The following is a 51,507-nucleotide window of genomic DNA, read 5'->3' on the forward strand; positions in this document are numbered from 1 at the left end:
CCGCTGCACGCGTCCCCTCCGTGGGTCGGGCTCCGCCGTTACTGCTGCTTCAGCGAGTCCGTGTAGGCCTTGCAGGCCTGGTAGTCCGGCAGCAGGCCGGTGGCGAGCGCCTCCGCGAGGGTGGGCGCGACCGCGTCACGGGCCGAGAGCTGCGGGGCGTCGGTCGGCCACTCGATGCCGAGGTCCGGGTCCAGCGGGTGCACGCCGTGCTCGCCGGTCGGGTTGTACGTCGCCGAGCAGAGGTAGGTCAGCGTGGCGTCGTCACTCAGGGCGCAGAAGCCGTGGCCGAGGCCCTCCGGGATGTAGACGGCCGTGCGCTCGGTGTCGTCCAGCCGGACGAACTCCCACTTGCCGAAGGACGGCGAGCCGACCCGCAGGTCGACGATGACGTCCAGCACCGCGCCGCGGGTGCAGGCCACGTACTTGGCCTGGCCGGGCGGGACGTCGGCGAAGTGGATGCCGCGGACGACGTCCTTGGCGGACAGCGACAGGTTGGCCTGGGCCAGGTCCAGCGGGTGGCCGACGACCTCGGCGAGGAGGTCGAAGCGGTACCACTCGGTGAAGTGGCCGCGGGCGTCGCCGTGCACCTGCGGGGTGATCTCGAAGGCGCCCTCGATGGAGAGCTCGCGGAACTTCACTTGGCGGCCGCCTCGTCGAGCAGGTCCACCAGGTACTGGCCGTAGCCGCTCTTCAGCAGCGGCTCGGCGAGCTCGCGCAGCTGGGCGTCGTCGATCAGCCCGGCCCGCCAGACGGCCTCCTCGATGCAGCCGATCTTGAAGCCCTGGCGCTCCTCGATGACCCGGACGAACTCCGAGGCCTGGACCATCGACACGAACGTGCCGGTGTCCAGCCAGGCGGTGCCGCGGTCGAGGGTCGTCACGTGCAGGTCGCCGGTGCGCAGGTAGGCGTCGTTGACGGCGGTGATCTCCAGCTCGCCGCGGGCGCTCGGCTCCAGGGTGCGGGCGATCTCGACGACCCGGTTGTCGTAGAAGTACAGGCCGGGGACGGCGTAGCGGGACTTGGGCTCGGTCGGCTTCTCCTCGATGGAGATGACCTGGCCGCTCTCGTCGAACTCGACCACGCCGTACGCGGTCGGGTCGGCCACGGGGTAGGCGAAGACCCGGCCGCCCTTGATGTCGGAGTGCTCGGTGAGCGAGGTGCCCAGGCCGGTGCCGTGGAAGATGTTGTCGCCGAGGATCAGGGCCACCGGCTCGTCGCCGATGAAGTCCGCGCCGAGCACGAAGGCCTGGGCGATGCCCTCGGGCTTCTCCTGGACGGCGTACTGCAGCTTCAGGCCGAACTGGGAACCGTCGCCCAGCAGCCGTTCGAACTGGTCCCGGTCGTTCGGGGTGGTGATGATCAGGATTTCGCTTATCCCGGCCATCACGAGGGTCGAGAGGGGGTAGTAGATCATCGGCTTGTCGAAGACCGGGAGGAGCTGCTTCGACACCGCACGGGTCAGGGGCCACAGCCGCGAGCCGGTGCCGCCGGCCAGGAGGATTCCACGCATGGGAGCACCCTATTCGAGATCGGTGAACGCGGGAGGGGCCGGGTCGGAGGGGCGTTCGGGCGGCGGTAGACTACGCGCATTATGCGCATCCTCGTGACCGGCGGCGCCGGGTTCATCGGTTCGGAGTTCGTCCGTCAGCTCCTCGGGGCTGACGAGAACGCCCGGATCACGGTCTTTGACAAGCTCACCTACTCGGGCGTCCTGGAGAACCTCGCCCCGGTGGCCGACCACAAGGGCTACACCTTCGTCCAGGGCGACATCTGCGACGCGGACGCCGTCGACCAGGTCATGCCGGGCCACGACGTGGTGGTGCACTTCGCCGCCGAGTCCCACGTGGACCGCTCGATCGCCGGTGCGGGCCCGTTCGTGCTGACCAACGTCGTCGGCACCCAGGTCCTGCTCGACGCCGCGCGCAAGCACGGCGTCGGCCGCTTCGTGCACATCTCCACCGACGAGGTGTACGGCTCGATCAGCGAGGGCTCCTGGACCGAGACCTGGCCGCTGGAGCCGAACTCCCCGTACTCGGCCTCCAAGGCCTCCTCCGACCTGCTGGCGCTGGCGTACCACCGCACCCACGGCATGGACGTCGTGGTGACCCGCTGCTCCAACAACTACGGGCACTACCAGTTCCCGGAGAAGGTCATCCCGCTGTTCACCACCAACCTGATCGACGGCAAGAAGGTGCCGCTGTACGGCGACGGTGGCAACGTCCGCGACTGGCTGCACGTCTCGGACCACTGCCGGGGCATCGAGCTGGTCATGCGCGGCGGCCGCGCGGGTGAGGTCTACAACATCGGCGGCGGCACCGAGGCCACCAACAAGGAGCTGACCGGCCTGCTGCTGGAGGCCGCCGGCGCGGGTTGGGACATGGTCGAGCACGTCGAGGACCGCAAGGGCCACGACCTCCGCTACTCGATCGACATCAGCAAGATCCGTGAGGAGCTCGGCTACGAGCCGCAGGTCCGCTTCGAGGACGGCCTCGCCGCGACCATCGCGTGGTACCGCGAGAACCGCGCCTGGTGGGAGCCGCTGAAGCAGAAGGCGGCCCTGGCCAAGTGACCGCGAACGCCGCCGCGCCCGTGCGCTGGCTGGTCACCGGCGCGGCCGGGATGCTCGGGCAGGACCTGCTCTCGGTGCTGGGCGCCGACGGGACCGCCGAGATCACCGCGCTGCGCCGGGCGGACCTCGACATCACCGACCCGGCGGCCGTCCAGGCCGCCGTCGAGGGCCACGACATCGTGGTCAACTGCGCCGCGTGGACGAACGTCGACGCCGCGGAGGCCGAGGAGGACGCCGCCACCGCCGTCAACGGCACCGGTGTGCGCCACCTGGCCGAGGCCTGCGCCAAGAGCGGCGCGCGGCTGCTGCACGTCTCCACCGACTACGTCCTGCCGGGCGACGCCACCGAGCCCTGCCCGGAGGACGCCCCGACCGCGCCGGTGAACGCGTACGGCCGCGGCAAGCTGGTGGGGGAGCGGGCGGTCGCCGAACTGCTCCCCGAGCACGGCTACGTCGTGCGCACCGCCTGGCTGTACGGCGAGCACGGCCCGAACTTCGTGGCCACCATGCTCAAGCTCGCCGCCCAGCGCGACACCCTGGACGTGGTGGACGACCAGCACGGCCAGCCGACCTGGTCGTACGCGCTGGCCGGCCGCCTGGTCGAGCTCGGCCGGGCCGCGCTCGCCGGGCAGGCCCCGGCCGGGGTCTACCACGGCACCGCGAGCGGCCGGACCACCTGGTGCGGACTGGCCCGCGAGACCTACGCGCTGAGCGGGCTGGACCCGGAGCGGATCCGCCCGACCACGTCGGAGGCCTTCGTCCGCCCGGCCGCCCGCCCCGCCTTCAGCGTGCTGGCCCACGACCGCTGGGCCGCCGCCGGGCTGGCGCCGCTGCCCGAGTGGCGGACCATGCTGGCCGAGGCCCTGGCCACGCCCGTCTTCGCCGAACTGGCCGCCACGGCCCGGACCACGGAGAGCGACAGACCTCAGTGAAGAACGCACTGACGAAGGTGGCTGCCGCGCTACCGCCGGGAACCCTGGCGGTGGCCGGCGGCACCGTCGTACTGGGTGCCGCCTCCTACATCCACCTCGGAGTGGCGGGCCACAGCCTGTCGGTCGACGACATGGCGAACGTCTCGCTGCTGTGGACGATCGTGATGTCGGTCGGCATCGGCGTCTTCTTCCCGATCGAGCAGGAGCTCACCCGGATCGTCTCGGCGCGCGCGGCGCTCGGCCACGGCGCCGCGCCGGTGCTGCGCCGGGCGACCCTGCTCACCGGCGGGATCCTCGCGGCGACCCTGGTCGCCCTCGGCGCCGCCTCCGGCCCGATCGCCCGGTCGATGTTCCACGGCGACCGCTCGCTGGTGCTGGCGCTCGGCGGGGCCTTCACCGGCATGGCCGTCTGCTACCTCACCCGCGGCGTGCTGGCCGGCCTCGGCCGCTTCGGCGCGTACGGCACCCAGCTCGGCCTGGACGGCGGCCTGCGGATCGGCCTGGCCTTCGCCTTCGCCGTGGCCGGTGTGCACTCGGCGCTCGCGTTCAGCCTGATCCTGGCCGTCGCGCCGATCATCGCCACGATCGTCACGCTGCCGCCGCTGCTGCGCGCGGTGAAGCCCGGCGAGCAGGTCGGCTGGTCCGAACTCTGCTCCGGGCTCGGCCTGCTGATCTGCTCGACGCTGCTCTCCCAGGTCGTGGTGAACGCGGCCGTGGTGAGCACCAAGCTGCTCGCGCCCTCCGACTCCGCGCTGATCGCCGCCCTGCTCAACGCGCTGGTGCTGGCCCGGGTGCCGCTGTTCGTCTTCGGCTCGCTCCAGGCCTCGCTGCTGAACGGCCTCTCCGCCGCGATCGCGGTCGGGGACCGGGCCGCCTTCACCGGGATGCTCAAGAAGATCGGCGCCGTGGTGGGCGGGCTCGGCGTGCTCGGCGGCATCCCGGCGGTCGCCCTCGGCCCCTGGCTGATCCAGGTGCTGTTCGGCGCCAAGCCGGTGCTCGGCTGCCTCGACTTCTTCTGGATGTCCGCCGGAACCGTGGCGTACATGTTCGCGATGGTGCTCGGCCAGGCGCTGATGGTATTCAAGCGGCACAACCTTCAGCTGCTCTGCTGGGCGGTCGGCACGGCGGTCCTCGCCGCGATCACCTTCATGCCGGGCGACGTGTCCACCCGCGTGGTCGTTGCGTACACGGCGGGTTCCGTGGCCACCGTCCTCGGTATGCTGGCGGTCCTGAGGCAGAGTTTCGCCCGTTCGGCGACGAACTCCGCCGGCCTCGTCCAGCAGTCGGGGGACCCGAACGCCGCGGTGTTGAGCAGCCGGACGGCCGGTGACTGACCGTGTCCGCCCCTCATCTTCAGATCGCCGCGCAGCAGCGCGGGCCAGACCCCATTCATGGAGCCTCCGTGTCCCAGTACGACGATGTTTGGCTGGTGATCCCGGCCTACAACGAGGGCCAGGTGATCGCCGACGTTGTGGAGGGGGCGCGAAAGACGTTCCCGAACATCGTGGTCGTCGATGACGGCAGCGGCGACGACTCGGCCAAGCACATCATGGAGACGGGCGCGCACCTGGTGCGCCACCCGGTCAACCTCGGCCAGGGTGCCGCCCTCCAGACCGGCCTCGCCTACGCCCTGGCCCAGCCGGGCGCCAAGTACTTCGCCACCTTCGACGCGGACGGCCAGCACCAGACCGCCGACGTCGAGAAGATGGTCGCCCTGCTGCGGGAGGGCGACACGGACGTCGTCCTCGGCTCGCGCTTCATCGAGCAGAACGGGCAGGTGCCGTGGATCAAGCGGGTCGTCCTGCGCACCGCGGCGACCGTCAGCCCGACCGCTCGCAAGCTCAAGCTGACCGACGCCCACAACGGTCTGCGCGTGCTGAACCGCGAGGCCGCCGGCCGGCTGCGGATCACCATGAACGGCATGGCGCACGCGTCGGAGATCGTCAGCTTCCTCGCCGGCTCGGACCTCCGGGTCGCCGAACTCCCGGTGGACATCCTGTACACCGACTACTCACGCGCCAAGGGTCAGTCCCTGATCAACGGCGTCAACATCATCTTCGACATCTCGCTGCGGGAGCGTAGCCGCCGATGAAATTCTTCTGGATCCAGCTGGTTCTCATTCTCGGCTCGGTCACTCTCGCCTTCATGTTCATCCGGCGTTGGGACCGTGCCAACACCCGCGCCTGGAAGCGCATCGCGTTCTCGGTCTTCGTGGTCGTGAACATCTACGCGGTGCTGCGTCCCACCGACGTGACCTGGCTGGCCCACCAGCTCGGCGTCGGCCGCGGCACCGACCTGGTGCTGTACGGGATGGTGCTGGGGATGGGCTTCCTGACCCTGAACACCTTCCTGCGCTTCCGCTCGCTGGAGAAGAAGCTCACCGACCTGGCGCGGACCGTGGCGATCAACGAGGGCGCCCGTCTGAACGAGGAGCGCTTCGACCTGGACCTGCCGGTCTCGGCGCCGGTCGACCGCAGCAAGGCCTGATCCCGTGGCGACCTTCGAGTTCATGCTGCCGTACTACGGCGACGTGGCACTGATGCAGGCCGCGGTGCGGAGCATCCTCGCGCAGACCGACCGGGACTTCCGGCTGACCGTCATAGACGACGGCAAGGAGCCGGACGTCCCGGGCTGGTTCGCCTCGCTCGGCGACGACCGGGTGAGCTACCTGCGCAACGAGCACAACCTCGGCATCACCAAGAACTTCCAGAAGTGCGTGGAGCTGTCCACGGCCGACCACGTGGTCATCATGGGCTGCGACGACCTGCTGCACCCGCACTACCTGGAGACCGTCCGGGCGATCGTCAAGGACAACCCGGACCTGGGCATGGTGCAGCCGGGCGTCGAGGTCATCGACGGCAACGGCGAGGTCAGCCGCTCCGGCCTGGCGGACAACGTCAAGGAGAAGATCTACGCGCCGACCGTCAAGGGCCGGCGGCTGATGGGCGGCGAGGAGCTGGCCGCGAGCGTGCTGCGCGGCAACTGGCTCTACTTCCCGTCGATCTGCTGGCGGGGCGAGGCGCTGCGCGCGGTCAACTTCCGCGACGAGTACTCGGTGATCCAGGACCTGGCCCTGGTCGTCGACCTGCTGGAGCGCGGCGAGCAGATGCTGGTGGACAACACCACCGTCGTCTTCCAGTACCGGCGGCACGCCGTCAGCGAGTCCTCGGTGCAGGCCTTCTCCGGCACCCGGTTCACCGAGGCGGAGCGGTACTTCAACGCGGTGGCGGAGCGGATGGACGCCCGCGGCTGGCCGAAGGCCGCCCGTGCGGCCCGGTTCCGCAGCGCCTCGCGCCTGCACGCGCTGACCATGCTGCCGGGCGCCCTGAAGCGCGGCGAGCGGGCCGGCGCCAAGGTGCTGGTCCGCCACGCGCTGACCGGCGGCGACCGGCACTGACCGCTCGCACCCACTGGTACGGCACTGGGCCGGTAGTCCGAGTTCGGACTACCGGCCCAGTGGCGTTCGCGGGCGGCCCGCCGGGGCTACTCGCCGAAGCCTGAGGGGCCCAGCGGGTCGGGCTGCCGGGGCGGGTACGGGTTGACCTTCGGGCACATCAGCTTCCCGGGGTCGGGCAGCGGCACGAGCAGGTCGCTGATGTCCCGCGGCTGCTTGCACTGGCCGTTGGGCGCGTAGCGCGAGCAGTGCCCCTTGGTGTCGGCGGTGCTCTGCGCGATCCAGGCCAGCGCGCCGGGGCCCCAGTGCGGGTCCGGCATGTACTTGCTGGCGGTGGCGGAGCCGGCCATGCCGAAGAGCAGGCCCAGCGCGCAGATGGCGCCGACGGCCACACTGCGCGGGTTGAGGCGCAGCGGCAGCCGGCGGCCGGTGTCCTCGGCCGACTCGGCGGCGGGGGCCGCGGCGGGGCCCTGGCGGCGGCGGACGACCAGGTAGCACGCCAGGCCGACGAGGACCAGCAGGCAGTAGAGCAGCTGGGCGCTGGTGCGCGGGTAGAGCATGACGGCCTGGTCGCGCTCCATGTGGGAGGCGTACCAGTAGCGCATCAGCAGGGCGCTCGCGGTGCAGGCGGCGGCGGTCAGGACGGTGGTCCGGCCGATCCCGAGGGCCAGCGCCACGCCCAGGCCGACCAGCAGCAGGATCGTGAAGAGGCCGACCCCGCCGATCTCCCCGGGGACCGGCCAGGTGCTCTGGCCGTCGGTGCCGGGGAGGTCGTCGCGCCACATCGCGAAGTAGGTCGGCTCGGTGTAGGTGTCGAAGTAGCAGTACCGGTCGATGGTGCTGCCCGCGGAGCCGAGCAGCCGGACCAGGTAGACGCCGGAGACGAGCAGGAAGACCCCGCCGGCGGCGCCGATCGCGCACAGGCCGTTGAGCAGGCCGCGGGTGCCGCCGGTCCGGCGGGCGCGCAGCAGCAGCACCACGGTGAGCACCACCACTCCGGCCGCGGACCACACGAACCAGCCGGAGTAGAGGAGGAACAGCAGCCCGATCCCGAGGCCGAGCACGGCGCCGCGGACGGCCGCGGTGCGGCGCGGGAGCTCCGGGGCGCGCTGGAGGAGCTGCATCAGCTTCGCCAGCACGGGGAGGAAGGCGACGAGCACGAAGGTGGTGTACGGCTTGTACGGCTGCGCCATCGGCAGGGCGGCGGTGACGCCGATCCCGAGCGCCCAGAGCGGGGGCAGCAGCAGGCGCCAGGACAGGTAGGCGAGCGGGCCGAGCATCGCGACGAACAGCAGGTCGACGAGCTTGAGCGCGTAGCCGACCTGCCCGTGGGTGACGTGCTCGGCGACGAAGGCGACGATGTGCGGGAACAGCGGCGGGTAGGCGCCGTCGAGGGACTTGCCGTCCATCAGGGCGCCGACCCAGGCCTGGAGGCTGCCGGAGTCGCCCTGCTGGGCGTACAGCGGCCAGTTGGTGTCGCGCAGCGCGAGCGAGATGCCGGCAGCCAGGACGCCGGAGGACAGGCCGGCAACCGCGGCGGCGGCGAACCGCACCGGGAGGTCCGCCCAGCGGCGCATCGCCGGCACCAGGACCAGGACGACGACGCCGATCAGCAGCAGGAGCCGGAGCTGGAGCGCGGCGAGGCCGCTGACCTGGCCGACCCTCGACATGGGGTTCAGCCGGACGGACCAGGCCAGCCCGGTCATCAGCAGCGCCGCCGTGGCCGCGGTCAGGATCTCCGCGGTCCAGAGGACGGCGGGGAGGCGAAGAGCGGCGGCCCGTCTCCTCTGACTGGGCGGTATGCCCTGATGCCTGCCCTCGGCGGGGGCGGGCTGGACGCTCGTCGTCACTGTTCGGTCCTTCTGCTCTCCCGCAGCGGTTCGGATGCGGGGGCGGTGTGTGGTTTCGGTGGCCGGACACCGCGATTCTGCCAGCACCTCGGTCGGGGGATCCGCACGGGCCGAACCACCGTTCCCGTACGGGCCGTTGTCGTCAACGGGGGAGGAGCGCGTTGGCTCCGGCCGATCACCGCGTGGCACACTGCCGATGCGCTTCGACGAGTGGTGGGAACCGTGGCGCGCCGTCCGGAGCCGGCCATGACGAGATCGTCAACTCATACAAGTAGGGAAGTGTCTCGGTGCAGCCGCTGATCGACTCTGCCCACACGTCCGACGGGCCGGGCCGGGGTGAGGAAGGCGGCGGGAGCGCGCCCGCCACCCGGGCCCTGGTCGTGCCGCCCCGGCTGCGGGCGCTCGCCGCCCACCGCTGGTTCTGGGCGGTGGTCCTGCTGCTCGGGTACGGCGGCCAGGTGGCGTTCCGCCTGGTGCTGTCGATCCACAACTACTTCCCGTCGGTGCACGCCGACGAGGACTCCTACCTGGTGATCGCGCGGGTGCTGGCCGGGCGGCCGACCACCGAGATGCCGGTCGGCGTGGTGATCCCCGGCGGGTACCCGCTGCTGATCTCGCCGGCGCTGCGGATCGCCGACACCCCGGCCGCCGCGTACCACCTGATCATGGGCATCAACGCGCTGCTCAACGCGCTGGTGTTCCCGCTCGCCGTGGCGGCGGCGCGCCGGGTGGGCCTGTCCCGGCCGCACGCGTACCTGGTGGGCGCCGCCGTGGCGCTGGTGCCGCCGGTGGTCTTCTACTCCCAGTTCGTGATGTCGGACACCGTGCTCCCGGTGATCCTGCTGGCCTGGCTGCTCGCGATGCACGGCTGGCTCTCGCCCGGCCCGACGCGCCGCCGCGCGCTGTACGCGGCCGGGACGGGCCTGGCGGCCGGCTTCTCGATGGCCACCCACGACCGCGGCGGCGTGGTCGTGGCGCTGACCGCGCTGGTCCTGGTGGTGGTGCTGGCCGTCGGCTGGGCGCCGCGGCTCGCCTCGCTGGCCGGCGTCGGCGGGCTCGGGCTGTCGTACCTGGGCGCGAAGCTGCTGGCGCGCTTCGTCGAGAACCAGTTCAAGGACGTGCCGCCGAGCACCGTCGGCAACAAGGTCTTCGAGAACCTCGGGGACAGCAAGTACATCGGCACGATCATCGCCCGCACCTTCGGGCAGCTCTGGTACTTCATGACCTCGACGTACGGCTTCGGGGCGGTCGCCCTGGTGCTGTGCGTGGTGGTCGTGTTCCGGCGCCGGTACACGGTGGCCGAGCGGGTGGTGGCCTTCACCATGGTGGCCCTGCTGTTCGGCACCGCGCTGGCCTCGGCGGCCGGGCTGGCGGACAACGACCGGACCGACAACTGGGTGTACGCCCGGTACTGCGCGGTGCTGGTGCCGATGTTCATGGTGGTCGGCCTGGCCGCGCTGTGGCGGGCCGGGGTCCGCGCGCTGCTGTGGACGGCGCTGGCCGGCGTGGCGGCGATCGGGATCATCCAGCTGTCGGTCGGCGCGTACGCGGGCGCCGCGCTCAAGCTCTGGGTCAGTCCGTGGACGGTGCCGGACGCGATGTTCCTGGCCTCGACCTGGGACGACCTGCACATGGTCCGGACGAGCTTCGGCGCGCTGGCGGTGCTGGGCGCCTGCCTGCTGCTGCGGGTGGCCGGCGGGCGCCGGGTGGTGGCCGCGGTGGTGGGGTGCGTGACGCTGTTCGCCGCCTACGCGACGGTCGCCGTCACCGACAACGTCTCCGAGCCGCACGCCAAGGCCCGCAAGTACCAGGCGGTGGGCGTGGCCAAGGAGGCGGGCCTGCGCAAGGGCGACAACGTCGTCCTGGACATGGACCTCGACTGGGACACCCGGATGTCGATGGCCTACGAGGTCTACTGGGGCCGGGTCTGGTCGGACGACCTGAAGGACGGCTCCGCCCCGCCGGAGGCGGCCACCGCGTACCTGGCCGGCTGGAGCAAGGGCGACCTGCCGCAGACCAGTTGGCCGGACGCGCGGCCCGGCTGGCACGTCGCGAAGTTCAACAAGGACCGGGGCTGGGTGCTCTGGCGCAAGGACTGAGCGGGGACGTCACCCCATCGGGGCCGGTGAGGAGCGCCTCACCGGCCCCGATTGGCATCCGGGCTGCTCCATGTGGCAGTATGTCCAAGTTGCTCGGTTGAGTGCCGATGCTGCGCGCCTCCCGCCGGGAGGACCGGAAGCGAGTCCCATGTACTCGTCGTTCCCGTGATGGCCGTCAAGCGTGAGTTCTACGCCACGGCAGCTGCGGGGCGAAAGTACGGGAATCTTCCGGGAAGCGTGTGCGGGGCCTCGACCCGGCACCCCTCACCCCGAAAGTTTTAAACCGACGAATTACTTCGCCGGTTTTTTGCAAGCGCGAGTGCGACACGCCCGAGCGCGGGGGTCGGAGGGGGAGTCGCGAAGTGACTAAGGACAAAGGACTACTGAGTAGCCATGGCGGGACAGAAGATCCGCATCCGGCTCAAGGCCTACGACCACGAGGTCATCGACTCCTCGGCGAAGAAGATCGTCGAGACGGTGATTCGTACTGGTGCGCAGGTCGCGGGCCCGGTGCCGCTGCCCACTGAGAAGAACGTGTACTGCGTCATCCGCTCGCCGCACAAGTACAAGGACTCGCGCGAGCACTTCGAGATGCGTACTCACAAGCGTCTGATCGACATCCTCGACCCCACGCCGAAGACGGTTGACTCGCTCATGCGTCTCGACCTGCCGGCTGGCGTCGACATCGAGATCAAGCTCTGAGAGGCGCACCGAAGATGGCTAAGCAGATTAAGGGCATCCTGGGCGAGAAGCTCGGCATGACCCAGGTCTGGGACGAGAACAACCGGGTCGTCCCGGTGACCGTCGTCAAGGCTGGGCCCAATGTCGTGACCCAGGTCCACACCGCCGACAGCCCGGCCGGCTACGACGCCGTCCAGATCGGCTTCGGCGAGATCGACCCCCGCAAGGTGAACAAGCCCCTCGCGGGCCACTTCGCCAAGGCCGGTGTCACCCCGCGCCGCCACCTGGTCGAGCTCCGTACCTCGGACGCCTCCGAGTACACCCTGGGCCAGGAGATCACCGCCGAGCTGTTCGAGGCGGGTGTCAAGGTCGACGTGACCGGCACCTCCAAGGGCAAGGGCTTCGCCGGTGTCATGAAGCGCCACAACTTCCGGGGCCTCGGCGCCGGTCACGGTGTGCAGCGCAAGCACCGCTCGCCCGGCTCGATCGGTGGCTGCGCCACCCCGGGTCGCGTGTTCAAGGGCGTACGGATGGCCGGCCGGATGGGCCACGAGCGTGTGACCACCCAGAACCTGACCATCCATGCCGTTGACGCGGAGAAGGGGCTGCTCCTGATCAAGGGCGCAATCCCGGGCCCGAACGGCGGCCTCGTCCTCGTCCGCACCGCGGCGAAGGGGCTGTGAGGATATGAGCACCATTGACATCCTGTCGCCCTCGGGCGACAAGACCGGCAGCCTCGAGCTTCCGGCCGAGATCTTCGACGCGAAGGTCAGCGTTCCGCTGATGCACCAGGTCGTCGTGGCGCAGCTCGCTGCGGCCCGTCAGGGCACCCACAAGACCAAGACTCGTGGCGAGGTCCGCGGTGGCGGCAAGAAGCCGTACCGCCAGAAGGGCACCGGCCGCGCCCGTCAGGGCTCGACCCGTGCGCCGCAGTTCGCCGGCGGTGGCGTCGTGCACGGTCCCGTGCCGCGCGACTACTCGCAGCGGACCCCGAAGAAGATGATCGCCGCCGCTCTGCGCGGTGCGCTCACCGACCGGGCCCGCCACAACCGCATCCACGTCGTCACCGACGTGGTCGCGGCCGAGGTGCCGTCGACCAAGGCCGCCAAGAGCCTGTTCGGCAAGATCACCGAGCGCAAGAACGTCCTCCTGGTCGTCGAGCGCGAGGACGAGCTGGGCCTGAAGTCCGCTCGCAACCTGCCGCACGTGCACATCCTGGACGCCGGTCAGCTGAACACCTACGACGTGCTCGTCTCCGACGATGTGGTCTTCACCCAGGCCGCCTTCGAGCGTTTCGTGGCCGGTCCGGCCGCGTCCGCCAAGGCCGTTGCCGCTGAGGGCGAGCTCGAAGGGAGCGCCGCCTGATGAGCGACGTTACGAGCAAGACGTTCACGGACCCCCGTGACGTCCTGGTGAAGCCGGTCATCTCCGAGAAGAGCTACAGCCTTCTCGACGAGAACAAGTACACGTTCATCGTGTCGCCGGGCGCCAACAAGACCCAGATCAAGCAGGCCGTCGAGGCGGTCTTCTCGGTCAAGGTCGAGGCTGTCAACACGATCAACCGTCAGGGCAAGCGCAAGCGCTCCAAGACGGGCTTTGGCAAGCGCAAGGACACCAAGCGCGCCATCGTGACGCTGGCCGAGGGCAACCGCATCGACATCTTCGGTGGTCCGGTCTCCTAACGGAGATCGTGATCGTCGATAAGGACGAGGACGAGAGAGCCAAATGGGCATCCGCAAGTACAAGCCGACTACGCCGGGCCGTCGTGGCTCCAGCGTGGCCGACTTCGTAGAGATCACGCGGTCCACCCCGGAGAAGTCGCTGGTTCGCCCCCTGCACAGCAAGGGCGGCCGTAACAACGCCGGTCGGATCACCGTTCGCCACCAGGGTGGCGGTCACAAGCGCGCCTACCGCGTGATCGACTTCCGTCGTCACGACAAGGACGGCGTGCCGGCGAAGGTCGCGCACATCGAGTACGACCCGAACCGCACCGCGCGCATCGCGCTGCTGCACTACGCGGACGGCGAGAAGCGCTACATCATCGCGCCGCGCGGCATCACGCAGGGCGACCGGATCGAGAACGGCGCTGGCGCCGACATCAAGCCGGGCAACAACCTGCCGCTGCGCAACATCCCGGTCGGTACCACCATCCACGCGGTGGAGCTGCGTCCCGGCGGCGGTGCCAAGCTGGCCCGCTCGGCCGGCTCCGGCATCCAGCTGCTGGCGCGTGAGGGCAAGATGGCGCACCTGCGCATGCCCTCCGGCGAGATCCGCCTGGTCGACGCGCGCTGCCGCGCCACCGTCGGCGAGGTCGGCAACGCCGAGCAGTCGAACATCAACTGGGGCAAGGCCGGCCGCATGCGCTGGAAGGGCGTTCGCCCGACCGTGCGTGGTGTCGCCATGAACCCGATCGACCACCCGCACGGTGGTGGTGAGGGTAAGACCTCTGGTGGTCGCCACCCGGTCTCGCCGTGGGGCCAGAAGGAGGGTCGTACCCGTCGCCCGAAGAAGGCGTCGGACGCTCTCATCGTGCGCCGCCGCAAGACCAACAAGAAGCGCTAGGAGCAGGTCAGATGCCGCGCAGTCTCAAGAAGGGCCCCTTCATCGACGGCCACCTTCTCAAGAAGGTGGACGCGCAGAACGAGGCGGGTACCCAGAACGTCATCAAGACCTGGTCCCGCCGCTCCGTGATCTTCCCGGCCATGCTCGGCCACACGATCGCGGTTCACGATGGTCGCAAGCACGTCCCGGTGTTCGTCACCGAGTCGATGGTCGGCCACAAGCTGGGCGAGTTCGCTCCGACCCGCACCTTCCGCGGCCACGTCAAGGACGACCGCAAGTCGAAGCGTCGCTAGTCGCCTGAGCTTCACCGCCAGAACGACTCAATGACTTACTCCATTAAGGGGACAACCATGGAAGCCAGGGCCCAGGCGCGGTACATCCGCGTCACGCCCATGAAGGCCCGCCGCGTGGTGGACCTCATCCGTGGCCTGCCGGCCACGGAGGCCCAGGCCGTCCTGCGTTTCGCTCCGCAGGCCGCCACCGTGCCGGTCGGCAAGGTGCTCGACAGCGCCATTGCCAACGCCGCGCACAACTACAACCACTCCAACGTGGACGACCTCGTCATCAGCGAGGCGTACGTTGACGAGGGTCCGACCCTGAAGCGGTTCCGCCCGCGTGCCCAGGGCCGCGCCTACCGGATCCGCAAGCGGACCAGCCACATCACCGTGGTCGTCAGCAGCAAGGAAGGGACCCGGTAATGGGCCAGAAGGTTAACCCGCACGGGTTCCGCCTCGGCATCAGCACGGACTTCAAGTCCCGCTGGTACGCCGACAAGCTGTACAAGGACTACGTCAAGGAAGACGTTGCCATTCGTCGCATGATGACGAAGGGCATGGAGCGCGCCGGTATCTCGAAGGTTGAGATCGAGCGCACCCGCGACCGCGTCCGCGTCGACATCCACACCGCCCGCCCCGGCATCGTCATCGGTCGCCGTGGCACCGAGGCCGACCGCATCCGCGGCGACCTCGAGAAGCTGACCGGCAAGCAGGTCCAGCTGAACATCCTCGAGGTCAAGAACCCCGAGCTGGACGCCCAGCTCGTGGCTCAGGGCGTCGCGGAGCAGCTGTCCTCCCGCGTCTCCTTCCGCCGTGCCATGCGCAAGTCGATGCAGGGCACCATGAAGTCCGGCGCCAAGGGCATCAAGGTCCAGTGCTCCGGTCGTCTCGGCGGCGCCGAGATGAGCCGGTCGGAGTTCTACCGCGAGGGTCGTGTGCCGCTGCACACCCTGCGTGCGAACGTCGACTACGGCTTCTTCGAGGCCAAGACCACCTTCGGCCGCATCGGCGTGAAGGTCTGGATCTACAAGGGCGACGTCAAGAACATCGCCGAGGTCCGCGCTGAGAACGCCGCTGCCCGCTCGGGCAACCGCCCGGCCCGTCCCGAGGGTGGTCGTCCCGCCCGCGGTGGCGACCGCCGTGGTGGCGAGCGCGGTGGCCGTGGCCGTCGTCCCGCCGCTGCCGAGGCCCCCGCGGCCCCGGCCGCTGAGGCGCCGGCTGCCGAGAACACCGGAACGGAGGCCTGACTCCCATGCTGATCCCCCGTCGGGTCAAGCACCGCAAGCAGCACCACCCGAAGCGTCGTGGCGCTGCCAAGGGTGGCACCGAGCTCGCCTTCGGCGAGTACGGCATCCAGGCCGTCACCCCGGCCTACGTGACGAACCGGCAGATCGAGTCCGCTCGTATCGCCGTCACCCGTCACATCAAGCGTGGCGGCAAGGTCTGGATCAACATCTACCCGGACCGTCCGCTCACCAAGAAGCCGGCCGAGACCCGCATGGGTTCCGGTAAGGGTTCGCCCGAGTGGTGGATCGCGAACGTGCACCCGGGTCGGGTCATGTTCGAGCTGTCGTACCCCAACGAGAAGGTGGCTCGTGAGGCGCTGACCCGCGCAGCTCACAAGCTCCCGATGAAGTGCCGGATCATCCGGCGCGAGGCAGGTGAGAGCTGATGTCGGCCGGCACCAAGGCTGCTGACCTCCGCGAGCTGGACAACGAGGGTCTCGTTGCCAAGCTCCGTGAGGCCAAGGAGGAGCTGTTCAACCTCCGCTTCCAGGCGGCGACCGGGCAGCTCGACAACCACGGACGGCTCAAGCTCGTCCGTAAGGACATCGCGCGGATCTACACCCTGATGCGCGAGCGCGAGCTGGGCATCGAGACGGTGGAGAGCGCCTGATGACTGAGAACACCAACGAGACGCGCGGTTTCCGCAAGACCCGTGAGGGTCTCGTCGTCAGCGACAAGATGGACAAGACCGTCGTCGTCGCCGTCGAGGACCGCGTCAAGCACGCTCTGTACGGCAAGGTCATCCGCCGTACGAACAAGCTGAAGGCGCACGACGAGGCGAACGCCTGCGGCATCGGCGACCGGGTCCTCCTCGCGGAGACCCGCCCGCTGTCCGCGACGAAGCGCTGGCGCGTCGTCGAGATCCTCGAGAAGGCCAAGTAACGAAGTTGATGCGGTACGGCCGTATGTGCACCAGGTCCCTCGCGGGCGCTGGTGTGAGCAGCGGCCGGCCCGTCAGCTCTCGTTGACGATCAGGAGAAAGCTGTGATCCAGCAGGAGTCGCGACTGCGTGTCGCCGACAACACGGGCGCGAAGGAAATCCTTTGCATCCGCGTTCTCGGTGGTTCCGGTCGCCGCTACGCCGGTATCGGGGACGTCATCGTCGCGACCGTCAAGGACGCGATCCCCGGCGGTTCGGTGAAGAAGGGTGACGTCGTCAAGTGCGTCGTCGTCCGTACCGTGAAGTCGCGCCGTCGTCCGGATGGCTCGTACATCCGCTTCGACGAGAACGCCGCGGTCGTTCTGAAGAACACCGATGGTGACCCCCGTGGTACCCGCATCTTCGGCCCGGTGGGCCGCGAGCTGCGTGACAAGAAGTTCATGAAGATCATCTCGCTTGCGCCGGAGGTGCTCTAACTCATGGCGAACAGCATGAAGATCAAGAAGGGTGACCTGGTTCAGGTCATCACCGGCAAGGACCGCGGCAAGCAGGGCAAGGTCATCCAGGCCATGCCCGCCGAGAACAAGGTCCTGGTCGAGGGTGTGAACCGGGTCAAGAAGCACACCAAGCCGGGCCCGGGCACTCAGGGTGGCATCGTCACCGTCGAGGCGCCGGTGCACGTCTCCAACGTCCAGCTGGTCGTGGAGAAGGACGGCAAGAAGGTCGTCACCCGCGTTGGCTACCGCTTCGATGACGAGGGCAACAAGATCCGCGTTGCCAAGCGAACCGGTGAGGACATCTGATGTCTGAGACGACTGTTGAGAAGGTGACCCCCCGTCTCAAGGAGCGTTACAACTCCGAGATCAAGGGTCAGCTGCAGGAGCAGTTCTCGTACGAGAACGTCATGCTGACGCCCGGCCTGGTCAAGGTCGTCGTCAACATGGGTGTCGGCGAGGCCGCCCGTGACAGCAAGCTGATCGAGGGCGCGATCCGCGACCTGACCGCGATCACCGGTCAGAAGCCGGCCGTGACCAAGGCTCGCAAGTCCATCGCGCAGTTCAAGCTGCGCGAGGGCCAGCCGATCGGCACCCACGTCACCCTCCGTGGTGACCGCATGTGGGAGTTCCTGGACCGTCTGGTGTCGCTGGCCCTGCCGCGTATCCGTGACTTCCGTGGCCTCTCCCCGAAGCAGTTCGACGGCCGTGGCAACTACACCTTCGGTCTGACCGAGCAGGTCATGTTCCACGAGATCGACCAGGACAAGGTCGACCGTCAGCGCGGTATGGACATCACCGTCGTGACCACCGCCCAGACCGACGACGAGGGCCGGGCGCTCCTGCGCGCTCTGGGCTTCCCGTTCAAGGAGGCGTAACACATGGCGAAGAAGTCCCTCATCGCGAAGTCCGAGCGCAAGCCGAAGTTCGGCGTCCGGGCCTACACCCGGTGCCAGCGCTGCGGCCGTCCGCACTCGGTGTACCGCAAGTTCGGCCTGTGCCGTGTCTGCCTTCGTGAGATGGCGCACCGCGGCGAGCTGCCGGGCGTGACCAAGAGCTCCTGGTAGTCCTCTCCCAACAGAGGGACCAGGCACTTTAGGCACACAGCGAAGCAGAGGTGCCCGATCCCACACCGGCCCGTTTTGGGCCTACCGTACGGATTCCCGTAAGGTAGTGGGGTCGGGCCCCCTGCCACGGCTTCCCCATGGACGCCCGTGGCCCTTCTGGAGGGCTCGCACCCAGTCTTACGACGTCGCAGGTCCCCTGCGCTTGTGCCCCTGACGAACTCGGAAGAGTGCGGCAGGGGGACCTGGCGCGGAGAAACCGCGGCGAGAGAGGCCTGAGGCCATCATGACCATGACCGACCCCATCGCAGACATGCTCACGCGTCTGCGTAACGCGAACTCGGCGTACCACGACTCCGTGGCGATGCCGGCCAGCAAGATCAAGGCGCACGTCGCCGAGATCCTGCAGCAGGAGGGGTACATCTCCTCCTACAAGGTTGAGGAGCCCGTCGAGGGCGAGGTCGGCAAGAAGCTGACCATCGAGCTCAAGTTCGGCCCCAACCGTGAGCGCTCCATCGCCGGCATCAAGCGCATCAGCAAGCCGGGTCTGCGCGTTTACGCAAAGTCCACCAACCTGCCGAAGGTGCTCGGCGGCCTGGGCGTGGCGATCATCTCCACGTCTTCGGGTCTCCTCACCGACAAGCAGGCCGCCAAGAAGGGCGTAGGCGGAGAAGTTCTCGCCTACGTCTGGTAATTCGGGAAACGGAGGTACAGCAATGTCGCGCATTGGACGGCTGCCCATCCAGGTCCCCGCTGGCGTGGACGTCACCATCGATGGCCAGGCGGTCTCGGTGAAGGGCCCGAAGGGCACCCTCACCCACGTTGTCGCCGCGCCGATCGAGATCGGTAAGGGCGAGGACGGCACGCTGCTCGTCACCCGCCCCAACGACGAGCGTCTGTCGAAGGCCCTGCACGGCCTTTCCCGCACGCTGGTGGCGAACATGATCACCGGCGTGACCGCGGGCTACCGCAAGTCGCTGGAGATCAGCGGTGTCGGCTACCGAGTTCTGGCGAAGGGCTCCAACATGGAGTTCCAGCTGGGCTACAGCCACCCGATCCTCGTCGAGGCCCCCGAGGGCATCTCCTTCGTCGTCGAGTCGGCCACCAAGTTCCACGTGGACGGCATCGACAAGCAGAAGGTCGGCGAGGTCGCCGCGAAGATCCGCAAGCTGCGCAAGCCGGACCCGTACAAGGCCAAGGGTGTCAAGTACGCGGGCGAGGTCATCCGCCGCAAGGTCGGAAAGAGTGGTAAGTAAGCGATGAGTGTCTCTGTCAAGATCGGCAAGGGCAACGCCTACAAGAGCGCCGCTCGCAAGCGCCGCGCGATCCGCGTTCGCAAGCGCGTCGTCGGCACCGAGGTGCGTCCGCGCCTCGTCGTGACGCGTTCGAACCGTCACATGGTCGCCCAGGTCATCGACGACGCCAAGGGTCACACCCTGGCGTCGGCGTCCACCCTCGACGTGTCCATCAAGGGCGCCGAGGGCGACAAGACCGAGCTGGCCAAGAAGGTCGGGAGCCTGGTCGCCGAGCGCGCCAAGGCCGCCGGCATCGAGTCGGTCGTCTTCGACCGCGCGGGCAACCGGTACGCCGGCCGCATCGCCGCCCTGGCGGACGCGGCTCGTGAGGCCGGGCTCGACTTCTAAGCCGCTCGTCGGCTCAGTCGACGGACGTAATCGAGAGAGGTAATTCCAATGGCTGGACCCCAGCGCCGCGGTAGCGGCGCCGGCGGCGGCACCGGCGGTGGCGAGCGGCGCGACCGTAAGCGTGACGACCGGGGCAACGCCCCCGCCGTCGAGAAGACCGCTTACGTCGAGCGCGTTGTCGCGATCAACCGTGTCGCCAAGGTTGTCAAGGGTGGTCGTCGTTTCAGCTTCACCGCGCTGGTCGTGGTGGGCGACGGTGACGGCACCGTGGGTGTCGGTTACGGGAAGGCGAAGGAGGTTCCGGCCGCCATCGCCAAGGGTGTTGAGGAGGCCAAGAAGAACTTCTTCAAGGTCCCCCGTATCCAGGGCACCATCCCGCACCCGATCCAGGGTGAGAAGGCCGCCGGCGTCGTGCTCCTGAAGCCCGCCGCCCCCGGTACCGGTGTTATCGCCGGTGGTCCGGTGCGCGCCGTCCTGGAGTGCGCCGGCATCCACGACATCCTGTCGAAGTCGCTCGGCTCGGACAACGCGATCAACATCGTGCACGCCACCGTGGCTGCTCTGAAGGGCCTCGTGCGCCCCGAGGAGATCGCCGCCCGTCGTGGCCTGCCGCTGGAGGACGTGGCCCCCGCCGCTCTGCTGCGGGCGCGTGCTGCTGGGGTGAGCGCCTGATGGCTCGCCTGAAGATCACGCAGACCAAGTCGTACATCGGCAGCAAGCAGAACCACCGTGACACCCTGCGTACGCTTGGTCTCAAGCGCATGCACGACGTCGTGGTGAAGGAGGACCGTCCCGAGATCCGCGGGATGGCCCACACGGTCCGTCACCTGGTGACGGTTGAGGAGGTGGACTGATCATGGGCGACAACCCGATCAAGATCCACAACCTGCGTCCCGCCCCGGGTGCCAAGACCGACAAGATCCGCGTGGGTCGTGGTGAGGGCTCCAAGGGTAAGACTGCCGGTCGTGGTACCAAGGGCACGAAGGCCCGCTACCAGGTTCCGCAGCGCTTCGAGGGTGGCCAGATGCCGCTCCACATGCGCCTGCCGAAGCTGAAGGGCTTCAAGAACCCGTTCAAGATCACGTTCCAGGTTGTCAACCTCGACAAGCTGGCCGAGCTCTACCCGCAGGGTGGCGAGGTCACTGTCGAGGACCTGGTCGCCAAGGGCGCGGTTCGCAAGAACTCCCTCGTCAAGGTGCTCGGCACCGGCGAGGTCTCGGTTGCGCTGCAGGTGACGGTCGACGCCGTCTCCGGCTCCGCCGCCGAGAAGATCAAGGCCGCCGGCGGTACGGTCACCGAGCTCGTCTGAGCCCGCTGAGATCCGCCTTCGAGCCCCGCACCTCCTCCGGGAGGTGCGGGGCTCGTGCCGTTCCCGGGGACATCGGGCCGGAAGGCGCTCGTTCTTTTGTGTGGCAAACCCGGGCATCCCGTACCCCGTGAGTGGGGGAGGGGCGGTACGCGCTTCTTCCGAGTGGCTGCGCACTGTTAGAGTCCGTGGAGTTCCCTTGTAGGCTGCGCGTAGGCTCGCCTGTGCCGTCTGTACGGGGGCCCGAACCGCAAACTCCCCATTCAGGACCGACCCTCCCGCCGACGACGCGCGGGAGGCGCAGGAGGCACCGTGCTCAGTGCGTTCGCGCGGGCGTTCCAGACGCCCGACCTGCGCAAGAAGCTGCTGTTCACGCTGGGCATCATGGTGCTGTTCCGCCTGGGCTCGCACATTCCGATGCCGGGCGTGAGCTTCACGGCCGTGAACGAGTGCGTGAAGGAGACCAAGAACAGCGGTCTCTTCGGGCTCGTCAACCTGTTCAGCGGCGGCGCGCTCCTCCAACTGACGATCTTCGCCCTCGGCATCATGCCGTACATCACGGCGAGCATCATCCTCCAGCTCCTCACCGTCGTGATCCCGCGACTGGAGATGCTGAAGAAGGAGGGCCAGGCCGGCCAGGCCAAGATCACCCAGTACACCCGTTACCTGACCATCGCGCTCGCCGTGCTCCAGGGCACCGGCATCGTGGCGACGGCCTCCAGCGGCGCGCTGTTCTCCGGCTGCCCGCTGGCCAACCAGATCGTCCCGGACACCAGCGTGTTCCGGATCGCCGTCATGGTGCTCACGATGACGGCCGGCACCACGGTCATCATGTGGCTCGGTGAGCTGATCACCGACCGCGGCATCGGCAACGGCATGTCGCTGCTGATCTTCACCTCGATCGCGGCGCAGTTCCCGTCCTCGATGTGGGCGATCAAGACCTCCGGCACCATCGGCGGCGGCTGGGTCGAGTTCCTCTCCGTGGTCGCGGTCGGCGTCATCGTCGTGATGCTGGTCATCTTCGTCGAGCAGGCCCAGCGCCGGATCCCGGTCCAGTACGCGAAGCGGATGATCGGCCGCCGCGCGTTCGGCGGGACCTCGACCTACATCCCGCTCAAGGTGAACCAGGCCGGTGTCATCCCGGTCATCTTCGCCTCGTCGCTGCTGTACATCCCCGCCCTGGTGGTCCAGCTGACCAACAGCCAGGCCGGCTGGGCCACGTGGATCCGGACGAACTTCGTCAAGGGTGACCACCCGATCTACATGGCCACGTACTTCCTGCTGATCGTCTTCTTCGCCTTCTTCTACGTCGCCATCTCCTTCAACCCCGAAGAAGTTGCCGACAACATGAAGAAGTATGGTGGGTTCATCCCGGGCATCCGGGCCGGCCGACCGACGGCCGAGTACCTGAACTACGTGCTGACCCGAATCACGTGGCCGGGTTCGCTCTACCTGGGCCTGATCGCGTTGATCCCGATGATCGCCCTGGTCGCCTTCGGACAGCAGACCAACTTCCCGTTCGGCGGCACCAGCGTGCTCATCGTCGTCGGCGTCGGACTCGAAACTGTGAAGCAGATCGAGAGCCAGCTCCAGCAGCGCAATTACGAAGGGTTCCTCCGCTGATGCGTATCGTCCTCGTTGGTCCTCCCGGGGCCGGGAAGGGTACTCAGGCGCACCTGCTCGCCAAGACCCTGTCCATCCCCCACATCTCCACCGGCGACCTGTTCCGTGCGAACATCAGCCAGGGCACCCCGCTGGGCCTCGAGGCCAAGTCCTACATGGACGCGGGGCGCCTGGTGCCGGACGAGGTCACCATCGGGATGGCCAAGGACCGCATGCTCCAGGCGGACGCCGTCAACGGCTTCCTGCTCGACGGCTTCCCCCGCAACCTGGGGCAGGCCAAGGCGCTGGACGAGTTCCTCGCCGAGCAGGGCATCAAGCTGGACGGCGTGCTGGACCTGGAGGTCCCCGAGGACGAGGTCGTCCGCCGGATCGCCGGCCGCCGCCTGTGCCGCAACGACGGTGGCCACGTCTTCCACGTGGACTACAACCCGCCGAAGGTCGACGGCGTCTGCGACGAGTGCGGCGGCGAGCTGTACCAGCGCTCGGACGACACCGAGGACAAGGTGCGCACGCGCCTGGAGGTCTACCACACGGAGACCGAGCCGATCATCGACTACTACGTCCAGCAGGGCCTGGTGGCGACCATCTCGGCCCTCGGCAAGGTGGACGAGGTCACCGCCCGCTCGATCGAGGCGCTGAAGCAGGACAGCTGAGTCTCTCGGCGAACGTACGACGGTACGGCCGGGTCGCCCGCCCCACGCGGGTGGCCCGGCCGTTTCGGCGTCGTACGGTGGTAGCAGTGGTAATCCGGACTTGGAAGGCGTGACCAGATGGTGGAGATCAAGACCCCCGAGCAGATCGCGAAGATGCGAGCGGCCGGGCTGGTCGTCGCCGAGGCCCTGAAGGCCTGCCGCGAGGCGGTCGCCCCCGGGGTGACCACCCAGGAGCTCAACGACGTCGCGGACAAGGTCATCACCGACCACGGCGCCACCTCGAACTTCCGGGCCAACCACGGCGGGCTCTGGTTCCCGGGCGTGATCTGCGCCTCGGTGAACAACGAGGTCGTGCACGGCATCCCCGGCGACCGGGCCCTCCAGGAGGGCGACATCATCTCGATCGACTGCGGCGCCATCCTGGACGGCTGGCACGGCGACTCGGCCATCACCGTGGCGGTCGGCGAGGTCCGCCCGGAGGTCGAGATGCTGAGCCGGGTGACCGAGGGCTCGATGTGGGCCGGCATCGCCCAGATGAAGAAGAACAACCGCCTGGTGGACGTCTCCAAGGCGATCGAGGGCTTCATCCGCCGCCAGCCGCTCCCGCCCAAGGGCAAGTGGGGCATCACCGAGGGCTACGGCGGCCACGGCATCGGCACCGCGATGCACATGGAGCCGCACGTGCTGAACTACGTCGAGCGCGGCCGCGGCAAGGGCCCGAAGCTCGTCCCCGGCACCGTGCTGGCGATCGAGCCGATGGTGTCGCTCGGCACCCCGCACACCACCGTGCTGGAGGACGACTGGACGGTCGTCACCAACGACGGCACCTGGGCCTCGCACTGGGAGCACTCGGTGGCCGTCACCGAGCAGGGCCCGCTGGTGCTGACCGCCTTCGACGGCGGCAAGGCGGAGCTGGCGAAGCTGGGCATCACCGCAGCTCCGGACCCCCTCGGGTAGTCCTGACGGCGCTCAACTGCCGCTGCTGACAAGGGATCAGGGCCCTGGAGGTTTGGACCTCCAGGGCTTTTGTCCTATTTTTATGCGCTGGCAGTGGTCGGCTCCGGCCGGTCCGGTTACGAGCGATGCAGGAGAGAGCACGTGCTCAAGGGATTCCGCGACTTCATGATGCGCGGCAACGTCGTCGACATGGCGGTCGGTGTGGTCATCGGTGCCGCGTTCACCGCGGTGGTGACCGGCTTCGTGTCCGCCTTCCTCACCCCGCTGGTGGGTGTGGTGGTCGGCGCCGCCGGCGACTTCAGCTCGTACAAGGCGCACATCGCGGGGGTGACCTTCCCGTACGGGCAGTTCCTCAACGTGCTGATCGCGTTCTTCATGACCGCCGCGGTGCTGTACTTCTGCGTGGTGCTGCCGATCACCAAGGCGACCGCGCGCTACATGCCGAAGAAGCCGAAGACGCCGAAGCGCCCGTGCCCCGAGTGCCTGACCGACATCCCCGAGGCTGCCCGCCGCTGCTCGGCCTGCACCGCCCACGTCGAGCCGCTGACGGTCCTCAGCAAGGCCTGACGTAGCAGATGTGACGGCGACCGCTTTCCGGGACCCCCGTTTTGGTGCACCGGACGCGCTGGCGTAGGATGGACCGTCGGCTCACTCGTAGCGTGCTTCAGCGCGCCCTCTTCCCCCCGGGGAAGGGGTGAACCCAGGTTCGCACGAGCGTTCCGCATACGGTAGCCGGTCCCGGAAGGTGGATCTCGCAGTTCATGGCTAAGAAGCAAGGCGCCATTGAGATCGAGGGCACCGTGATCGAGTCTCTGCCGAACGCGATGTTCAAGGTCGAGCTGCAGAACGGTCACAAGGTCCTCGCGCACATCAGTGGCAAGATGCGCATGCACTACATCCGCATCCTGCCGGACGACCGGGTCGTCGTGGAGCTCAGCCCCTACGACCTCACGCGCGGGCGGATCGTCTACCGCTACAAGTAAGAACGTCAGATCTAGACCCGGAGAACCTGAAACATGAAGGTCAAGCCGAGCGTCAAGAAGATCTGCGACAAGTGCAAGGTGATCCGCCGCCACGGCCGGGTCATGGTGATCTGCGACAACCTGCGCCACAAGCAGCGCCAGGGCTGATCACTCTTCAGCATTTCTCGTAGTACTTCGCGCGACGCGAAAACGTCATAAGCGGGCTACCCGATCCGTCCGTTCCCGGACGGACTGCCACCCCCGGTCAGAGGCCGGGGCTCCCTCACCGTGAGGTGTCGGAGTAGGTAGCACGCAAGACCTCTGAAGAACCACAGGAGCCTTGAATGGCACGCCTCGCCGGCGTTGATCTCCCCCGTGAGAAGCGGATCGAGATCGCCCTTACGTACGTGTACGGCATCGGCCGTACCCGCGCCCAGCAGACCCTGGCCGAGACCGGTGTCAACCCGGATGTCCGCGTTCGCGACATCTCCGAGGACGACCTCGTCAAGCTGGGCCAGTACATCGACGCCAACTACACGGTCGAGGGTGACCTCCGCCGTGAGGTGGCCGCCGACATCCGCCGCAAGGTCGAGATCGGCTGCTACGAGGGTCTGCGTCACCGCCGCGGCCTGCCGGTCCGCGGCCAGCGCACCCACACCAACGCGCGTACCCGCAAGGGCCCGCGTCGCGCGATCGCCGGTAAGAAGAAGCCGGGCAAGAAGTAGTCCGTCCCGTAACCGGACATCCCTCCGGCCCGCGGGTCAGCGGACCGACCACCTCAGTAGGAGAACAGACTTATGCCCCCCAAGGGTCGTCAGGCTGCCGGCGCGAAGAAGATCCGCCGCAAGGAAAAGAAGAACGTCGCTCACGGCCACGCGCACATCAAGAGCACGTTCAACAACACCATCGTTTCGATCACCGACCCCGCGGGCAACGTGATCTCCTGGGCCTCCGCCGGCCACGTCGGCTTCAAGGGCTCGCGCAAGTCGACCCCGTTCGCCGCGCAGATGGCCGCCGAGGCCGCTGCCCGTCGCGCGCAGGAGCACGGCATGCGCAAGGTCGACGTCTTCGTGAAGGGTCCGGGCTCCGGCCGCGAGACCGCGATCCGTTCGCTCCAGGCCACCGGCCTGGAGGTCGGCTCGATCCAGGACGTCACCCCCACCCCGCACAACGGCTGCCGTCCGCCGAAGCGCCGCCGCGTCTGACGCAGCGCCTTCGGGCACGCGGGTGATGTTTTAACCTCGTACGGGCTCCCACGCAGTGATTGGTCGCTGCCTACGGGAGCCCGTACGCTTGGTCCTGTCGGCATCAAATAGTGGGTGCCGAAGACAACTGGAGGATTCCCCCCATGCTTATCGCTCAGCGCCCCTCGCTGACCGAAGAGGTCGTCGACGAGTTCCGCTCGCGGTTCGTGATCGAGCCGCTGGAGCCGGGCTTCGGCTACACCCTCGGCAACTCCCTGCGCCGCACGCTCCTGTCGTCGATCCCGGGTGCCGCTGTCACCAGCATCCGCATCGACGGCGTCCTGCACGAGTTCACCACCGTGCCGGGCGTCAAGGAGGACGTGACCGACCTCATCCTCAACATCAAGCAGCTGGTCGTCTCCTCGGAGCACGACGAGCCGGTCGTGATGTACCTGCGCAAGCAGGGCCCGGGTGTCGTCACCGCCGCCGACATCGCCCCGCCGGCGGGTGTCGAGGTGCACAACCCGGAGCTGGTCCTCGCCACGCTGAACGGCAAGGGCAAGCTGGAGATGGAGCTGACCGTCGAGCGCGGTCGCGGCTACGTCTCCGCCGTCCAGAACAAGGCCTCCGGCCAGGAGATCGGCCGCATCCCGGTCGACTCGATCTACAGCCCCGTGCTGAAGGTCACCTACAAGGTCGAGGCCACCCGTGTCGAGCAGCGGACCGACTTCGACAAGCTGATCGTCGACGTCGAGACCAAGCCCGCCATGCGTCCGCGCGACGCCATGGCCTCGGCCGGCAAGACCCTGGTGGAGCTGTTCGGCCTCGCCCGCGAGCTGAACATCGACGCCGAGGGCATCGACATGGGCCCGTCCCCGACGGACGCCGCCCTGGCCGCCGACCTGGCGCTGCCGATCGAGGAGCTGGAGCTCACGGTCCGCTCCTACAACTGCCTCAAGCGCGAGGGCATCCACACCGTGGGTGAGCTCGTCGCCCGCTCCGAGGCCGACCTGCTCGACATCCGCAACTTTGGTGCGAAGTCGATCGACGAGGTCAAGGCGAAGCTGGCCGGCATGGGCCTGGCCCTCAAGGACAGCCCGCCCGGGTTCGACCCGACCGCCGCCGCCGACGCCTTCGGCGCCGACGACCTCGACGACTCGCACTTCGCCGAGACCGAGCAGTACTGAGAGAATTGGCCGCGGGGGCGGTTCCACGAACCGCCCCCGTCGTCGTGAAAGTCGTACGGGCAACAGTGCCCGTGCGCCCGCTGCGGTACCTGATACGGCCGTAGTCGGAGATCCAAGGAGTAATCCATGCCGCGTCCCACCAAGGGTGCCCGCCTCGGCGGCGGCCCGCACCACGAGCCGCTGCTGCTCGCCGGTCTGTGCCGGGAGCTGTTCCAGTACGGCCGCATCACCACGACCGAGGCCAAGGCCCGTCGGATGCGCCCGCTGGCGGAGAAGCTGATCACCAAGGCGAAGAAGGGCGACATCCACAACCGTCGCCTGGTGCGCAAGACCATCACCGACGTGTCGGTGCTGCACACCCTCTTCACCGAGATCGCGCCGCGCTACGAGAACCGCCCGGGTGGTTACACCCGTATCACCAAGATCGGTCCCCGTCGTGGCGACAACGCCCCGATGGCCGTGATCGAGCTGGTCGAGGCGCTGACCGTCGCGCAGACCGCCGTCGGCGAGGCCGAGGCCGCCACCAAGCGTGCCGTCAAGGAGGCCGACGCCAAGGTCGAGGAGACCAAGGCCGACGCCGCCGAGGCCGAGCAGGCCTGACACCTCTGGGTGTGTTGCGGGCCCGCTTCCCCAGTGATGGGGGAGCGGGCCCGTTCCTTGTTCTTCGAGGTCCCGGGAGAAGAGAAGCAGTGGTCAACGAGTGCGTCGAGCAGCCGCCGGTGAAGGACGGCCCGGCCGACGGGTACGTCCGGGTCCGGCTCGACCTCGCCTACCAGGGTGCCGAGTTCTCCGGCTGGGCCCGCCAGAAGGGCGGCCGCCGGACGGTCCAGGAGGAGATCGAGAGCGCGCTGCAGGTCGTCACCCGCAGCCCGGAGCTGTTCCCGCTGACCGTGGCCGGCCGCACCGACGCCGGGGTGCACGCCCGAGGCCAGGTCGCCCACGTCGACCTGCCGGCCGAGCTGTGGGCGGAGCACCGGGAGAAGCTGCTGCGCCGGCTGGCGGGCCGGCTGCCCGGGGACGTCCGGATCTACCGGGTCGGCGAGGCGCCGGCCGGGTTCGACGCCCGCTTCTCGGCCGTCTGGCGCCGGTACGCGTACCGAGTCTCCGACCACCCCGGCGGGGTGGACCCGCTGCTGCGCGGCCACGTGCTCTGGCACGACCGGCCGCTGGACGTGGAGAAGATGAACGCCGCCGCGAAGCTGCTGCTCGGCGAGCACGACTTCGCCGCGTACTGCAAGAAGCGCGAGGGCGCCACCACCATCCGCACCCTGCTGGAGCTGCACTGGGACCGCGTCCCGGTGGACCCGTACGCCGCCCAGGAGGGCTCGCTCGCGGTCGCCACCGTGCGGGCCGACGCCTTCTGCCACAACATGGTCCGGGCGCTGGTCGGCGCGATGCTGCTGGTCGGCGACGGGCACCGGCCGGTGGAGTTCCCCGGCGAGGTGCTGGCCGGCGGGGTGCGCAACTCCGCCGTCAACGTGATCCGGCCGTACGGGCTCACGCTGGAGGAGGTCGGCTACCCGCCGGACGACCAGCTGGCCGAGCGCAACCGCGCGGCCCGGCGGATGCGGACCCTGCCCGGTCAGCCGGCCATCGGTTAATCCGTTTTGGCCCGGCGCGTCCGCTTGGGAGAATCGTTCCCATGGGACACGTCGAGATTTCGCACCTGGAGTACTACCTGCCGGACGGGCGCGTGTTGTTCGACGACGCGTCCTTCCGGGTCGGAGAGGGCGCCGCGGTCGCCCTGGTCGGTGCCAACGGCGCCGGCAAGACCACCCTGCTCCGGATGATCGCGGGGGACATCCAGCCGCACGGCGGCACGGTGACGATCAGCGGCGGGCTCGGCGTGATGCGCCAGTTCGTCGGCACCACCGGCCGCGAGGACCAGCAGTCCACCCCGGGCGCGCTGCCGGCCGACGCCTCGGTGCGCGACCTGCTGGTCTCCGTCGCCCCCGAGCGGATCGCCAAGGCCGCCCGCGCGGTGGACGCCGCCGAGCTGGCGATGATCGCCCAGGACGACGAGAAGACGCAGATGGCCTACGCCCAGGCGCTCTCCGACTGGGCCGACGTCGGCGGCTACGACTACGAGACCGACTGGGACGTCTGCACGATGGCGGCCCTCGGGGTGTCCTTCGACAAGGCCCAGTGGCGCGGCCTGAACACCCTCTCCGGCGGCGAGCAGAAGCGGCTGGTGCTGGAGGCGCTGCTGCGCGGCCCCGAAGAGGTGCTGCTGCTCGACGAGCCCGACAACTACCTGGACGTCCCGGCGAAGCGCTGGCTGGAGGAGGCCCTCAAGGCCACCTCGAAGACCGTCCTGTTCATCTCGCACGACCGCGAGCTGCTCTCCAAGACCGCCGACAAGATCATCTCCGTGGAGTCCGGCGCGGCGGGCAGCAGCGTCTGGGTGCACGGCGGCGGCTTCGACTCCTTCCACGAGGCCCGCAAGGACCGCTTCGCGCGGTTCGAGGAGCTCGGCCGGCGCTGGGACGAGGAGCACGCCAAGCTCAAGAAGCTGGTCGTCACCCTGCGCCAGGCCGCCGCCGTCAGCCACGCCCTGGCCACCCGCTACGCCGCCGCCCAGACCCGGCTGAAGAAGTTCGAGGAGGCCGGGCGGCCGGAGGAGCCCCCGCGCGAGCAGAGCATCACCATGCGGCTCAAGGGCGGGCGCACCGGTGTGCGCTCCTTCACCCTGGAGCAGCTGGAGCTCACCGGCCTGATGCGGCCCTTCGACCTGGAGGTCTTCTACGGCGAGCGGGTCGCGGTGCTGGGCGCCAACGGCGCCGGCAAGTCGCACCTGCTGCGGCTGCTCGCGGGGGACGAGACCGTCGAGCACACCGGCGCCTGGAAGCTCGGTGCCCGGGTCGTGCCCGGCCACTTCCGGCAGACCCACGCCCACCCGGAGCTGTTCGGCCGCACCGTGCGGTCGATCGTCGAGGAGGAGCACGCGCTCAGCCGGGGCGCCGCGATGGGGGCGCTGCGCCGGTACGAGCTGGACCGCCAGGAGGAGCAGAAGTTCGAGTCGCTGTCCGGCGGGCAGCAGGCCCGGCTGATGATCCTCAAGCTCGAACTCTCCGGTGTCACGGCCCTCTTGCTGGACGAGCCGACCGACAACCTGGACCTGGAGAGCGCCGAGGCGCTGCAGGCCGGCCTGGAGGCCTTCGACGGCACCGTGCTGTGCGTCACCCACGACCGCTGGTTCGCCAAGACCTTCGACCGTTTCCTGGTGTTCGGCGCGGACGGCCGGGTGTTCGAGTCGCCGGAACCGGTCTGGGACGTGACCCGCGTGGAGCGCGAACGCTGAGTGACGGCCGGGCCGCGGGCCGGGCCTCCGGCCGGAAGGAGCCGACCCATTTTTGACCCCTTCGGATCCGGCCGGTAACCTGGACGCTTGATGTGCGTATTGGCTCGCTCTATCTCACGTGAGAGGTCGGTACGCCGGAGACATCAGGTCGTCGACCAGCGGTCACCCTTGAATTGCGTCCAAGGTTGGCCAGGCTGCTCTGCCGTCCGGGTGCTCCTGTCAGGACTCACTCACTGAAAAGCGAAGGCTACGACCGTGCGTACGTACAGCCCCAAGCCCGGCGACGTCCAGCGTCAGTGGCACGTCATCGACGCGACCGACGTCGTGCTCGGCCGCCTGGCCTCCCAGGCCGCCAACCTCCTCCGGGGCAAGCACAAGGCGATCTACGCGCCGCACGTTGACACTGGTGACTTCGTCATCATCATCAACGCCGACAAGGTGCACCTGTCCGGTAACAAGAAGACCCAGAAGCTGGCCTACCGCCACTCGGGCTTCCCGGGCGGTCTGCGCTCGGTGCGCTACGACGACCTGCTGGCGAACAACCCGGAGAAGGCCGTCGAGAAGGCCATCAAGGGCATGATCCCCAAGAACAGCCTGGGCCGCCAGATGCTCTCGAAGCTGAAGGTCTACTCGGGCGACCAGCACCCCCACGCTGCCCAGCAGCCGGTGCCGTTCGAGATCACCCAGGTCGCGCAGTAATTCGGCCACCAAGCCCCCCAACACTGAAAAGAGCTGAGGAACACCGTGGCCGAGACCACTGAAACCCTTGAGGTCGACTTCGACGAGGCCGTTGAGGCCGTCGAGGGCGAGTACACCTCCGAGGAGAGCTACACCTCCGAGTCGCTGGCCGGCCGCTTCGGCGAGGCCGTCCCCGGCGCCGGCCTGGGCCGTCGCAAGGAGGCGATCGCCCGCGTGCGCATCGTCCCCGGCACCGGCCAGTGGAAGATCAACGGTCGCACCCTCGAGGGTTACTTCCCCAACAAGGTGCACCAGCAGACCGTGAACGAGCCCTTCAAGCTCCTCGAGCTGGACGGCCGTTACGACGTCGTCGCCCGCATCAGCGGTGGCGGCGTCTCCGGCCAGGCCTACGCGCTGCGCCTCGGCGTCGCCCGTGCCCTGAACGAGGCCGACGTGGACAACAACCGCGGCGCGCTGAAGAAGGCCGGCTTCCTGACCCGTGACGCCCGCGCCGTCGAGCGCAAGAAGGCCGGTCTGAAGAAGGCCCGCAAGGCGCCGCAGTACAGCAAGCGCTAATCGCCTCCCCCGGGGGTGCGGTCCGCCCTGGCGGCGCACCCCCTGGTTGCGCGAAAAACCGTCGCCCCGGAGTACCTCGCGTACTCCGGGGCGACGTGTTCCCCGGCTACTGCGCGGCGGCCGGGATCATCGGTTTGGGTTCCGAGCAGTGGTGATGGAGGACGGGACAGTGGGACGACTCTTCGGTACGGACGGCGTGCGCGGGGTGGCCAACGAGGGCCTGACGGCGGAGCTGGCGCTCGGCCTGTCGGTCGCCGCGGCCCATGTGCTCGGCGAGGCCGGCGCCTTCGACGGCCACCGGCCGGTCGCGGTGGTCGGCCGTGACCCGCGCGCCTCGGGCGAGTTCCTGGAGGCCGCCGTCATCGCCGGTCTGGCGAGCGCCGGCGTCGACGTCCTGCGGGTCGGCGTCCTGCCCACCCCGGCCGTGGCGTACCTCACCGGCGCGCTCGGCGCCGACTTCGGCGTGATGCTGTCCGCCAGCCACAACGCCATGCCGGACAACGGCATCAAGTTCCTCGCCCGTGGCGGCCACAAGCTGGACGACCGCATCGAGGACGCGATCGAGACCCACTACCGCAAGCACACCCTCGGCGACGAGGACTGGAACCGTCCGACCGGCGCGGCCGTCGGCCGGGTGCGCGAGTACACCGAGGGCTTCGACAAGTACGTCGCCCACCTGATCGGCGTGCTGCCCAACCGCCTGGACGGCATCAAGGTCGTCATCGACGGCGCCCACGGCGCGGCCGCCTACGTCGCCCCCGAGGCCTTCGCCCGGGCCGGCGCCGAGGTGGTCCACACCCTGGGGGCCGAGCCCACCGGCCTCAACATCAACGACGGCGTCGGCTCCACCCACCTGGACCGGCTGCGCGTCGCCATGAAGGAGCACCGGGCCGACCTCGGCATCGCCCTGGACGGGGACGCCGACCGCTGCCTGGCCGCCGACGCCGAGGGCAACGAGGTGGACGGCGACCAGATCATCGCCATCCTCGCGATCGCCATGAAGGAGGCCGGCACCCTGCGCGGCAACACCGCCGTGGCCACCGTGATGTCCAACCTCGGCTTCAAGCTGGCGATGGAGCGCGAGGGCGTCGAGCTGGTGGAGACCGCCGTCGGCGACCGCTACGTGCTGGAGGCGATGAAGGAGCACGGCTTCGCGCTGGGCGGCGAGCAGTCCGGCCACGTGATCCTGCTGGACCACGCCACCACCGGTGACGGCACCCTGACCGGCCTGATGCTGGGCGCCCGGCTGGCCGCCACCAAGCAGCCGCTGGCCGACCTGGCCGCCGTGATGACCCGGCTGCCGCAGGTGCTGATCAACGTCAAGGGCGTCGACAAGTCCCGGGTGAGGACGAGCACCGAGCTGGCCGCCGCGGTCGCCGAGGCCGAGGCCGAGCTGGGCTCCACCGGCCGGGTGCTGCTGCGCCCGTCGGGCACCGAGCCGCTGGTCCGGGTGATGGTCGAGGCCGCCGACCCGGCGCAGGCCGAGACGGTCGGGCAGCGCCTGGCCGAGGCCGTGCGCACCCACCTGGGCTGAGCCCCGGAGATACGGTGAAGGGCCCCCGCGCGCCGCGGGGGCCCTTCGTGTCGTGCGCTCCTCCGGAGGTGCCTCCCCGGGCGCGCCCCCGAGGGGCGCTCGTCGGGGTGGGCTCGTCGGGGTGGGCTCGTCGGGGTGGGCTCAGAGCTTGCGCAGCAGGGCCCGGCGGACCTTGTGGTCCTGGCCCTTCTGGAGGATCAGGGTGGCCCGGCCGCGGGTCGGCAGCACGTTCTCCAGCAGGTTGGGCTTGTTGATGGTGCGCCAGACCTGCCGGCCGTACTCCATCGCCTCCTCCTCCGGCACCTCGGTGAAGCGGCGGAAGTAGGAGTTCGGGTCCTGGAAGGCGGTCTGCCGCAGCTTGCGGAAGCGGTCCAGGTACCAGTGCTCGATGTCGTCGGTCCGGGCGTCGACGTAGATCGAGAAGTCGAAGTAGTCGGCCACCGCGAGGCGGGTGCGGCCGTCGCTGCCGGGCAGGGCCGGCTGGAGCACGTTCAGGCCCTCGACGATCAGGATGTCCGGGCGCTCCACGGTCAGCCGCTCGCCCTGCACGATGTCGTACACCAGGTGCGAGTAGACCGGCGCGCTGACCCGCTCCTTGCCCGCCTTCACGTCCGCGACGAAGCGCATCAGCGCCCGGCGGTCGTACGACTCCGGGAAGCCCTTGCGGGCCATCAGGCCGCGGCGGCGCAGCTCGGCGTTGGGGAGCAGGAAGCCGTCGGTGGTGACCAGTTCGACCCGGGGGTGCTCGGGCCAGCGGGCCAGCAGCGCCTGCAGCAGACGGGCGGTGGTGGACTTGCCGACCGCGACGGAGCCGGCCACGCCGATGATGAACGGGGTGCGGGTGCGCTCGGTGTCCGGGGTGTCCAGGAACGTGCCCAGCGTCCCGCGCAGCTCGTGCGTGGCGTGGATGTACAGGTTCAGCAGGCGCGACAGCGGCAGGTAGACGTCGCGGACCTCGTCCAGGTCGAGGGCGGTCCCGAGGCCGCGCAGCCGTTCCACCTCCTCGGCGGTCAGCGGCAGCGGCGTACGCTCGCGCAGCGCGCTCCACTCGGCCCGGCTGAGGTCCACGTAGGGGGACGGGGACGGGCCGGGCGTGGCGGCGCCCGGCGTACAGAGTTCGGTCAGCACATGCTCCATTGTGAGCCGTCGCGGCGTTCACGGTGGCTGTGGTGTCGGTCACGCAGTGTTCCCGCGCGGCGGGAAAACGGCCACAGAACCGCCCTTATGCTGGCACGCATGTGCGGAATTGTTGGATACGTGGGCGCTCAGACCGCCCTCGACGTAGTAATCGCAGGCTTGCAGCGACTGGAGTACCGGGGCTACGACTCGGCCGGTGTCGCGGTGCAGGTCCAGGACTCCGAAGGGCAGTGGAGCCTGGCCACCGACAAGCGGGCGGGCAAGCTCGCCAACCTGGAGAAGTCGCTCGCCGAGACCCCTCTGCCCGGCGGCACCACCGGCATCGGCCACACCCGCTGGGCCACCCACGGCGGCCCGACGGACGCCAACGCCCACCCCCACCTGGACGACCGCGAGCGGGTCGCGGTGGTGCACAACGGCATCATCGAGAACTTCGCCCAGCTGCGCGCAGAGATCGCCGAGCGCGGCCACACCCTCCGGTCCGAGACCGACACCGAGGTCGTCGCCCACCTGCTGGGCGAGGCCTACGCGGGCGACCTCGCCGAGGCCATGCGGGCGGTCTGCCGTCAGCTGGAGGGCGCCTTCACCCTGGTCGCCGTGCACGCGGACGCGCCGGACGTGGTCGTCGGTGCCCGCCGCAACTCGCCGCTGGTGGTCGGCCGCGGCGAGGGCGAGAACTTCCTCGCCTCGGACGTCGCCGCCTTCATCGCCCACACCCGTGAGGCGATCGAGCTGGGCCAGGACCAGGTGGTCGAGCTACGCCGGGAGGGAGTGACCGTCACCAACTTCGACGGCACCCCGGCCGACGTGCGCGAGTACCACGTGGACTGGGACGCCTCCGCCGCCGAGAAGGGCGGCTACGACTACTTCATGCTCAAGGAGATCGCCGAGCAGCCGAAGGCGGTCGCCGACACCCTGCTCGGCCGGATCGGCACCGACGGCCGGCTGACCCTCGACGAGCTGCGGATCTCCGACGCCGACCTGCGCTCGGTCGACAAGGTCGTCATCGTGGCCTGCGGCACGGCCTTCCACGCCGGCATGATCGCCAAGTACGCGATCGAGCACTGGACCCGCATCCCCTGCGAGGTCGAGGTCGCCTCCGAGTTCCGCTACCGCGACCCGATCATGGGCCCGGGCACGCTGGTCATCGCCATCTCGCAGTCCGGCGAGACCATGGACACCCTGATGGCCCTGCGGCACGCCCGCGAGCAGGGCGCCAAGGTGCTGGCGATCTGCAACACCAACGGCTCCACCATCCCGCGCGAGTCGGACGCGGTGCTGTACACCCACGCCGGTCCGGAGGTCGCGGTCGCCTCGACCAAGGCGTTCCTGACCCAGCTGGTCGCCTGCTACCTGGTCGCCCTGTACCTGGGCCAGGTGCGCGGCACCAAGTGGGGCGACGAGATCTTCGCCGTCATCAAGGAGCTCGGCGACGCGCCGAAGCAGGTCGAGCAGGTCCTGGAGACCATGGAGCCGGTGCGCGAGCTGGCCCGCTCGCTGGCCGACGCCCGCTCGGTGCTGTTCCTCGGCCGCCACGTCGGCTTCCCGGTGGCCCTGGAGGGCGCGCTCAAGCTCAAGGAGCTGGCGTACATGCACGCCGAGGGCTTCGCGGCGGGCGAGCTCAAGCACGGCCCGATCGCGCTGATCGAGGAGGGGCTGCCGGTCGTGGTGGTCGTGCCCTCGCCGCGCGGGCGGTCGATCCTGCACGACAAGATCGTCTCCAACATCCAGGAGATCCGGGCCCGCGGCGCCCGCACGATCGTGATCGCCGAGGAGGGCGACGAGGCCGTCGTCCCGTACGCGGACCACCTGATCCGCATCCCGGCCACCCCGACCCTGCTCCAGCCGCTGGTCTCCACCGTCCCGCTCCAGGTCTTCGCCTGCGAGCTGGCCACGGCCAAGGGCCACGAGGTCGACCAGCCGCGCAACCTGGCGAAGTCGGTCACCGTCGAGTAGCCGCTCGGCCGTACGGCGCCCCTGCGGTGGCTGCGTCCTACCGCAGGGGCGCCGTGTCGAGTGCGAACGAGAAGGGGGCGGGGAGGTCGATCGCCTTGCCGAACTCGACCTTGGTCTGGGTGATGTAGTCCTCGCCGTCGGGTTCAGTGAACAGGGTGATCATGCCTTCGCCGCGGTCGATCAGCAGGTAGCAGGGGATCCCAGCAGCGGCGTAGCCCCTGCGCTTGGGCTCGCGGTCCTTGTGCGGGTTGATCGACGTGATCTCGAAGACCAGCAAGACCCCTTCCGCAGAAGCCCACGAGTCGGCGTGCTCGAAATGGCCGACCGGGCTCAGGGTGCCGTCGGGGATGAACCGTCCTTTGGGCGTGATCAGTCCCTTGTTCCCGGACAGATCGAACTCGGCCTCGGCCTTGCGCATGAACTGCCTGTTCAGCAGGGAGAACGCGGTCTCGTGTTCGCCGTCCGGCGGTGGTGTCACGACGATCTCCCCTTCGATGAACTCGGCCTTGCTTCCCAGCGGGGTGTCCAGCCCCAGAAACGCCTGGAGGAGGCTCTCCTCGCCCAGCGGGTGCTCGACTGCCGGCATGGCGACCATGGCCCTTCTCCCTCCTGCTGGTCTGTACCGAGCGACAAAGTAGGCGTACGGACCGGAGCCGGTGGGGGATCGAAGTGGGTGTCACTCGAAAGTGTGCCGCAGGCCCGGCTCCCGTGGGGCGGTGACGCGGGCTAGCGTCGGCGGTAGCCGACCGCTGAAGGAGTTCTCCCCATGCGTCATGCACACCCTGTGGAAACCGTCCGGGCCGCGGAGGCCGAGCTGATGGCGCGGCTGCCGGAGGGCACGCTGATGCAGCGGGCGGCCGCGGGGCTGGCCGCGACCTGTGCGCGGCTGCTGACCGGGCGTCGGGGGCGGGTGTACGGCAGTCGGGTGACGGTGCTCGCGGGCAGCGGGGACAACGGGGGTGACGCCCTGTACGCGGGGGCCGCGCTGGCCCGGCGCGGGGCGCGGGTGACGGCGGTGCTGCTGGTGCCGGAGAAGGCGCACCCGGGCGGGCTGGCCGCGCTGCGGGCCGCCCGTGGGCGGGTGACGGTGGAGCAGGAAGTCGGCCTGGCCGACTTCTCGCGCGCGGACCTGGTGCTGGACGGCATCGTCGGCATCGGCGGCCGCGGCGGGCTGCGCCCCGCGGCGGAGCCGTACGCGCGGGCGGCGCGACGCGGGGCGGTGGTCGCGGTGGACCTGCCGAGCGGGGTGGACGCCGACACCGGCGAGGTGCCGGGCGTGGCGCTGCGCGCGGACGTCACGGTCTGCTTCGGCACGTACAAGCCCGGTCTGCTGATCGATCCGGGGGCCTCGTACGCGGGCGCCGTGCAGCTGGTCGGCATCGGGCTGGAGCCGCCCGCCGCGGAGGTGACGGCGCTCCAGCACGCGGACGTGGCGGCGCTGCTGCCGGTGCCGGGCGCGGAGAGCGACAAGTACCGGCGCGGCGTGGTCGGGGTGGCGGCCGGCTCGGCGACGTACCCGGGGGCGGCGCTGCTCGCGGTGGCCGGGGCGCTGCACGGGGGCGCGGGAGCCGTCCGGTACGTGGGCACGGCGGCCGAGGAGGTGGTGCGGCGCTTCCCGGAGGTGCTGGTCGCCGAGGGCGGTCCGGCCGGGGCCGGGCGGGTGCAGGCCTGGGTGGTCGGTCCGGGCGGCGGCGAGGGGGCGCGGCAGGCGCTGGCCGAGGCGCTGGCGAGCGACGTCCCGGTGCTGGTGGACGCGGACGGGCTGACCGAGCTGGGCCGGCTCGGCCCGGACGCGCTGGCCGGCCGCACCGCGCCCACCCTGCTCACCCCGCACACCGGCGAGGCCGCCCGGCTGCTCGCGGGTGCCGGGGGCGGCACGCCGCCGGCCGCCGACGACCTGGCCGCGGCCCGGCTGGCCACCGCCCGCCGGCTGGCGGCCGATTACCGCGCGACGGTGCTGCTGAAGGGCTCCACCACGGTGGTCGCGGACCCGGGCGGGGCCGTCCGGGTGAACCCGACCGGCACCTCCTGGCTGGCCACGGCCGGCAGCGGCGACGTGCTGGCCGGGCTGGCCGGCTCCCTGCTGGCGGCCGGCCTCGCGCCGCTGGACGCCGCGTCGGCGGCCGCCTACCTGCACGGCCTGGCCGGCCGCGAGGCGGCGGGCGAGCCGGGCGCCCCGACGACGGCGCTCGCGGTGGCCGGCGCGCTGCCGGCGGTGTGGCGGGCGGTCCGGACGCCCTGACCGGGAAGGCCGGGAAGGCGCCCGGAGGGCCGGCAACCGGAACCGGACGGTCCGTCGAACGCGTCCGTGCAAGGGATGGACGAGCGGTTCGCCGCAGGTCGGCGCGGTGCGCGCGGCCCGGTCGTCGGCCGCCGCGCCGACGGGCCGTTCGGCGAGGACTCCGGGACGTCTGGGAGACTGACCCTGATGACAACTGCGAACACGATCGGCACAGCCACCCTCACCGACGGCGTACGGGCCGAGGCGACCATCGATCTCGCCGCCCTGCGCGGCAACCTCGCCGCGTTGCGCGAGCGCGTCGGCAGCACGGCGGTGATGCTCGCGGTCAAGGCGAACGCCTACGGCCACGGCGCGGTCGAGTGCGCCCGGGAGGCGGTCGCGAACGGGGTCGGCTGGCTCGGCTGCGCGACGCCGGACGAGGCGCTGGCCCTGCGGGCCGCGGGCATCCGCCCCGAGCAGGCCCGCATCCTGTGCTGGCTGTGGACGCCGGGCGGGCCGTGGCGCGAGGCGCTGCGCGCGGGCCTGGACATCTCGGTCAGCGGCCAGTGGGCGCTGGACGAACTGCTGCCCGCCGTGCGCGAGACCGGCATCCCGGCCCGGGTGCACCTGAAGGCCGACACCGGCCTCGGCCGCAACGGCTGCCAGCCGCACGACTGGCCGCGGCTGGTGGCCGCCGCCCGCCGGGCCGAGGCGGAGGGGCTGCTGACGGTCGTCGGCGTCTGGTCGCACTTCGCCGCGGCGGACGAGCCCGGCCACCCGTCGATCCAGGCCCAGCTGGACTCCTACCGCGTCGCGCTGGCCACGGCCGAGGCCGCCGGGCTGCGCCCCGAGGTCCGGCACCTGGCGAACTCCCCGGCCACCCTGCTGCTGCCGGAGTCGCACTTCGACCTGGTCCGCACCGGCCTGGCCGCGTACGGGCTGTCGCCGGTGCCCGAGGTGGGCTCGCCGGCGGACTTCGGGCTGCGCCCGGTGATGGCGCTGACCGCGCGGCTGGCGCTGGTCAAGCACGTCCCCGGCGGGCACGGGGTCAGCTACGGCCACCACTACACGACGCCGGGCGAGACGACGCTGGGCCTGGTCCCGGTCGGCTACGGCGACGGCATCCCCCGGCACGCCAGCGGCACCGGCCCGGTGCAGATCGACGGCAAGTGGCGCACGGTGGCCGGCCGGGTCGCGATGGACCAGTTCGTGGTGGACCTCGGCGGCGACGCCCCGGCGATCGGCGACGAGGTGCTGCTGTTCGGCAACGGCGAGCGCGGCGAGCCCACCGCCGAGGACTGGGCCCGCGCCTGCGGCACCGTCTCGTACGAGATCATCACCCGGATCGGTGCCCGGGTGCCCCGCCGCTACCTGGGCGGCAGCCACGCCGAGGTCCGGTCGGCATGACCGGGGGGCCGGCCGAGGGCAGCCCGGTCGCGGCGGTCGCCAGGGCGGCCGGTGCCGCCTCCGGGGTGAGCCGGGCGGGTGTGATCGGGATCTCGGTCGGCGTGCTGGCGGCCGGGGCGGCCGCGGGCGTCGCGATCGAGCGGCTGACCGTCGGCCGGGCGATGCGCCGCCGGGCCCGGGCCGAGCTGGACGCGAACGCCCCGTACGGTTCGCTGCGCGGGCGCCCGAGGACGGTGGCCGCGCCGGACGGCACCGAGCTGTACGTCGAGCTGGACGGCACCGGCTGGAGCGGGCCGGACGGCGGGACCGGTGCCGAGCCGCTGACCGTGGTGTTCTGCCACGGCTACTGCCTCAACCAGGACAGCTGGCACTTCCAGCGGGCCGCGCTGCGCGAGGGCCTGCGGCTGGTCTTCTGGGACCAGCGCAGCCACGGCCGCTCCGAGCGCTCCCGCTCGTACCTGGCGGGCGAGCCGGCCGGCATCGACCAGCTGGGCGGCGACCTCAAGGCGGTGGTCGACGCCGTCGCGCCGACCGGGCCGCTGGTGCTGGTGGGCCACTCGATGGGCGGCATGACGGTGATGGCGCTGGCCGACCAGCACCCGGAGCTGTTCCGCGAGCGCGTCGCCGGGGTGGCGCTGATCGGCACCCTCGCCGGGGACTGGAACGAGGTCAGCCTCGGCCTGCCGAAGGCCGGCGCGAAGCTGTTCAAGAAGGTCGCGCCCGGGGTGGTGAAGCTGCTGGGCCGCCAGGTCGACCTGGTCGAGGCGACCAGGCGGCTGGGCTCGGACGTGGCCGCCGTGTTCTACCGGAGGTTCTCCTTCGGCGGCCGGGACGTCGACCCCGGTGTGGTGCGCTTCGCCGAGCAGCTGCTGGACGCCACCCCGATCGACGTGGTCGCCGAGTTCTACCCGGTGTTCGGCGCGCACGAGAAGTACGGGGCGCTGGACGCCCTGCGCGGCCTGCCCGCGCTGGTGCTGGCCGGGACGAAGGACCTGCTGACGCCCTCGACGCACAGCGAGGCGATGGCCGAGCGGCTGCCCGGCGCGGAGCTGGTGCTGGCCGAGGGCGCCGGGCACCTGGTGATGCTGGAGTGCCCGGAGCTGGTCGACCACGAGCTGGCCCGGCTGCTGCGCCGGGCCGCCGGCTTCGCCGGGGCCGCGCCGCTGCCCGCGGCCGTCCTCGACCTGGCCGGGGAGCGGACCGCGGAGACCGTCGTCGACCCCGCCTGAGGCCCGGGTGCCCGCCCGGAGGGCCCACCCGCCGCGCGGGTGCCCGCCGATGTGGCACGGTAGCGGTGGCGGCCGGTGGTCGGCGCGCCGTACGGACCGAAGGGCAAGACACGCGCATGGGCTCGCACGCCACTCTCACCGTCCCCACCCCGGAGCGGATGGGCCGGCTCGGCCGGGAGCTGGCCGCGCTGCTGCGGCCGGGTGACCTGGTGCTGCTCTCCGGCGAGCTGGGGGCGGGGAAGACCACGCTGACCCGGGGCCTGGGGGAGGGGCTGCAGGTCCGCGGGGCGGTGACCTCGCCGACCTTCGTGATCGCCCGGGTGCACCCCTCGCTGGTCGGCGGCCCGGCGCTGGTGCACGTGGACGCGTACCGGCTGGGCGGGGACCTGGACGAGATGGAGGACCTCGACCTGGACGTCTCGCTGCCCGAGTCGGTGGTCGTGGTCGAGTGGGGCGAGGGCAAGGTCGAGCGGCTGTCCGAGGACCGGCTGGAGGTCCGGATCGAGCGCGCCATCGGCGGCACCGAGGGCGGGGACGACCAGGACCCGCGCCGGGTGGTGCTGACCGGCATCGGCCCGCGCTGGGCGGACGCGGCGCTGGCGGAACTCGGATAGCCGGGAGGGCGCCGACGGGGCTCCGACGACTCGCCGACATCTTGCCGACAGACTGTCGGCAAGATGTTGCGGCCGGGGTGCCGGGCGTGGTGGGATGGGTGCTGCGGTTAGGTCTGCCTAACTAGGGAGGCGCCATGTCGAGCACCACCCCCGCCCCGCAGCGCGCGGTCACCGCCGCCGGGGCCGGAGAGTCCGCCCGTCGCGTTCCGGGAGAGCCGATGCGGGCGCTGCTGGCCGCCTGCGCGGCCGCCGAGGCGGTGTCCACACCGCCCGGACCGCGCCCCCGGCAGGACGGACCGCGGCCCGGACACGACGAACGGCCCGAGGCGCGGACGCCCCGGGCCGCCTGAGGCCGCTCCTCCCGAACCCGAATTCGAACCCGAAGCCGGGCCGCCCGGTCCCGTCCGGGCTCAGGCGATCACGACCACCTTGGTGTCCTTCGGCGCGAAGTCCCAGAGCAGCTGCCCCTCGGCGCGGCCGCTGCGGATGCCGCCGGTCTTGGCGCTCGGGTCGGTGGTCGGCGTCGCGCCGTCCACCGCCGCGCTGAAGCCGAACACCACGCCGTTCTGCTGCGCGAAGCGCACCACGTGCTCGATCTGCTTGCCGTCCGTCCCGGTGGTGGTCGGGGTGCGGCTGTACACCGCGTAGCTGCCCGGGGCCGGCTCGACCGAGCCCGGGGTGACCGGGAAGGCGGCCGCGACCTGCGGGCTCTTCTTCGGGTCGACCAGCCAGACGTAGTGGCTGCCGACCGAGTACACCACCCGGGTGCCGGTGCCCGAGGTGGCCGGCAGCGGGGGGACGGTCGGGGTGGCCGCGGCGGTGGGCGCCGCGGCGGTGGCCGTGCCGGTCGCCGTGGTGGTGGCGGTGGGCTTGGGGCCGCCGGCCCGGTCCTGGGCGCCGTTGGCCTGGAAGGCCAGCAGGCTCACCACCGCCAGGGCCCCCAGGGTCAACCCCGTGACCACCACTCCAGGACCCATCTTCGCCACGTTGCCGCTCCCGCCGCCGTCCCTTTACGTACGGCCCCATCGTGCCAGGTTCATCCGCGCGGGTCGCAGTGCCTCGGATCTGTGTTCCCGCCTGGTACACCCTGCCGATCGGCCGGTCGGCCCAACGTCGGTCTAACCTTGACCCGTGCTGCTGCTCGCGTTCGACACCGCTACCCCCGCCGTCACCGCCGCCGTCCACGACGGCACGGCCGTCCTCGCCGAGACCCACCAGGTCGACGCCAGGCGCCACGGCGAACTGCTGCTGCCCGCGATCGACCAGGTGCTGCGGGCCGCCGGGGTGGACAAGCACCGGCTGACCGGCATCGCGGTCGGCGTCGGCCCCGGCCCGTACACCGGCCTGCGGGTCGGCCTGGTGACCGCCGCCGCGCTCGGCCACGCCCTCGGGCTGCCGGTGCACGGCGTCTGCACGCTGGACGCGATCGCCTTCCAGGCCCGCGCCGAGGGCCTGGCCGGGCAGCCGTTCACGGCCGCCACCGACGCGCGCCGCAAGGAGGTCTACTGGGCCTCGTACGACGCCGAGGGCCGCCGCACCGAGGGCCCCGCCGTGGACCGCCCGGCCGAGCTGACCCCGCAGCCGCGCTCCGTCGGCGCCGGCGCGCTGCTCTACCCCGACGCCTTCCCGGGCGGGCACGGCCCCGAGCACGTCTCGGCCGGCGCCCTGGCCGGCTTCGCCGCCGCCGAGCTGGCCGCCGGGCGCGAGCTGCTGCCCAACCACCCGCTGTACCTGCGCCGCCCGGACGCCCAGGTCCCCGCGGCCTACAAGAACGTTCTGGGAGGCAAGGCGGTGCTCCCGGCGTGAACCACGGCACCACCCTGCGCCCGATGCGCTGGTGGGACATCGCGCCGGTGCTGGAGCTGGAGCTGCGGCTCTTCCCCGAGGACGCCTGGTCCGCCGGGATGTTCTGGTCCGAACTGGCCGAGTCCCACCCCGGCGGCACCCGCCACTACACCGTCGCGGCCGCCCCGGACGGCAGGATCGTCGGCTACGCCGGACTGATGGCGATCGCCGGCGAGGGCGACGTCCAGACCATCGCCGTCGACGAGCGCCACCAGGGCGCCGGCCTCGGCACGGCGCTGCTCACCGACCTGATCCGGGAGGCCGCCCGGCGCGAGTGCGCCGAGCTGCTGCTGGAGGTGCGGGTGGACAACCCGCGCGCCCAGCGGCTGTACGAGCGCCACGGCTTCGAACCGGTGGGCATCCGGCGCGGCTACTACCAGCCCGCCAACGTCGACGCGCTGGTGATGCGCCTCGACCACCCGAGCACTGACAGCACTGACCCGAAGGACATTGAGGACACCCGCCATGGCTGACGAACCGCTCGTCCTCGGCATCGAGACCTCCTGCGACGAGACCGGCGTCGGCATCGTGCGCGGCACCACGCTGCTGGCCGACGCGGTCGCCTCCAGCGTCAACGACCACGCCCGCTTCGGCGGCGTCGTCCCGGAGATCGCCAGCCGCGCGCACCTGGAGGCGATGGTCCCGACCATCCAGCGCGCCCTGGACACCGCCGGGATCAAGGCGAGCGACCTGGACGGCATCGCCGTCACCGCAGGCCCCGGCCTGGCCGGCGCGCTGCTGGTCGGCGTCAGCGCCGCGAAGGCGTACGCCTGGGCGCTGGACAAGCCGCTGTACGGGGTCAACCACCTCGCCTCGCACATCTGCGTCGACCAGCTGGAGCACGGCCGGCTGCCCTCGCCGACGATGGCCCTGCTGGTCTCCGGCGGGCACTCCTCGCTGCTGCTCAGCGAGGACATCACCAGCGACGTCCGCCCGCTCGGCGCGACCATCGACGACGCGGCCGGCGAGGCCTTCGACAAGGTCGCCCGGGTGCTCGGCCTCGGCTTCCCCGGCGGCCCGATCGTCGACCGCACGGCCCGCGAGGGCGACCCGAAGGCGATCGCCTTCCCGCGCGGGCTGAGCGGCCGCAACGACCCGGCGTACGACTTCTCCTTCTCCGGCCTGAAGACCGCCGTCGCCCGCTGGGTGGAGGCCAAGCGCCGGGCCGGCGAGGAGGTGCCGGTCGCCGACGTGGCGGCGTCCTTCCAGGAGGCGGTCACCGACGTGCTCACCCGCAAGGCCGTCAAGGCGTGCAAGGACAACGGCGTCGACCACCTGATGATCGGCGGCGGCGTGGCGGCCAACTCGCGGCTGCGTGAGATGGCCCAGCAGCGCTGCGACCGGGCCGGCATCCGGCTGCGGGTGCCCCGGCCGGGCCTGTGCACCGACAACGGCGCGATGGTCGCGGCACTGGGCGCCGAGATGGTGTGGCGCGACCGCACGCCGTCCGCCCTCGACCTGTCGGCGGACTCCTCGCTGCCGGTGACCGAGACCCACGTGCCCCACACGGACTTCCACGGCCAGGCCTACGACGCCCTCGGCGGCGGCGCGGCATGACCGTCGCCGCGATGTGGGAGGCCCGGGCGGCGACCGGCCGGGGCGACGAACTCGCCGCCTGGGTACGGGAGTCGGTACTGCCCGCGGTCCGCGGCTCGGCCGGGCTGGAGCGCCTCGAACTGCTCTCCGCCCCGGGCGAGCGGGTGCTGCTGATCACCTGGTGGAACGGCGAGCCGGTGCCCGTCGCCGACCCGCCGGCCGGGCTGCTCGGCCGTCCGGTGCACCGCTGGTCCTTCACCAGCGAGCACGTCGAGTAGCCCCTGGCCGGGAACCGCCGCGGCGGTCGGTACCGTGCATAGCTGAGAGAAGGCTGGACGGGAACCGGGAGCGCGCAGCGGTGATCAGGCGGAGCAGGACCAGGACGTACGGGGTGGGGGCGCTGGCCCTGCTGGCCTTCGCCACCGCGTGCGGGGACAACGGGGGCGGTGGCGGTGCCGCCCCCGCCGCCACGACGGCGGCGGCCACGCCCCGGCCCACCGGCGCCGCGCCGACCAGCGCGTCGGCGCCCCCTTCGGCGGGCGCCCCGGCGGGCGCGGACGCGGCGGCCTGGGCCAAGTGGAACCTCACCCCGCTCGCCCCCGCCCCGGCGCCGCCCGCCGACAAGCCGATCAAGCTCGAACGGACCGGCCCCGTACCGGTGTTCAGCGATGTGAAGACCAGCGACAAGGTCGTCTTCATCACCATCGACGACGGCGCCGAGAAGGACCCGAAGTTCGTCGAGATGCTCACCGACCTCAAGGTGCCGATCTCGATGTTCCTGACGAAGGACATCGTCAAGAACGACTACGGCTACTTCAAGCCGCTCCAGGCGCTGGGCAACCACATCCAGAACCACACCGTGGACCACCCGGTGATGAGCAAGCTGTCGGCCGACAAGCAGAAGGCCGAGATCTGCGACGACCAGGCCGCGCTCACCCAGCAGTACGGCACCGCCCCGCTGCTGTTCCGCCCGCCGTTCGGCGACGGGGCCAACACCCCGATGCTCAACACCTCGGTGCAGCAGTGCGGCCCGCGCGCGATCGTGCTCTGGCGCGAGTCGATGCAGATCCACGACATGCAGTACCAGGCCGCGGACAAGAAGCTGAAGCCCGGCGACATCGTCCTGGCGCACTTCCGCGGCCCCAAGGAGCTCAAGGGCGCCACGATGACCCAGATGTTCGGCGACCTGCTGGCCCGGATCCAGGAGCAGGGCTTCTCGGTGGCCCGGCTGGAGGACTACATCCAGGCGCCCGCCTCGTAGCCCGGTCCCGGTCCCGGCGCCGTGGGCCGGGCCGCCGCGCCGGGGTCAGACCGGCTGCCCCAGCATCATCAGCGGCCCGTTGTCGGTGCGGCTGAGGATCACCGTGACGGTGTTCGGCCCGGAGGGCTTGAGCTGGCGGCGCAGCTCCTCCGGGGTGATCGCCATCCCGCGCTTCTTGATCACCACCGTGCCGACCGCCCGCTCGCGCAGCAGCGCCTTCAGCTTCTTGATGTTGAACGGGAGCACGTCGGTGAGCTCGAAGGCGTGCGCGTACGGCGTCGCGACCAGCTCGTCCGAGGTCAGGTAGGCGATCTTCGGGTCGATCAGCCGGCCCCCCACCTGCCCGGCCACCTCGGCCACCAGGTGGGCCCGGATCACCGCGCCGTCCGGCTCGTACAGGTAGCGCCCGACCGGGCCGGCCGGCGGGTCGGGCAGGTCGCCGCCGGTCAGGCTGGCGCCGTGCGGCAGCAGGGTGGCGCGGTGCGGGCTGGTGGCCCTGGTGCCGAACCAGAGCACCGCCTCCTTGACGTCGCCGTGGTCCGAGACCCACTCGGCCTCGGCGTCCTCCGGCACGGCCTCGTGCGGGATGCCCGGCGCGACCTTCAGCGCGCCGATCGGGGTCCGCCGGCCGGCCTCGATCGCCCAGGAGAGCGGCGGGGCGTACGCCTCCGGGTCGAACACCCGGCCGCGCGCGGTGCGCCGGGCCGGGTCGGTGAACACCGCGTCGTAGCCGGTGACGTCCACCTCGGCGACGTCCGCGCAGCGCACCTCGACCAGGTCGGCCAGGCCCAGCGCGGCCGCGTTGGCCGCGGTGGCGGCGCAGGCCGCCGGGTCCTTGTCGACGGCCAGCACCTCGATGCCGGCCCGGGCCAGCGCCAGCACGTCCCCGCCGATGCCGCAGCACAGGTCCGCCAGCCGCCGTACGCCCAGGTCGGCGAACCGCCGGGCCCGCCACTCGGCCACGCTGCGCCGGGTGGACTGCTCGACCCCGTTGGGCGTGAAGTACATCAGGTCGGCGTCCGCCCCGAACTTCGCCCGCGCCCGCTGCCGCAGCCGCGCCTGCCCGAACGCGGCCGACACCAGCTCCGCCGGGTGCTCCCGCCGCAGGCGGGTCGCCAGCGCGAGCTCCTCCTCGGGGGTGAACTCGCGCAGCTCGGCGAGCAGGGCCTGGCCCTCGGGGGTCAGCAGCGGCTGGAGGTTCTCGGTGTCCACGGGGCCATTCTCGCGGGTCGTCCTGGTGGCCGGTCGGCCGGAGCGGCCGCGCGGCGTTCACCGGCCGATGACGGGGACGTCGGAGGTCAACCAGAACACCAGCGGCATCAGCGGCGCGGCCGCCAGCGCGGCGTACGGCGTGATCCGGTACCCGAGCCGCCGGGTGCCGAGGCCGGTCAGTGCCAGCAGGACGAGCATCACCACGACGCCGAAGACGTCCAGGGCCTCCACCCCGGGGCCGTACAGGGCGAGCAGCTTCAGCCAGTTGAGCACGAACGACCCGACGGACGCCGCCGCGACGGCCCCGGCGACCACCACGGCGGCGAGCACCAGGTCCGGCGCCCAGTGGACCGGCGGCCGCCGGGGCGCGCCGTGGGGCCGGCTCACCGGAGCCACCCCGCGCCGGCGAGGGCGGTCAGCAGGGCGGGGCTGACCGCGGCGGCGACCGGGGTGATCCGGTAGCCCCGCCGGTGGGTGTACCGGGCCACCGTCACGACCGGGACGAGCAGCAGCGCGGTCGCGGCGCCCCGGGCCGCCCAGCCGCCGATCGCGGGGTGGGCCTCCAGCGCGAGCGCGGCCAGGAAGGCCGCGATCCAGCCGAACCCCAGCAGCGAGGCGGCCCCCAGGACCGTCAGCAGCGCGAGCAGCAGGTCCGTCGGACGGCCGACCGGGCGCAGCGGGTCGGCGGGCGGCAGCCGGTTCACCGCCACAGCACGCCCGAGGAGAGGACCGCCGGCAGCGCGAACGGGGCGAGCCCGGCGGCGACCGGGAGGAGCCGGTAGCCGGACCGCCGGCTGCGGAAGGCCACCACGAGGCCCGCCGCCAGGGCGACCACCGGGGCGGCCAGCATCCCGATGCCCAGGAAGGCCCACCCGCGCCCGTCCCCGTCGTCCCCGTAGCCGGGGATGCTGCCGAGGCAGGCGACGAGGAGGAAGGCGACGAACGGCAGCACGCCCCCCAGCAGGGGCAGCGACAGCAGGGCGAGGGCGGCGTCCTTGGGCCGGGACGGGCCGATGCGCACCGGGATCGAGGTCATGGCAGGAGTCTGGTGGGGCCGGGCCCGGTCGTACATGAGTACGGCTACTCATTCGCGAACCGGGGACTTCCGGGACTCGCCGTTGGCACTCTGGTTGACTGAGTGCTAACACGGCCCTATGGTCATCCTTGGCACTCACCACTAGGGGAGTGCTAACGCGACGACGTGTGTCTGACCCCCGCGACGGCAGGCCCGCAGGATCGCCCCTACCCGTTAGAAAACCCCGTAATCTCCGAAGGGGAGCTCGGACGTGACCACCAGCAGCAAGGTTGCCATCAAGCCGCTCGAGGACCGCATCGTGGTCCAGCCGCTCGACGCCGAGACCACCACGGCCTCCGGCCTGGTTATCCCGGACACCGCCAAGGAGAAGCCCCAGGAGGGCGTCGTCCTGGCCGTCGGCCCGGGCCGCTTCGAGGACGGTCAGCGTCTGCCGCTCGACCTCGCCGTCGGCGACATCGTCCTGTACTCGAAGTACGGCGGCACCGAGGTGAAGTACAAGGGCGAGGAGTACCTCGTCCTCTCGGCCCGCGACGTTCTCGCGGTCATCGAGAAGTAAGACGTACCGACCCGCCCCGGATCCGTGTCCCAGTGACAGGGGCCCGGGGCGTGGTTGTTGGTTCACGTAGTTCGGCGGCCGGTGGGCCGGCCGCAGCCCCGAGGGAATAGGGAACATGGCGAAGATCCTGCAGTTCGACGAGGACGCCCGCCGCTCGCTGGAGCGCGGTGTCAACAAGCTGGCCGACACCGTCAAGGTGACCATCGGCCCCAAGGGCCGCAACGTCGTCATCGACAAGAAGTTCGGCGCCCCGACCATCACCAACGACGGTGTCACCATCGCCCGCGAGGTCGAGCTGGACGACCCGTACGAGAACCTTGGCGCGCAGCTCGTCAAGGAGGTCGCCACCAAGACCAACGACGTCGCGGGTGACGGCACCACGACCGCCACCGTGCTGGCCCAGGCCCTGGTCAACGAGGGTCTGCGCAACGTCGCCGCCGGTGCCGGTCCGGCCGCCCTGAAGAAGGGCATCGACAAGGCCGTCGCCGCGGTCTCCGAGCACCTGCTGTCCGTCGCCCGCGAGATCGAGGGCAAGGACGACGTCGCCGCCGTCGCCTCCCTCTCCGCGCAGGACACCCAGGTCGGCGAGCTGATCGCCGAGGCGATCGACAAGGTCGGCAAGGACGGTGTCATCACCGTCGAGGAGTCGAACACCTTCGGCGTGGAGCTGGACTTCACCGAGGGCATGCAGTTCGACAAGGGCTACCTGTCGCCGTACTTCGTCACCGACGCCGAGCGCCAGGAAGCGGTCCTCGAGGACCCGTACATCCTGATCAACCAGGGCAAGATCTCCTCCATCCAGGAGCTGCTGCCGCTGCTGGAGAAGATCCTCCAGGGCGGTGCCTCCAAGCCGCTGCTGATCATCGCCGAGGACGTCGACGGCGAGGCGCTGTCGACCCTGGTCGTGAACAAGATCCGTGGCACCTTCAACGCCGTCGCCGTCAAGGCCCCGGGCTTCGGCGACCGCCGCAAGGCGATCCTCGGCGACCTGGCCGTCCTGACCGGTGGCCAGGTCATCTCCGAGGAGGTCGGCCTCAAGCTCGACCAGGTCGGCCTGGACGTGCTGGGCACCGCCCGCCGCGTGACCATCACCAAGGACGAGACCACGGTCGTCGACGGTGCCGGTGACTCCGAGGCCGTCGCCGGCCGCGTCGCCCAGATCAAGGGCGAGATCGCCGCGACCGACTCCGACTGGGACCGCGAGAAGCTGCAGGAGCGCCTGGCCAAGCTGGCCGGCGGCGTCTGCGTCATCAAGGTCGGCGCCGCCACCGAGGTGGAGCTGAAGGAGCGCAAGCACCGCCTGGAGGACGCCATCTCGGCGACCCGCGCCGCGGTCGAGGAGGGCATCGTCGCCGGCGGTGGCGCCTCCCTGGTCCACGCCGCCAAGGTGCTGGACGAGGGCCTGGGCCTGTCGGGTGACGAGGCCACCGGTGTCGCCGTGGTCCGCAAGGCGCTGCACGAGCCGCTGCGCTGGATCGCCCAGAACGCCGGCCTGGAGGGCTACGTCATCACCTCCAAGGTCGCCGAGCTGGAGATCGGCCAGGGCTACAACGCCGCCACCGGCGAGTACGGCGACCTGGTGAAGGCCGGCGTCATCGACCCGGTCAAGGTCACCCGCTCCGCCCTGGAGAACGCCGCCTCGATCGCCTCCCTGCTTCTCACCACCGAGACCCTCGTGGTGGAGAAGAAGGAGGAGGAGGCCGACAACGGTCACGGTCACGGCCACGGCCACTCGCACTGAGGCTCCGACGCCTGACCGGAGGCCCGGTCCGCTCCCCCCGGGGGGAGCGGACCGGGCCTCCGGTCA

General features: G+C 70.7%; 66 protein-coding genes. 56 read left to right on the forward strand and 10 right to left on the reverse strand.

Going from position 1 to position 51,507, the window contains the following annotated elements; translation table 11 throughout:
* Nucleotides 1-38: 38 nt before the first annotated feature.
* A complete protein-coding gene (gene rfbC / locus ACFU7Z_RS00910; RefSeq protein WP_049649033.1) occupies nucleotides 39-638 on the reverse strand; it encodes a dTDP-4-dehydrorhamnose 3,5-epimerase in 600 nt (199 codons plus the stop codon).
* A complete protein-coding gene (rfbA, locus tag ACFU7Z_RS00915) occupies nucleotides 635-1,510 on the reverse strand; it encodes a glucose-1-phosphate thymidylyltransferase RfbA (protein WP_049649034.1) in 876 nt (291 codons plus the stop codon). The genes rfbC and rfbA overlap by 4 nt, the downstream gene beginning before the upstream one ends.
* Before the next feature lie 81 nt (nucleotides 1,511-1,591).
* On the opposite strand from rfbA, the gene rfbB reads away from it, so the two are divergent.
* The 6 genes from rfbB (at nucleotide 1,592) to ACFU7Z_RS00945 (ending at nucleotide 6,898) form a co-directional block, all read left to right on the forward strand.
* The gene (rfbB, locus tag ACFU7Z_RS00920; protein WP_117488227.1) at nucleotides 1,592-2,569 is read left to right on the forward strand and encodes a dTDP-glucose 4,6-dehydratase; all 978 of its coding nucleotides are present in this window, start codon (nucleotides 1,592-1,594) and stop codon (nucleotides 2,567-2,569) included.
* A complete protein-coding gene (gene rfbD, locus ACFU7Z_RS00925; RefSeq protein WP_074003961.1) occupies nucleotides 2,566-3,501 on the forward strand; it encodes a dTDP-4-dehydrorhamnose reductase in 936 nt (311 codons plus the stop codon). The genes rfbB and rfbD overlap by 4 nt, the downstream gene beginning before the upstream one ends.
* 17 nt (nucleotides 3,502-3,518) lie before the next feature.
* Nucleotides 3,519-4,835 carry a lipopolysaccharide biosynthesis protein gene (locus ACFU7Z_RS00930; RefSeq protein ID WP_198959421.1) on the forward strand — a complete coding sequence of 439 codons (1,317 nt, stop codon included), beginning with the start codon at nucleotides 3,519-3,521 and terminating at the stop codon, nucleotides 4,833-4,835.
* A 68-nt stretch (nucleotides 4,836-4,903) separates the two neighbouring features.
* Entirely contained in the window at nucleotides 4,904-5,593 is a 690-nt protein-coding gene (locus tag ACFU7Z_RS00935; protein ID WP_049649036.1) for a glycosyltransferase family 2 protein, read from the forward strand.
* Nucleotides 5,590-5,988, forward strand: coding sequence for a DUF2304 domain-containing protein (locus ACFU7Z_RS00940; RefSeq protein WP_049649037.1), 399 nt, complete (start codon nucleotides 5,590-5,592; stop codon nucleotides 5,986-5,988). The genes ACFU7Z_RS00935 and ACFU7Z_RS00940 overlap by 4 nt, the downstream gene beginning before the upstream one ends.
* A gap of 4 nt (nucleotides 5,989-5,992) precedes the next feature.
* A complete protein-coding gene (locus ACFU7Z_RS00945; protein ID WP_220450048.1) occupies nucleotides 5,993-6,898 on the forward strand; it encodes a glycosyltransferase family 2 protein in 906 nt (301 codons plus the stop codon).
* Between the two features lie 86 nt (nucleotides 6,899-6,984).
* Here the strand turns inward: ACFU7Z_RS00945 and ACFU7Z_RS00950 are convergent, their stop codons facing one another.
* Nucleotides 6,985-8,745, reverse strand: a complete 1,761-nt coding sequence (locus ACFU7Z_RS00950; RefSeq protein WP_380775134.1) for a hypothetical protein — start codon at nucleotides 8,743-8,745, stop codon at nucleotides 6,985-6,987.
* Nucleotides 8,746-9,032: 287 nt separating this feature from the next.
* Here ACFU7Z_RS00950 and ACFU7Z_RS00955 point away from each other — a divergent pair, with 287 nt between their 5' ends.
* From ACFU7Z_RS00955 to glmM, 37 genes are all read left to right on the forward strand, one after another.
* A complete protein-coding gene (locus tag ACFU7Z_RS00955; RefSeq protein ID WP_380775136.1) occupies nucleotides 9,033-10,844 on the forward strand; it encodes a hypothetical protein in 1,812 nt (603 codons plus the stop codon).
* A gap of 393 nt (nucleotides 10,845-11,237) precedes the next feature.
* Nucleotides 11,238-11,546 carry a 30S ribosomal protein S10 gene (gene rpsJ, locus ACFU7Z_RS00960; protein WP_012785157.1) on the forward strand — a complete coding sequence of 103 codons (309 nt, stop codon included), beginning with the start codon at nucleotides 11,238-11,240 and terminating at the stop codon, nucleotides 11,544-11,546.
* A gap of 14 nt (nucleotides 11,547-11,560) precedes the next feature.
* A complete protein-coding gene (gene rplC, locus ACFU7Z_RS00965; RefSeq protein ID WP_030055817.1) occupies nucleotides 11,561-12,208 on the forward strand; it encodes a 50S ribosomal protein L3 in 648 nt (215 codons plus the stop codon).
* A 4-nt stretch (nucleotides 12,209-12,212) separates the two neighbouring features.
* Complete coding sequence (rplD, locus tag ACFU7Z_RS00970) at nucleotides 12,213-12,890, forward strand: 50S ribosomal protein L4 (protein ID WP_049649040.1); 678 nt, start codon at nucleotides 12,213-12,215, stop codon at nucleotides 12,888-12,890.
* A complete protein-coding gene (rplW, locus tag ACFU7Z_RS00975) occupies nucleotides 12,890-13,207 on the forward strand; it encodes a 50S ribosomal protein L23 (protein WP_030280768.1) in 318 nt (105 codons plus the stop codon). The genes rplD and rplW overlap by 1 nt, the downstream gene beginning before the upstream one ends.
* Before the next feature lie 43 nt (nucleotides 13,208-13,250).
* On the forward strand, nucleotides 13,251-14,087 hold the full coding sequence (gene rplB, locus ACFU7Z_RS00980) for a 50S ribosomal protein L2 (protein WP_030393297.1): 837 nt from the start codon (nucleotides 13,251-13,253) through the stop codon (nucleotides 14,085-14,087).
* 11 nt (nucleotides 14,088-14,098) lie between these two features.
* On the forward strand, nucleotides 14,099-14,380 hold the full coding sequence (gene rpsS, locus ACFU7Z_RS00985; RefSeq protein ID WP_030055821.1) for a 30S ribosomal protein S19: 282 nt from the start codon (nucleotides 14,099-14,101) through the stop codon (nucleotides 14,378-14,380).
* Between the two features lie 57 nt (nucleotides 14,381-14,437).
* Nucleotides 14,438-14,785 (forward strand): 50S ribosomal protein L22, encoded by a 348-nt coding sequence (rplV, locus tag ACFU7Z_RS00990; protein WP_030055822.1) that lies wholly within the window; start codon nucleotides 14,438-14,440, stop codon nucleotides 14,783-14,785.
* A complete protein-coding gene (rpsC, locus tag ACFU7Z_RS00995) occupies nucleotides 14,785-15,609 on the forward strand; it encodes a 30S ribosomal protein S3 (protein ID WP_049649041.1) in 825 nt (274 codons plus the stop codon). The genes rplV and rpsC overlap by 1 nt, the downstream gene beginning before the upstream one ends.
* 5 nt (nucleotides 15,610-15,614) lie before the next feature.
* Nucleotides 15,615-16,034 (forward strand): 50S ribosomal protein L16, encoded by a 420-nt coding sequence (rplP, locus tag ACFU7Z_RS01000; protein ID WP_030055824.1) that lies wholly within the window; start codon nucleotides 15,615-15,617, stop codon nucleotides 16,032-16,034.
* Complete coding sequence (gene rpmC / locus ACFU7Z_RS01005) at nucleotides 16,034-16,258, forward strand: 50S ribosomal protein L29 (RefSeq protein ID WP_049649042.1); 225 nt, start codon at nucleotides 16,034-16,036, stop codon at nucleotides 16,256-16,258. The genes rplP and rpmC overlap by 1 nt, the downstream gene beginning before the upstream one ends.
* On the forward strand, nucleotides 16,258-16,530 hold the full coding sequence (rpsQ, locus tag ACFU7Z_RS01010; RefSeq protein WP_030055826.1) for a 30S ribosomal protein S17: 273 nt from the start codon (nucleotides 16,258-16,260) through the stop codon (nucleotides 16,528-16,530). The genes rpmC and rpsQ overlap by 1 nt, the downstream gene beginning before the upstream one ends.
* A 102-nt stretch (nucleotides 16,531-16,632) precedes the next feature.
* A complete protein-coding gene (gene rplN, locus ACFU7Z_RS01015) occupies nucleotides 16,633-17,004 on the forward strand; it encodes a 50S ribosomal protein L14 (RefSeq protein WP_030393301.1) in 372 nt (123 codons plus the stop codon).
* Nucleotides 17,005-17,019: 15 nt separating this feature from the next.
* Nucleotides 17,020-17,331 (forward strand): 50S ribosomal protein L24, encoded by a 312-nt coding sequence (rplX, locus tag ACFU7Z_RS01020; protein ID WP_030055828.1) that lies wholly within the window; start codon nucleotides 17,020-17,022, stop codon nucleotides 17,329-17,331.
* A complete protein-coding gene (gene rplE / locus ACFU7Z_RS01025; RefSeq protein WP_030393302.1) occupies nucleotides 17,331-17,900 on the forward strand; it encodes a 50S ribosomal protein L5 in 570 nt (189 codons plus the stop codon). Before rplX ends, rplE begins: the two co-directional genes overlap by 1 nt.
* A 3-nt stretch (nucleotides 17,901-17,903) precedes the next feature.
* Complete coding sequence (locus tag ACFU7Z_RS01030; protein ID WP_030055830.1) at nucleotides 17,904-18,089, forward strand: type Z 30S ribosomal protein S14; 186 nt, start codon at nucleotides 17,904-17,906, stop codon at nucleotides 18,087-18,089.
* Nucleotides 18,090-18,372: 283 nt separating this feature from the next.
* Complete coding sequence (rpsH, locus tag ACFU7Z_RS01035) at nucleotides 18,373-18,780, forward strand: 30S ribosomal protein S8 (RefSeq protein ID WP_030055831.1); 408 nt, start codon at nucleotides 18,373-18,375, stop codon at nucleotides 18,778-18,780.
* 22 nt (nucleotides 18,781-18,802) lie between these two features.
* Nucleotides 18,803-19,342, forward strand: a complete 540-nt coding sequence (gene rplF / locus ACFU7Z_RS01040) for a 50S ribosomal protein L6 (protein WP_049649043.1) — start codon at nucleotides 18,803-18,805, stop codon at nucleotides 19,340-19,342.
* Nucleotides 19,343-19,345: 3 nt separating this feature from the next.
* Complete coding sequence (rplR, locus tag ACFU7Z_RS01045) at nucleotides 19,346-19,729, forward strand: 50S ribosomal protein L18 (RefSeq protein ID WP_030280785.1); 384 nt, start codon at nucleotides 19,346-19,348, stop codon at nucleotides 19,727-19,729.
* A gap of 48 nt (nucleotides 19,730-19,777) precedes the next feature.
* Nucleotides 19,778-20,401, forward strand: a complete 624-nt coding sequence (gene rpsE / locus ACFU7Z_RS01050) for a 30S ribosomal protein S5 (RefSeq protein ID WP_030055834.1) — start codon at nucleotides 19,778-19,780, stop codon at nucleotides 20,399-20,401.
* Nucleotides 20,401-20,583: a 50S ribosomal protein L30 gene (gene rpmD, locus ACFU7Z_RS01055; RefSeq protein ID WP_049649044.1), complete on the forward strand. Its 183-nt coding sequence runs from the start codon at nucleotides 20,401-20,403 to the stop codon at nucleotides 20,581-20,583. Before rpsE ends, rpmD begins: the two co-directional genes overlap by 1 nt.
* 2 nt (nucleotides 20,584-20,585) lie before the next feature.
* Complete coding sequence (gene rplO / locus ACFU7Z_RS01060) at nucleotides 20,586-21,038, forward strand: 50S ribosomal protein L15 (protein ID WP_030280790.1); 453 nt, start codon at nucleotides 20,586-20,588, stop codon at nucleotides 21,036-21,038.
* A gap of 309 nt (nucleotides 21,039-21,347) precedes the next feature.
* On the forward strand, nucleotides 21,348-22,658 hold the full coding sequence (secY, locus tag ACFU7Z_RS01065) for a preprotein translocase subunit SecY (RefSeq protein ID WP_030055837.1): 1,311 nt from the start codon (nucleotides 21,348-21,350) through the stop codon (nucleotides 22,656-22,658).
* Nucleotides 22,658-23,311, forward strand: a complete 654-nt coding sequence (locus tag ACFU7Z_RS01070) for an adenylate kinase (protein ID WP_049649045.1) — start codon at nucleotides 22,658-22,660, stop codon at nucleotides 23,309-23,311. The genes secY and ACFU7Z_RS01070 overlap by 1 nt, the downstream gene beginning before the upstream one ends.
* A gap of 117 nt (nucleotides 23,312-23,428) precedes the next feature.
* The gene (map, locus tag ACFU7Z_RS01075; protein ID WP_380775138.1) at nucleotides 23,429-24,268 is read left to right on the forward strand and encodes a type I methionyl aminopeptidase; all 840 of its coding nucleotides are present in this window, start codon (nucleotides 23,429-23,431) and stop codon (nucleotides 24,266-24,268) included.
* 141 nt (nucleotides 24,269-24,409) lie between these two features.
* Nucleotides 24,410-24,835 (forward strand): large conductance mechanosensitive channel protein MscL, encoded by a 426-nt coding sequence (gene mscL / locus ACFU7Z_RS01080; protein WP_049649047.1) that lies wholly within the window; start codon nucleotides 24,410-24,412, stop codon nucleotides 24,833-24,835.
* A gap of 194 nt (nucleotides 24,836-25,029) precedes the next feature.
* The gene (gene infA, locus ACFU7Z_RS01085; protein ID WP_003956442.1) at nucleotides 25,030-25,251 is read left to right on the forward strand and encodes a translation initiation factor IF-1; all 222 of its coding nucleotides are present in this window, start codon (nucleotides 25,030-25,032) and stop codon (nucleotides 25,249-25,251) included.
* A 33-nt stretch (nucleotides 25,252-25,284) separates the two neighbouring features.
* Nucleotides 25,285-25,398, forward strand: a complete 114-nt coding sequence (gene rpmJ / locus ACFU7Z_RS01090) for a 50S ribosomal protein L36 (protein WP_003956441.1) — start codon at nucleotides 25,285-25,287, stop codon at nucleotides 25,396-25,398.
* Nucleotides 25,399-25,574: 176 nt separating this feature from the next.
* On the forward strand, nucleotides 25,575-25,955 hold the full coding sequence (gene rpsM, locus ACFU7Z_RS01095; protein ID WP_049649048.1) for a 30S ribosomal protein S13: 381 nt from the start codon (nucleotides 25,575-25,577) through the stop codon (nucleotides 25,953-25,955).
* 72 nt (nucleotides 25,956-26,027) lie between these two features.
* Nucleotides 26,028-26,435, forward strand: a complete 408-nt coding sequence (gene rpsK / locus ACFU7Z_RS01100) for a 30S ribosomal protein S11 (protein ID WP_030232513.1) — start codon at nucleotides 26,028-26,030, stop codon at nucleotides 26,433-26,435.
* A gap of 143 nt (nucleotides 26,436-26,578) precedes the next feature.
* Complete coding sequence (locus ACFU7Z_RS01105) at nucleotides 26,579-27,601, forward strand: DNA-directed RNA polymerase subunit alpha (protein WP_049649049.1); 1,023 nt, start codon at nucleotides 26,579-26,581, stop codon at nucleotides 27,599-27,601.
* Between the two features lie 126 nt (nucleotides 27,602-27,727).
* Nucleotides 27,728-28,201 carry a 50S ribosomal protein L17 gene (gene rplQ, locus ACFU7Z_RS01110; RefSeq protein ID WP_049649050.1) on the forward strand — a complete coding sequence of 158 codons (474 nt, stop codon included), beginning with the start codon at nucleotides 27,728-27,730 and terminating at the stop codon, nucleotides 28,199-28,201.
* An 89-nt stretch (nucleotides 28,202-28,290) separates the two neighbouring features.
* On the forward strand, nucleotides 28,291-29,202 hold the full coding sequence (gene truA, locus ACFU7Z_RS01115) for a tRNA pseudouridine(38-40) synthase TruA (protein ID WP_074003957.1): 912 nt from the start codon (nucleotides 28,291-28,293) through the stop codon (nucleotides 29,200-29,202).
* Nucleotides 29,203-29,243: 41 nt separating this feature from the next.
* On the forward strand, nucleotides 29,244-30,902 hold the full coding sequence (locus ACFU7Z_RS01120) for an ABC-F family ATP-binding cassette domain-containing protein (RefSeq protein WP_049649052.1): 1,659 nt from the start codon (nucleotides 29,244-29,246) through the stop codon (nucleotides 30,900-30,902).
* 255 nt (nucleotides 30,903-31,157) lie between these two features.
* On the forward strand, nucleotides 31,158-31,601 hold the full coding sequence (rplM, locus tag ACFU7Z_RS01125; protein ID WP_030055846.1) for a 50S ribosomal protein L13: 444 nt from the start codon (nucleotides 31,158-31,160) through the stop codon (nucleotides 31,599-31,601).
* A 45-nt stretch (nucleotides 31,602-31,646) separates the two neighbouring features.
* Nucleotides 31,647-32,156 carry a 30S ribosomal protein S9 gene (gene rpsI / locus ACFU7Z_RS01130; RefSeq protein WP_049649053.1) on the forward strand — a complete coding sequence of 170 codons (510 nt, stop codon included), beginning with the start codon at nucleotides 31,647-31,649 and terminating at the stop codon, nucleotides 32,154-32,156.
* 169 nt (nucleotides 32,157-32,325) lie between these two features.
* Entirely contained in the window at nucleotides 32,326-33,690 is a 1,365-nt protein-coding gene (gene glmM / locus ACFU7Z_RS01135) for a phosphoglucosamine mutase (RefSeq protein WP_049649054.1), read from the forward strand.
* 141 nt (nucleotides 33,691-33,831) lie between these two features.
* Here glmM and coaA read toward each other — a convergent pair whose 3' ends face one another.
* Nucleotides 33,832-34,827 (reverse strand): type I pantothenate kinase, encoded by a 996-nt coding sequence (coaA, locus tag ACFU7Z_RS01140; protein ID WP_049649055.1) that lies wholly within the window; start codon nucleotides 34,825-34,827, stop codon nucleotides 33,832-33,834.
* 99 nt (nucleotides 34,828-34,926) lie between these two features.
* Between coaA and glmS the strand changes: the two genes are divergently transcribed.
* Nucleotides 34,927-36,783, forward strand: coding sequence for a glutamine--fructose-6-phosphate transaminase (isomerizing) (glmS, locus tag ACFU7Z_RS01145; RefSeq protein WP_117488219.1), 1,857 nt, complete (start codon nucleotides 34,927-34,929; stop codon nucleotides 36,781-36,783).
* A gap of 37 nt (nucleotides 36,784-36,820) precedes the next feature.
* Here glmS and ACFU7Z_RS01150 read toward each other — a convergent pair whose 3' ends face one another.
* Nucleotides 36,821-37,369, reverse strand: a complete 549-nt coding sequence (locus ACFU7Z_RS01150; protein WP_049649063.1) for a Uma2 family endonuclease — start codon at nucleotides 37,367-37,369, stop codon at nucleotides 36,821-36,823.
* Nucleotides 37,370-37,549: 180 nt separating this feature from the next.
* Here ACFU7Z_RS01150 and ACFU7Z_RS01155 point away from each other — a divergent pair, with 180 nt between their 5' ends.
* From ACFU7Z_RS01155 to ACFU7Z_RS01175, 5 genes are all read left to right on the forward strand, one after another.
* Nucleotides 37,550-39,025 carry an NAD(P)H-hydrate dehydratase gene (locus tag ACFU7Z_RS01155; RefSeq protein WP_380775141.1) on the forward strand — a complete coding sequence of 492 codons (1,476 nt, stop codon included), beginning with the start codon at nucleotides 37,550-37,552 and terminating at the stop codon, nucleotides 39,023-39,025.
* A gap of 186 nt (nucleotides 39,026-39,211) precedes the next feature.
* The gene (alr, locus tag ACFU7Z_RS01160) at nucleotides 39,212-40,411 is read left to right on the forward strand and encodes an alanine racemase (RefSeq protein WP_049655958.1); all 1,200 of its coding nucleotides are present in this window, start codon (nucleotides 39,212-39,214) and stop codon (nucleotides 40,409-40,411) included.
* Nucleotides 40,408-41,640: an alpha/beta fold hydrolase gene (locus ACFU7Z_RS01165; RefSeq protein ID WP_380775142.1), complete on the forward strand. Its 1,233-nt coding sequence runs from the start codon at nucleotides 40,408-40,410 to the stop codon at nucleotides 41,638-41,640. The genes alr and ACFU7Z_RS01165 overlap by 4 nt, the downstream gene beginning before the upstream one ends.
* A 116-nt stretch (nucleotides 41,641-41,756) precedes the next feature.
* Entirely contained in the window at nucleotides 41,757-42,254 is a 498-nt protein-coding gene (gene tsaE, locus ACFU7Z_RS01170) for a tRNA (adenosine(37)-N6)-threonylcarbamoyltransferase complex ATPase subunit type 1 TsaE (protein WP_049655956.1), read from the forward strand.
* A gap of 134 nt (nucleotides 42,255-42,388) precedes the next feature.
* Entirely contained in the window at nucleotides 42,389-42,604 is a 216-nt protein-coding gene (locus tag ACFU7Z_RS01175) for a hypothetical protein (RefSeq protein WP_049655953.1), read from the forward strand.
* A 60-nt stretch (nucleotides 42,605-42,664) separates the two neighbouring features.
* Here the strand turns inward: ACFU7Z_RS01175 and ACFU7Z_RS01180 are convergent, their stop codons facing one another.
* Nucleotides 42,665-43,231 carry a hypothetical protein gene (locus ACFU7Z_RS01180; protein WP_049655963.1) on the reverse strand — a complete coding sequence of 189 codons (567 nt, stop codon included), beginning with the start codon at nucleotides 43,229-43,231 and terminating at the stop codon, nucleotides 42,665-42,667.
* A 154-nt stretch (nucleotides 43,232-43,385) separates the two neighbouring features.
* Here ACFU7Z_RS01180 and tsaB point away from each other — a divergent pair, with 154 nt between their 5' ends.
* The 5 genes from tsaB (at nucleotide 43,386) to ACFU7Z_RS01205 (ending at nucleotide 46,896) form a co-directional block, all read left to right on the forward strand.
* Complete coding sequence (tsaB, locus tag ACFU7Z_RS01185) at nucleotides 43,386-44,060, forward strand: tRNA (adenosine(37)-N6)-threonylcarbamoyltransferase complex dimerization subunit type 1 TsaB (RefSeq protein ID WP_380775144.1); 675 nt, start codon at nucleotides 43,386-43,388, stop codon at nucleotides 44,058-44,060.
* Nucleotides 44,061-44,083: 23 nt separating this feature from the next.
* The gene (rimI, locus tag ACFU7Z_RS01190; RefSeq protein WP_049655961.1) at nucleotides 44,084-44,572 is read left to right on the forward strand and encodes a ribosomal protein S18-alanine N-acetyltransferase; all 489 of its coding nucleotides are present in this window, start codon (nucleotides 44,084-44,086) and stop codon (nucleotides 44,570-44,572) included.
* A complete protein-coding gene (gene tsaD / locus ACFU7Z_RS01195) occupies nucleotides 44,565-45,656 on the forward strand; it encodes a tRNA (adenosine(37)-N6)-threonylcarbamoyltransferase complex transferase subunit TsaD (protein WP_049655951.1) in 1,092 nt (363 codons plus the stop codon). Before rimI ends, tsaD begins: the two co-directional genes overlap by 8 nt.
* Nucleotides 45,653-45,913: a hypothetical protein gene (locus ACFU7Z_RS01200; protein WP_074003950.1), complete on the forward strand. Its 261-nt coding sequence runs from the start codon at nucleotides 45,653-45,655 to the stop codon at nucleotides 45,911-45,913. Before tsaD ends, ACFU7Z_RS01200 begins: the two co-directional genes overlap by 4 nt.
* Nucleotides 45,914-45,993: 80 nt before the next feature.
* Complete coding sequence (locus tag ACFU7Z_RS01205; protein ID WP_107418825.1) at nucleotides 45,994-46,896, forward strand: polysaccharide deacetylase family protein; 903 nt, start codon at nucleotides 45,994-45,996, stop codon at nucleotides 46,894-46,896.
* A 45-nt stretch (nucleotides 46,897-46,941) separates the two neighbouring features.
* On the opposite strand, the gene ACFU7Z_RS01210 is transcribed toward ACFU7Z_RS01205, so the two are convergent.
* Genes ACFU7Z_RS01210 through ACFU7Z_RS01225 form a run of 4 tightly spaced genes read right to left on the reverse strand, consistent with a single transcriptional unit; the run spans nucleotide 46,942 to nucleotide 49,144 of the window.
* Complete coding sequence (locus ACFU7Z_RS01210) at nucleotides 46,942-48,108, reverse strand: class I SAM-dependent methyltransferase (protein ID WP_049655947.1); 1,167 nt, start codon at nucleotides 48,106-48,108, stop codon at nucleotides 46,942-46,944.
* A gap of 57 nt (nucleotides 48,109-48,165) precedes the next feature.
* Entirely contained in the window at nucleotides 48,166-48,495 is a 330-nt protein-coding gene (locus tag ACFU7Z_RS01215) for a hypothetical protein (RefSeq protein WP_380775146.1), read from the reverse strand.
* On the reverse strand, nucleotides 48,492-48,812 hold the full coding sequence (locus ACFU7Z_RS01220) for a hypothetical protein (protein WP_380775147.1): 321 nt from the start codon (nucleotides 48,810-48,812) through the stop codon (nucleotides 48,492-48,494). Before ACFU7Z_RS01220 ends, ACFU7Z_RS01215 begins: the two co-directional genes overlap by 4 nt.
* Nucleotides 48,809-49,144 carry a hypothetical protein gene (locus ACFU7Z_RS01225; RefSeq protein WP_380775149.1) on the reverse strand — a complete coding sequence of 112 codons (336 nt, stop codon included), beginning with the start codon at nucleotides 49,142-49,144 and terminating at the stop codon, nucleotides 48,809-48,811. The genes ACFU7Z_RS01220 and ACFU7Z_RS01225 overlap by 4 nt, the downstream gene beginning before the upstream one ends.
* A 250-nt stretch (nucleotides 49,145-49,394) precedes the next feature.
* Here ACFU7Z_RS01225 and groES point away from each other — a divergent pair, with 250 nt between their 5' ends.
* Both groES and groL read left to right on the forward strand, forming a co-directional pair.
* On the forward strand, nucleotides 49,395-49,700 hold the full coding sequence (groES, locus tag ACFU7Z_RS01230) for a co-chaperone GroES (protein WP_049654366.1): 306 nt from the start codon (nucleotides 49,395-49,397) through the stop codon (nucleotides 49,698-49,700).
* A gap of 115 nt (nucleotides 49,701-49,815) precedes the next feature.
* Nucleotides 49,816-51,441 (forward strand): chaperonin GroEL, encoded by a 1,626-nt coding sequence (gene groL, locus ACFU7Z_RS01235; protein WP_049654364.1) that lies wholly within the window; start codon nucleotides 49,816-49,818, stop codon nucleotides 51,439-51,441.
* The last annotated feature ends 66 nt before the right edge of the window (nucleotides 51,442-51,507 follow it).

The sequence above is a fragment of the Kitasatospora sp. NPDC057518 genome, assembly GCF_042802075.1.
Taxonomy (GTDB): domain Bacteria; phylum Actinomycetota; class Actinomycetes; order Streptomycetales; family Streptomycetaceae; genus Kitasatospora.

Coding starts and splice junctions, on each gene's coding strand:
- rfbA (WP_049649034.1), bottom strand. CDS start 1,510: ATGCGTGGAATCCTCCTGGCCGGCGGCACCGGCTCGCGGCTGTGGCCC.
- rfbB (WP_117488227.1), top strand. CDS start 1,592: ATGCGCATCCTCGTGACCGGCGGCGCCGGGTTCATCGGTTCGGAGTTC.
- ACFU7Z_RS00940 (WP_049649037.1), top strand. CDS start 5,590: ATGAAATTCTTCTGGATCCAGCTGGTTCTCATTCTCGGCTCGGTCACT.
- rpsJ (WP_012785157.1), top strand. CDS start 11,238: ATGGCGGGACAGAAGATCCGCATCCGGCTCAAGGCCTACGACCACGAG.
- rplC (WP_030055817.1), top strand. CDS start 11,561: ATGGCTAAGCAGATTAAGGGCATCCTGGGCGAGAAGCTCGGCATGACC.
- rplD (WP_049649040.1), top strand. CDS start 12,213: ATGAGCACCATTGACATCCTGTCGCCCTCGGGCGACAAGACCGGCAGC.
- rplW (WP_030280768.1), top strand. CDS start 12,890: ATGAGCGACGTTACGAGCAAGACGTTCACGGACCCCCGTGACGTCCTG.
- rplB (WP_030393297.1), top strand. CDS start 13,251: ATGGGCATCCGCAAGTACAAGCCGACTACGCCGGGCCGTCGTGGCTCC.
- rpsS (WP_030055821.1), top strand. CDS start 14,099: ATGCCGCGCAGTCTCAAGAAGGGCCCCTTCATCGACGGCCACCTTCTC.
- rplV (WP_030055822.1), top strand. CDS start 14,438: ATGGAAGCCAGGGCCCAGGCGCGGTACATCCGCGTCACGCCCATGAAG.
- rpsC (WP_049649041.1), top strand. CDS start 14,785: ATGGGCCAGAAGGTTAACCCGCACGGGTTCCGCCTCGGCATCAGCACG.
- rplP (WP_030055824.1), top strand. CDS start 15,615: ATGCTGATCCCCCGTCGGGTCAAGCACCGCAAGCAGCACCACCCGAAG.
- rpmC (WP_049649042.1), top strand. CDS start 16,034: ATGTCGGCCGGCACCAAGGCTGCTGACCTCCGCGAGCTGGACAACGAG.
- rpsQ (WP_030055826.1), top strand. CDS start 16,258: ATGACTGAGAACACCAACGAGACGCGCGGTTTCCGCAAGACCCGTGAG.
- rplX (WP_030055828.1), top strand. CDS start 17,020: ATGAAGATCAAGAAGGGTGACCTGGTTCAGGTCATCACCGGCAAGGAC.
- rplE (WP_030393302.1), top strand. CDS start 17,331: ATGTCTGAGACGACTGTTGAGAAGGTGACCCCCCGTCTCAAGGAGCGT.
- ACFU7Z_RS01030 (WP_030055830.1), top strand. CDS start 17,904: ATGGCGAAGAAGTCCCTCATCGCGAAGTCCGAGCGCAAGCCGAAGTTC.
- rpsH (WP_030055831.1), top strand. CDS start 18,373: ATGACCATGACCGACCCCATCGCAGACATGCTCACGCGTCTGCGTAAC.
- rplF (WP_049649043.1), top strand. CDS start 18,803: ATGTCGCGCATTGGACGGCTGCCCATCCAGGTCCCCGCTGGCGTGGAC.
- rplR (WP_030280785.1), top strand. CDS start 19,346: ATGAGTGTCTCTGTCAAGATCGGCAAGGGCAACGCCTACAAGAGCGCC.
- rpsE (WP_030055834.1), top strand. CDS start 19,778: ATGGCTGGACCCCAGCGCCGCGGTAGCGGCGCCGGCGGCGGCACCGGC.
- rpmD (WP_049649044.1), top strand. CDS start 20,401: ATGGCTCGCCTGAAGATCACGCAGACCAAGTCGTACATCGGCAGCAAG.
- rplO (WP_030280790.1), top strand. CDS start 20,586: ATGGGCGACAACCCGATCAAGATCCACAACCTGCGTCCCGCCCCGGGT.
- ACFU7Z_RS01070 (WP_049649045.1), top strand. CDS start 22,658: ATGCGTATCGTCCTCGTTGGTCCTCCCGGGGCCGGGAAGGGTACTCAG.
- map (WP_380775138.1), top strand. CDS start 23,429: ATGGTGGAGATCAAGACCCCCGAGCAGATCGCGAAGATGCGAGCGGCC.
- infA (WP_003956442.1), top strand. CDS start 25,030: ATGGCTAAGAAGCAAGGCGCCATTGAGATCGAGGGCACCGTGATCGAG.
- rpmJ (WP_003956441.1), top strand. CDS start 25,285: ATGAAGGTCAAGCCGAGCGTCAAGAAGATCTGCGACAAGTGCAAGGTG.
- rpsM (WP_049649048.1), top strand. CDS start 25,575: ATGGCACGCCTCGCCGGCGTTGATCTCCCCCGTGAGAAGCGGATCGAG.
- rpsK (WP_030232513.1), top strand. CDS start 26,028: ATGCCCCCCAAGGGTCGTCAGGCTGCCGGCGCGAAGAAGATCCGCCGC.
- ACFU7Z_RS01105 (WP_049649049.1), top strand. CDS start 26,579: ATGCTTATCGCTCAGCGCCCCTCGCTGACCGAAGAGGTCGTCGACGAG.
- rplQ (WP_049649050.1), top strand. CDS start 27,728: ATGCCGCGTCCCACCAAGGGTGCCCGCCTCGGCGGCGGCCCGCACCAC.
- ACFU7Z_RS01120 (WP_049649052.1), top strand. CDS start 29,244: ATGGGACACGTCGAGATTTCGCACCTGGAGTACTACCTGCCGGACGGG.
- coaA (WP_049649055.1), bottom strand. CDS start 34,827: ATGGAGCATGTGCTGACCGAACTCTGTACGCCGGGCGCCGCCACGCCC.
- glmS (WP_117488219.1), top strand. CDS start 34,927: ATGTGCGGAATTGTTGGATACGTGGGCGCTCAGACCGCCCTCGACGTA.
- ACFU7Z_RS01150 (WP_049649063.1), bottom strand. CDS start 37,369: ATGCCGGCAGTCGAGCACCCGCTGGGCGAGGAGAGCCTCCTCCAGGCG.
- ACFU7Z_RS01155 (WP_380775141.1), top strand. CDS start 37,550: ATGCGTCATGCACACCCTGTGGAAACCGTCCGGGCCGCGGAGGCCGAG.
- alr (WP_049655958.1), top strand. CDS start 39,212: ATGACAACTGCGAACACGATCGGCACAGCCACCCTCACCGACGGCGTA.
- ACFU7Z_RS01165 (WP_380775142.1), top strand. CDS start 40,408: ATGACCGGGGGGCCGGCCGAGGGCAGCCCGGTCGCGGCGGTCGCCAGG.
- tsaE (WP_049655956.1), top strand. CDS start 41,757: ATGGGCTCGCACGCCACTCTCACCGTCCCCACCCCGGAGCGGATGGGC.
- ACFU7Z_RS01175 (WP_049655953.1), top strand. CDS start 42,389: ATGTCGAGCACCACCCCCGCCCCGCAGCGCGCGGTCACCGCCGCCGGG.
- ACFU7Z_RS01180 (WP_049655963.1), bottom strand. CDS start 43,231: ATGGGTCCTGGAGTGGTGGTCACGGGGTTGACCCTGGGGGCCCTGGCG.
- rimI (WP_049655961.1), top strand. CDS start 44,084: ATGCGCTGGTGGGACATCGCGCCGGTGCTGGAGCTGGAGCTGCGGCTC.
- tsaD (WP_049655951.1), top strand. CDS start 44,565: ATGGCTGACGAACCGCTCGTCCTCGGCATCGAGACCTCCTGCGACGAG.
- ACFU7Z_RS01200 (WP_074003950.1), top strand. CDS start 45,653: ATGACCGTCGCCGCGATGTGGGAGGCCCGGGCGGCGACCGGCCGGGGC.
- ACFU7Z_RS01225 (WP_380775149.1), bottom strand. CDS start 49,144: ATGACCTCGATCCCGGTGCGCATCGGCCCGTCCCGGCCCAAGGACGCC.
- groL (WP_049654364.1), top strand. CDS start 49,816: ATGGCGAAGATCCTGCAGTTCGACGAGGACGCCCGCCGCTCGCTGGAG.